At 69.8% G+C, this 48,269-nt stretch carries 39 protein-coding genes; 16 read left to right on the forward strand and 23 right to left on the reverse strand.

What is annotated here, in order from left to right; genetic code table 11:
- A partial coding sequence (locus G4D86_RS50105; protein WP_164002842.1) for a zinc-binding dehydrogenase occupies positions 1–393 on the reverse strand: 393 nt, incomplete at its 3' end.
- A gap of 149 nt (positions 394–542) precedes the next feature.
- Between G4D86_RS50105 and G4D86_RS50110 the strand changes: the two genes are divergently transcribed.
- The 3 genes from G4D86_RS50110 (at position 543) to G4D86_RS50120 (ending at position 6,111) form a co-directional block, all read left to right on the forward strand.
- Positions 543–3,395 (forward strand): protein kinase domain-containing protein, encoded by a 2,853-nt coding sequence (locus G4D86_RS50110; RefSeq protein ID WP_164002806.1) that lies wholly within the window; start codon positions 543–545, stop codon positions 3,393–3,395.
- 101 nt (positions 3,396–3,496) lie between these two features.
- Complete coding sequence (locus G4D86_RS50115; RefSeq protein WP_164002807.1) at positions 3,497–4,867, forward strand: KamA family radical SAM protein; 1,371 nt, start codon at positions 3,497–3,499, stop codon at positions 4,865–4,867.
- Positions 4,867–6,111 carry a KamA family radical SAM protein gene (locus tag G4D86_RS50120; RefSeq protein WP_164002808.1) on the forward strand — a complete coding sequence of 415 codons (1,245 nt, stop codon included), beginning with the start codon at positions 4,867–4,869 and terminating at the stop codon, positions 6,109–6,111. Before G4D86_RS50115 ends, G4D86_RS50120 begins: the two co-directional genes overlap by 1 nt.
- A 60-nt stretch (positions 6,112–6,171) precedes the next feature.
- Here the strand turns inward: G4D86_RS50120 and G4D86_RS50125 are convergent, their stop codons facing one another.
- The 3 genes from G4D86_RS50125 to G4D86_RS50135 all read right to left on the reverse strand — a co-directional run bounded on the left by G4D86_RS50125 (position 6,172) and on the right by G4D86_RS50135 (position 7,876).
- Positions 6,172–6,807: a prolipoprotein diacylglyceryl transferase gene (locus G4D86_RS50125; RefSeq protein WP_240360940.1), complete on the reverse strand. Its 636-nt coding sequence runs from the start codon at positions 6,805–6,807 to the stop codon at positions 6,172–6,174.
- A 107-nt stretch (positions 6,808–6,914) separates the two neighbouring features.
- On the reverse strand, positions 6,915–7,244 hold the full coding sequence (locus G4D86_RS50130) for a hypothetical protein (RefSeq protein WP_205520414.1): 330 nt from the start codon (positions 7,242–7,244) through the stop codon (positions 6,915–6,917).
- Between the two features lie 80 nt (positions 7,245–7,324).
- Positions 7,325–7,876, reverse strand: coding sequence for a hypothetical protein (locus G4D86_RS50135; RefSeq protein ID WP_240360941.1), 552 nt, complete (start codon positions 7,874–7,876; stop codon positions 7,325–7,327).
- 72 nt (positions 7,877–7,948) lie between these two features.
- Between G4D86_RS50135 and G4D86_RS50140 the strand changes: the two genes are divergently transcribed.
- From G4D86_RS50140 to secF, 6 genes are all read left to right on the forward strand, one after another.
- A complete protein-coding gene (locus tag G4D86_RS50140) occupies positions 7,949–9,058 on the forward strand; it encodes a SpoIID/LytB domain-containing protein (RefSeq protein ID WP_164002810.1) in 1,110 nt (369 codons plus the stop codon).
- A gap of 60 nt (positions 9,059–9,118) precedes the next feature.
- Entirely contained in the window at positions 9,119–10,204 is a 1,086-nt protein-coding gene (gene queA / locus G4D86_RS50145; protein ID WP_164002811.1) for a tRNA preQ1(34) S-adenosylmethionine ribosyltransferase-isomerase QueA, read from the forward strand.
- Positions 10,205–10,209: 5 nt separating this feature from the next.
- Positions 10,210–11,403 carry a tRNA guanosine(34) transglycosylase Tgt gene (gene tgt, locus G4D86_RS50150; protein ID WP_164002812.1) on the forward strand — a complete coding sequence of 398 codons (1,194 nt, stop codon included), beginning with the start codon at positions 10,210–10,212 and terminating at the stop codon, positions 11,401–11,403.
- A gap of 142 nt (positions 11,404–11,545) precedes the next feature.
- On the forward strand, positions 11,546–11,899 hold the full coding sequence (gene yajC, locus G4D86_RS50155) for a preprotein translocase subunit YajC (RefSeq protein ID WP_164002813.1): 354 nt from the start codon (positions 11,546–11,548) through the stop codon (positions 11,897–11,899).
- On the forward strand, positions 11,899–13,671 hold the full coding sequence (gene secD, locus G4D86_RS50160) for a protein translocase subunit SecD (RefSeq protein WP_164002814.1): 1,773 nt from the start codon (positions 11,899–11,901) through the stop codon (positions 13,669–13,671). The genes yajC and secD overlap by 1 nt, the downstream gene beginning before the upstream one ends.
- A 28-nt stretch (positions 13,672–13,699) precedes the next feature.
- Positions 13,700–14,869 (forward strand): protein translocase subunit SecF, encoded by a 1,170-nt coding sequence (secF, locus tag G4D86_RS50165; protein ID WP_164002815.1) that lies wholly within the window; start codon positions 13,700–13,702, stop codon positions 14,867–14,869.
- Between the two features lie 109 nt (positions 14,870–14,978).
- On the opposite strand, the gene G4D86_RS50170 is transcribed toward secF, so the two are convergent.
- Entirely contained in the window at positions 14,979–15,572 is a 594-nt protein-coding gene (locus tag G4D86_RS50170; RefSeq protein ID WP_164002816.1) for an outer membrane beta-barrel protein, read from the reverse strand.
- A gap of 226 nt (positions 15,573–15,798) precedes the next feature.
- Between G4D86_RS50170 and recJ the strand changes: the two genes are divergently transcribed.
- Positions 15,799–17,511 carry a single-stranded-DNA-specific exonuclease RecJ gene (gene recJ, locus G4D86_RS50175; protein WP_164002817.1) on the forward strand — a complete coding sequence of 571 codons (1,713 nt, stop codon included), beginning with the start codon at positions 15,799–15,801 and terminating at the stop codon, positions 17,509–17,511.
- 40 nt (positions 17,512–17,551) lie between these two features.
- Here the strand turns inward: recJ and G4D86_RS50180 are convergent, their stop codons facing one another.
- From G4D86_RS50180 to G4D86_RS50195, 4 genes are all read right to left on the reverse strand, one after another.
- Positions 17,552–17,779 (reverse strand): YHS domain-containing protein, encoded by a 228-nt coding sequence (locus G4D86_RS50180; RefSeq protein WP_164002818.1) that lies wholly within the window; start codon positions 17,777–17,779, stop codon positions 17,552–17,554.
- Positions 17,780–17,961: 182 nt separating this feature from the next.
- Positions 17,962–18,723, reverse strand: coding sequence for a hypothetical protein (locus G4D86_RS50185; RefSeq protein WP_164002819.1), 762 nt, complete (start codon positions 18,721–18,723; stop codon positions 17,962–17,964).
- Positions 18,724–18,737: 14 nt separating this feature from the next.
- Positions 18,738–20,024 (reverse strand): hypothetical protein, encoded by a 1,287-nt coding sequence (locus G4D86_RS50190; protein WP_164002820.1) that lies wholly within the window; start codon positions 20,022–20,024, stop codon positions 18,738–18,740.
- Between the two features lie 23 nt (positions 20,025–20,047).
- Entirely contained in the window at positions 20,048–21,157 is a 1,110-nt protein-coding gene (locus tag G4D86_RS50195; protein WP_164002821.1) for a hypothetical protein, read from the reverse strand.
- A gap of 250 nt (positions 21,158–21,407) precedes the next feature.
- On the opposite strand from G4D86_RS50195, the gene aspS reads away from it, so the two are divergent.
- Positions 21,408–23,225, forward strand: coding sequence for an aspartate--tRNA ligase (gene aspS / locus G4D86_RS50200; protein WP_164002822.1), 1,818 nt, complete (start codon positions 21,408–21,410; stop codon positions 23,223–23,225).
- A 111-nt stretch (positions 23,226–23,336) separates the two neighbouring features.
- Here aspS and G4D86_RS50205 read toward each other — a convergent pair whose 3' ends face one another.
- Positions 23,337–24,740 (reverse strand): aminotransferase-like domain-containing protein, encoded by a 1,404-nt coding sequence (locus tag G4D86_RS50205; protein ID WP_164002823.1) that lies wholly within the window; start codon positions 24,738–24,740, stop codon positions 23,337–23,339.
- A gap of 132 nt (positions 24,741–24,872) precedes the next feature.
- Between G4D86_RS50205 and G4D86_RS50210 the strand changes: the two genes are divergently transcribed.
- Positions 24,873–25,760, forward strand: a complete 888-nt coding sequence (locus G4D86_RS50210; protein WP_164002824.1) for a PhzF family phenazine biosynthesis protein — start codon at positions 24,873–24,875, stop codon at positions 25,758–25,760.
- A 261-nt stretch (positions 25,761–26,021) separates the two neighbouring features.
- Complete coding sequence (locus G4D86_RS50215) at positions 26,022–26,876, forward strand: hypothetical protein (protein WP_164002825.1); 855 nt, start codon at positions 26,022–26,024, stop codon at positions 26,874–26,876.
- Here G4D86_RS50215 and G4D86_RS50220 read toward each other — a convergent pair.
- A complete protein-coding gene (locus G4D86_RS50220; protein WP_240360942.1) occupies positions 26,834–27,661 on the reverse strand; it encodes an AraC family transcriptional regulator in 828 nt (275 codons plus the stop codon). The two genes, G4D86_RS50215 and G4D86_RS50220, sit on opposite strands and share 43 nt — an antisense overlap.
- A gap of 100 nt (positions 27,662–27,761) precedes the next feature.
- Here G4D86_RS50220 and G4D86_RS50225 point away from each other — a divergent pair, with 100 nt between their 5' ends.
- Positions 27,762–29,990, forward strand: coding sequence for a M9 family metallopeptidase (locus G4D86_RS50225; protein WP_164002827.1), 2,229 nt, complete (start codon positions 27,762–27,764; stop codon positions 29,988–29,990).
- Positions 29,991–30,040: 50 nt separating this feature from the next.
- On the opposite strand, the gene G4D86_RS50230 is transcribed toward G4D86_RS50225, so the two are convergent.
- Genes G4D86_RS50230 through G4D86_RS50255 form a run of 6 tightly spaced genes read right to left on the reverse strand, consistent with a single transcriptional unit; the run spans position 30,041 to position 36,091 of the window.
- Complete coding sequence (locus G4D86_RS50230) at positions 30,041–31,615, reverse strand: aldehyde dehydrogenase (NADP(+)) (protein WP_164002828.1); 1,575 nt, start codon at positions 31,613–31,615, stop codon at positions 30,041–30,043.
- 15 nt (positions 31,616–31,630) lie between these two features.
- The gene (locus G4D86_RS50235) at positions 31,631–32,521 is read right to left on the reverse strand and encodes a dihydrodipicolinate synthase family protein (protein WP_164002829.1); all 891 of its coding nucleotides are present in this window, start codon (positions 32,519–32,521) and stop codon (positions 31,631–31,633) included.
- Positions 32,518–33,795, reverse strand: coding sequence for an NAD(P)/FAD-dependent oxidoreductase (locus G4D86_RS50240; protein ID WP_164002830.1), 1,278 nt, complete (start codon positions 33,793–33,795; stop codon positions 32,518–32,520). The genes G4D86_RS50235 and G4D86_RS50240 overlap by 4 nt, the downstream gene beginning before the upstream one ends.
- Entirely contained in the window at positions 33,788–34,048 is a 261-nt protein-coding gene (locus G4D86_RS50245) for a (2Fe-2S)-binding protein (protein WP_164002831.1), read from the reverse strand. The genes G4D86_RS50240 and G4D86_RS50245 overlap by 8 nt, the downstream gene beginning before the upstream one ends.
- Positions 34,041–35,159, reverse strand: a complete 1,119-nt coding sequence (locus G4D86_RS50250) for an NAD(P)/FAD-dependent oxidoreductase (protein ID WP_164002832.1) — start codon at positions 35,157–35,159, stop codon at positions 34,041–34,043. The genes G4D86_RS50245 and G4D86_RS50250 overlap by 8 nt, the downstream gene beginning before the upstream one ends.
- Complete coding sequence (locus G4D86_RS50255) at positions 35,156–36,091, reverse strand: 4-hydroxyproline epimerase (RefSeq protein WP_164002833.1); 936 nt, start codon at positions 36,089–36,091, stop codon at positions 35,156–35,158. Before G4D86_RS50255 ends, G4D86_RS50250 begins: the two co-directional genes overlap by 4 nt.
- Before the next feature lie 421 nt (positions 36,092–36,512).
- Between G4D86_RS50255 and G4D86_RS50260 the strand changes: the two genes are divergently transcribed.
- Entirely contained in the window at positions 36,513–37,757 is a 1,245-nt protein-coding gene (locus G4D86_RS50260) for a carboxypeptidase-like regulatory domain-containing protein (protein WP_164002834.1), read from the forward strand.
- Positions 37,758–37,854: 97 nt separating this feature from the next.
- Here G4D86_RS50260 and G4D86_RS50265 read toward each other — a convergent pair whose 3' ends face one another.
- The 4 genes from G4D86_RS50265 to G4D86_RS50280 all read right to left on the reverse strand — a co-directional run bounded on the left by G4D86_RS50265 (position 37,855) and on the right by G4D86_RS50280 (position 41,586).
- Entirely contained in the window at positions 37,855–39,492 is a 1,638-nt protein-coding gene (locus G4D86_RS50265; RefSeq protein ID WP_164002835.1) for a Na+/H+ antiporter, read from the reverse strand.
- Positions 39,493–39,626: 134 nt separating this feature from the next.
- The gene (locus tag G4D86_RS50270) at positions 39,627–39,959 is read right to left on the reverse strand and encodes a carboxymuconolactone decarboxylase family protein (protein WP_164002836.1); all 333 of its coding nucleotides are present in this window, start codon (positions 39,957–39,959) and stop codon (positions 39,627–39,629) included.
- 9 nt (positions 39,960–39,968) lie between these two features.
- On the reverse strand, positions 39,969–40,499 hold the full coding sequence (locus G4D86_RS50275; RefSeq protein WP_164002837.1) for a (R)-mandelonitrile lyase: 531 nt from the start codon (positions 40,497–40,499) through the stop codon (positions 39,969–39,971).
- A gap of 37 nt (positions 40,500–40,536) precedes the next feature.
- Positions 40,537–41,586 (reverse strand): NAD(P)-dependent alcohol dehydrogenase, encoded by a 1,050-nt coding sequence (locus G4D86_RS50280; RefSeq protein WP_164002838.1) that lies wholly within the window; start codon positions 41,584–41,586, stop codon positions 40,537–40,539.
- 181 nt (positions 41,587–41,767) lie between these two features.
- Here G4D86_RS50280 and G4D86_RS50285 point away from each other — a divergent pair, with 181 nt between their 5' ends.
- Positions 41,768–42,679: a LysR family transcriptional regulator gene (locus tag G4D86_RS50285; protein ID WP_164002839.1), complete on the forward strand. Its 912-nt coding sequence runs from the start codon at positions 41,768–41,770 to the stop codon at positions 42,677–42,679.
- A gap of 328 nt (positions 42,680–43,007) precedes the next feature.
- Here the strand turns inward: G4D86_RS50285 and G4D86_RS50290 are convergent, their stop codons facing one another.
- Both G4D86_RS50290 and G4D86_RS53630 read right to left on the reverse strand, forming a co-directional pair.
- Positions 43,008–46,706, reverse strand: a complete 3,699-nt coding sequence (locus G4D86_RS50290; RefSeq protein WP_164002840.1) for an RCC1 domain-containing protein — start codon at positions 46,704–46,706, stop codon at positions 43,008–43,010.
- 227 nt (positions 46,707–46,933) lie between these two features.
- Complete coding sequence (locus tag G4D86_RS53630; RefSeq protein ID WP_240360943.1) at positions 46,934–47,137, reverse strand: hypothetical protein; 204 nt, start codon at positions 47,135–47,137, stop codon at positions 46,934–46,936.
- Positions 47,138–48,269 lie beyond the last annotated feature (1,132 nt).

Genomic DNA, 48,269 nt, shown 5'->3' on the forward strand with positions numbered 1-48,269 from the left:
AGCCCTCCAGAGCCGATGGTACTTCGCGGGAAACCGCGCGGGAGAGTAGGTCGCTGCCGGATTCTTTTTGAGAACCCCCGTTGCCCTCGTGGCAACGGGGGTTTTCTTTTTTGTGCGTTGGCCTTTGTGGCTGCCAGGGCCCGCGGAGCTGCCGCGAAGCCGCGTGCTCCGCCAGGCCTGCGGCACGCGCAGCACCACCTTGCCCACCGTGCTCCGGCCTTCCAGCTGGCGGTGGGCTTCGGCGGCCTCGGCCAGGTCCAGCACCAGGCCCGGGCGCACCCGCAGCCGGACCTCCGCCAGCTCCGCCCGCGGGGGCTCCGATCCCGCCCCAAAAACCGTGCTGCTCCGCGTCGCGACCGCGTCACCTTCCCGGCGGTTTCCTGCAGGCTCCAGGAGGGTTCAACCTCGCGGATTCCTTGGGCTTTCAGTGGTGGGTGCGAGTTTGACTCGCCGTCAGGGCTGGGACTAGAGTCCTGTCTTCCGCCCGGTCTGCGCACCGCCTGCCGCGGTGCACACCCCCCGGCGCCGGGCAGCTCCACGAGATGAAGAAGCCGACCATTTTTGGGAAGTACCTGCTCCTCGAGCGCATCAACGTCGGCGGCATGGCGGAGGTGTTCATCGCGAAGGCCTTCGGGGTCGAGGGCTTCGAGCGCATCCTGGCCATCAAGAAGATCCTCCCCACGATGGCCGAGGACGAAGAGTTCATCACGATGTTCATCGACGAGGCGCGGATCAGCGTTCAGCTGAACCACGCGAACGTCGTGCACATCCACGAGCTCGGGAAGCACGACGACACCTACTTCATCGCCATGGAGTACGTCGCCGGGCGCGACGTGCGGACCATCTTGGAGCGCTATCGGCGGCGCAAGGAGATCATGCCCACCGCGCAGGCGGTGTTCATCACCTCCAAGCTCTGTGACGGCCTGGACTACGCCCACCGGAAGAAGGACGCACGCGGGCAGGATCTGCACATCATCCACCGCGACGTGTCGCCGCAGAACGTCCTCATCTCCTACGAGGGCGAGGTCAAGGTCATCGACTTCGGTATCGCCAAGGCGGCGAACCGCTCGCAGAAGACGCAGGCCGGCATCCTCAAGGGCAAGTTCGGGTACATGAGCCCGGAGCAGGTCCGGGGCATGCCCATCGACCGGCGCAGCGACATCTTCGCCGTGGGCGTGCTGCTCTACGAGATGCTCACCGGCGAGAAGCTCTTCGTCGGCGAGTCCGACTTCTCCACCCTGGAGAAGGTGCGCAACGCCGACGTCCCGCTGCCCCGCGAGTTCAATCCGAACATCCCCCCGGGGCTGGAGAAGGTCGTCCTCAAGGCGCTCACGCGCGAGCCGGAGGAGCGCTACCAGTGGGCGTCCGACCTGGCCGAGGACCTGATGCGGTTCCTCCTGGCCGGCGACGCCATCTACTCGTCGAAGCACCTGTCCTCCTACATGAAGGAGGCCTTCGCCGAGGACATGCTCCGTGAGTCGGAGAAGATGGAGCGCTACGCTGGCATCGAGCGCCCGGACCAGATCGAGCACTCCGGCGTCACCGTTAATCCGCCTGCGGCCCCGCGCGCGGCCTCCCAGGCCTCGAAGCGGGCGCCTCCGCCGGCCGCCGCCGTGTCCAGCACGCCCGCCGGGCGCGCGCCCACCGCGCCCGCCCAGCCCGCGCCGGGCTACATCCCGCCCCCCTCCGCCGAGGAGCTCGCGGAGATGGACGGCGGCGGGGCCGACAAGACGCAGATTGTCGACTCGACGCAGACCTTCCGGGCCCCCGAGACGCGCATCGCCGACAGCAGCGTGGTGGTGGACGACAGCATCACCGGCCGCTCGGAGAACCCCATCCCGAAGGGCAGCGGCACCGCCTCCGCGTACAACTACGACCGGGAGCCCGAGCCCGCGCCTCGCAAGGGCAAGAGCGGCCCCAAGGCCCAGGTCGTCATCAGCAACGAGGAGGGCGAGGCCTACGCGGGCGCCACCATGATTGGTCCCGCGCCGACCGCGCCTCCGTCGCGCTCGCGTCCCGCGCAGGTCCAGGAGGAGGAGCGCACCGGCGACATCCCCGTCCCGGCGGTGAAGGGCCGGAATGGCCGCGCCCCGCCGCGCGCGCCCCAGCCCCCACCCCAGGAGGAGCCGGCGGGCTACGACGACGGCCAGGACTACGACGGCGCCCGGCAGGACGACTACGGCGACGAAGGGCCCCCGACGTACGACGAGTCCCAGGAGGCACCGCCGGAAGAGGAGGTCACCGGCTCGCTGCCGGTGGCGCCCGTGGCCCAGAAGGGCGCCAAGGCCGCGCCGCCCGCGAAGGTCAAGCCGAAGACTCCCGCCAAGGGCAAGGGCAAGGCCGTGGCGGGGAAGCAGCTGCCCAAGCCGGTCCTCTTCGCCGCGGCGGCGGGCATCGTGCTCGTGCTGGTCGTCATCGCCGCGGTGGCGCTGCGCCCGGATGCGGCCGGCGAGGTCACCTTCATGGTGTCTCCGTCCGCCGGCGCGCACATCGAGGTGAACGACCAGGAGGTCCAGCTCAACACCCTCCTGTCACTGCCGCCCGGCCAGTACCGCGTGGTCGCCACCGCTCCCGGTCATCAGCGCCAGGAGAAGATGGTGAACGTCGTTGCCGGCAAGCAGACGGGGGTCTCGCTCGCGCTCGTGCCCGAGGAGACGGCGCCCCCCGCCGCCACTCCGCCGCCTCGGCCTCCCTCCAATCCCGAGGCGGTCGCGGTCGACAACACCGACAAGCCGGGGACGGCGCAGACTCCGGAGAACACTCCGCCCGCCGGGACGGAGCCGCCCACCACGGCGAACCCCGGCACGGACGCGCCGGTGGTCAAGAAGCCCGAGGTCGAGGCCCCTCCCGCACCCCGGAAGGTCGCTGCCATCTTCGAGGGCCTGGACGGCGCGGAAATCTCCATGGAGGGCAAGCGCCTGGGGAAGACGCCGCAGGTCCGGGCGGCGGACCTCGAGGTCGGGAAGACGTACCGCTTCACCGCGAAGCGTGCGGGCTACGAGCCGTACTCGGGAGAGTTCACCACCGACGGCAGCAAGGACGAGGTGCGGGTCTCCTTCCAGCTCGTCAAGGCGCCGGAGCCCGAGCCGGTGCGTGAGCCCGTGCGTGAGCCGACGCCGCGCAAGCCTCCGCCGGCCGTCGTCACCAAGCCGCCCAAGCCGGCGTCGAAGGCGATGGGCAAGTTCGCGTGCAGCACCAAGCCCGCGGGCGCCGACATCCTCGTGGACGGCAAGAAGACGGGCCGCCAGACGCCCGTGCCGCTCAGTGCCCCTTTGACGCTGCCCGTCGGAAACCGGAAGGTCTCCTTCAAGCTCAACGGAAAGACGACCAAGCCCGTGGTGGTCACCATCACCGAGGACGGGGTCGCCAAGCTGCTCAACGTGCCTATCGAGTGAGGGGGCGGGCATCCGGCGACCCCTTCGATTGTTGAATGAAGTGGGGCTCCGGCGCGGTATGACGCCCCGCCCGCGCAACGCGGCACGCAGAGGTGATGCGCATGCAAACGACGCCTACTCGCGGCAAGCCTGAGACTGGCCCCGCCCAACAGCCCTTTACGTATCCGCTCCGCAAGGAGTTCGTCGAACCCGATTGGCGTCGCATCCCCGGGTACAAGGACGTCTCCGCGGCGGAGTGGGAGAGCGCTCTCTGGCAGCGCAAGCACACCGTCAAGAACCTCAAGGAGCTGAGGGCCACCCTCGGCGCGCTCCTGCCGGAGGACCTGGCGGCGAGCATCGAACGGGACCAGAAGGAGCGGGCGACCATGTCGCTGCTCATCCCCCCGCAGATGCTCAACACGATGAACCTGGACGACCTGTGGAGCGACCCGGTGCGGCGCTACATGCTGCCCGCGTTCGCGGACCGGCTCACGGACTGGCCCAACCACCCCAAGGCCAGCCGCGACAGCCTCCACGAGGCGGACATGTGGGTCGTGGAGGGCCTCACGCACCGCTACCCCACCAAGGTGCTGGCGGAGATGCTCCCCACCTGCCCGCAGTACTGCGGCCACTGCACCCGCATGGACCTCGTCGGCAACGACGTGCCCCAGGTGCAGAAGCACAAGTTCGGCGTCGGGCCGAAGGAGCGCTACGAGCAGATGCTCGAGTACCTGCGCCGCACGCCGACGGTGCGCGACGTGGTGGTCTCCGGCGGCGACATCGCCAACCTGCCCATCCAGCAGCTCGAGCCGTTCGTCAGCTCGCTGATGGACATCCCGAACATCCGGGACATCCGCCTGGCCAGCAAGGGGCTGATGGCCATTCCCCAGCACTTCCTCCAGGACCAGGTGCTGGCGGGGTTGGACCGGCTGGCGAAGAAGGCAGTGGAGCGCGGCGTGGACCTGGCGATGCACACGCACGTCAACAACGCGGCGCAGCTCACCCCGCTGGTGGGCAAGGCCGTGCGCAAGCTGCTCGACATGGGCTTCCGCGACGTGCGCAACCAGGGCGTGCTGCTGCGCGGGGTGAACGACAGCGCGCAGTCCCTGCTGGACCTGTGCTTCACGCTGCTCGACCACGCGAAGATCCTGCCGTACTACTTCTACATGTGCGACATGATCCCCAACAGCGAGCATTGGCGGCTGTCGGTGGACAAGGCGCAGAAGCTCCAGCACGACATCATGGGCTACATGCCGGGCTTCGCGACGCCGCGCATCGTCTGTGACGTGCCCTTCGTCGGCAAGCGGTGGGTGCACCAGATCGCGGAGTACGACCGCGAGCGCGGCATCTCCTACTGGACGAAGAACTACCGGACCGGCATCGAGGCGAATGACGCCGACGCGCTCAACCGGAAGTACGAATACTTCGACCCCATCGACACGCTGCCGGAGGCCGGCCAGGCGTGGTGGCGGGAGCAGCAGAAGGCCGCGTGATGAACTCCTCGGCGCTTCCGGCGGCCCTTCCGCCGGAGCCTGGCACCTCGCCGCGCCCCTCGCTCAGTGCGGAGGGGCGCCAGCGCCTGTTCCCCGCCGCCACCGACGCGGAGTGGGCGGACTGGCGCTGGCATCAGCGGCACTCGGTGCGAGGCCTGGAGCAGCTCGAACGGTACGTGCAGCTGACGCCCGACGAGCGCGCCGGCGTGCAGGAGACGTCCGCGCTGTTCCGCATCGGCATCAGCCCGTACTACCTGTCGCTCATCGACCCGGAGCATCCGTTCTGCCCGGTGCGCATGCAGTCCATCCCCGTGAGGGCCGAGGCGCGCATCCGTCCGGGCGAGCTGGCGGATCCGCTCGGTGAGGACAAGACGCGCCCCGAGGAGTGCATCGTCCACAAGTATCCGGACCGCGTGCTCTTCCTCGCGCTCGACACGTGCTCCGTCTACTGCCGGCACTGCACGCGGCGGCGGATTACGCAGGGTGGGGTGGCGGAGCTCTCCAAGGAGCAGCTGCGCCGGGGCATCGAGTACGTCCGGCGGCACCCGGAAGTGCGCGACGTGCTCATCTCCGGGGGAGATCCGTTCCTGCTGAGCGAGGCGCGGCTGGAGGAGCTGCTCGCTCCGCTGAGCGAGATTCCCCACGTGGAGATGATTCGCATCGGCACGCGTGTCCCCGTGGTCCTGCCCATGCGCGTCACCGACGCCCTGGCCAGCACCCTGCGGCGCTATGCGCCCGTCTTCGTCGTCACCCACTTCAACCACCCGAAGGAAGTGACTCCCGAGGCGCGCGAGGCGTGCGAGCGGCTGGTCGACCACGGCGTGCCGGTGGAGAACCAGGCCGTGCTGATGCGGCGGATCAACTCCGACGCGCGCATCATCAAGGAACTCTCACACGTGCTGCTGCGCAGCCGCGTGCGGCCCTACTACCTGCACCAGATGGACGTGGCCGAGGGCTGCGAGCACCTGCGCACGCCCATCGCCAAGGGGCTGGAAATCCTGCAGCAGCTTCGCGGGCACACCACCGGCCTCGCCGTGCCCCACCTCGCGGTGGACCTGCCCGGCGGTGGCGGCAAGGTGACGCTCCAGCCCGACTACGTCGTGGAGCGCGGCGAGCACGAGACGGTGTTCCGCAACTACAAGGGCGAGCGCTACGCCTATCCCGAGCCGGAAGAGACCGACTGCGCCTGCCCCTACGATGACGTGTGGCAGGCCCGCTCGCGGGCGTACGGCGTTCGCAAGTAGGAGCGTGGGGCGGCTCCCTCGGGGCCGCTCCTTCGGGCGTGGCTCCGGCCGCCGGGTGCTTCAGGAATCGTCGCCCGAGCTGCGCCGCCGCTTCACTGCCTTCTTCTTCACCCCGGACGAGCCGGCGCGCGCGGCGGCCCGCTTCGCGGCGGGCTTCTCCTCCTGCGCACTACCACCGAGCTCCACCGGCACGGACTCGGCTTCGGCCGCGCCCGGGATGCCGATGTCGACGACGGGCTCGGCGCCCTCGGCGGCCTCCAGCTCCACCGGGTCCTCCTCGCTGAATCCCTGCTGCACGGGGACGTCCTCGGCCGCTTTCTCCCCGGTGGGGGCCGTCTGCTTCGCGGCCTGGGCCTGCTCCTCCAGCCGCTTCTCCTCGGCCTTGGCGCGCGCGTTGCCCTCCGGGCCCATCCGCGCCTCGTAGCGCGCGAAGTCCTTCGCCGACACGCCGTGCTTCTCCATCACCGAGGCCGAGGCGGCCTGCTGCTTGTCGATGGCCTGCGAGCGCTCCTCGTTGCTCATCTCCGAGGGCTTGCGGTTGCCGAACTCCTCGTTGACCCGGGTCTGTGCCTGCGACTCGTCGCGGCGGATCTCCGCCACCTTCTCCGGCGACAGCTCGGCGCCTTCCTGGGCGCTGGCGAGCCCCGGCAGGACGAGCCACGAAGCGAGCAGGAACAGGGTAGGGCGGGTGGACATGGCGGGGAGCCTCGGTCGAGACCGTGGGTACGTCCTGCATCTAAGCACGGTGGCCCCAGGGGCGCACCGGTGGTGCACGCTCGTGTCCGCCACGAACGGGCCTGGGTTCATCCTCCGCAGCGTGCGCAGCCATCCTTCGCGCTGGAGCACTGCTCCCTGCCCTGGGCGCACCGCGGCGGCAGGTCATCCCGGTCCGGATGCCGGTCCACCAGCGAGCACAGCTCCTCCGCCACCCCGCAGGTCCGCGTGGCCACGTCGCACTCGTCCGCGCAGGACAGGTTGTCCTGCTGCGCACGCGCGTTCAGCTCCTCCAGCCGCGCCGAGGCCGAGTCGATGGCCGAGTCGTCATCACCGGCGACCCGGGTGTCCACGTTCTTCGCGCAGCCAGTCAGCGCGAGGCCGGCCAGGAGCAGCAGGGCAGGGGAGGAAGCACGCATGCCCACCCCATACGCGCCCTGGAGCCGGTCCGTCCAGCATGGGCCCACGTGGCGCAAGGCGCCAACTGGAGGGCCTGGCTTCAGCGCGGAGCCGGCGCGGCGGGAATCGGAGGGCGCGGGCGGCGGGGTGGCTCGTCCGGCCGTGACAGGTACAGGTAGGCCGTCAACGCCAGCAGCGCGGCGACCGCGAGCCGCCGGAGCCACTCCTCCCGGCGCCGGTGCGGCGAGGCCGCGTCCTCCTGCGCCGCGGCCTCCATCCCCGCGGCCACTTCCGGGCCCACCGCCCGCAGCCGCCGGCAGACCTCCGCCACGGGCACCAGCGCGGCGGGGAGCCGCGCGTCCTCCCGTGCCAGGGCCTCCATGAGCATCCTCGCCCAGGCGGCCTCCTCGTCCCCTCCGGACGGCTCGCGCACCGACAGCCCCACGCGACGCGCCAGCGTTCCACCCGCCCGCAGCAGGAGCACGGAGAAGGCCTCGGGGGAGACGCCGTAGAACGTCGCGCACGCCTCCTGGGAGCGCCCCTCCACCAGCCGCCGCATGAGCAGGGCCGAGGGGCGGGGCTCCATCGCTCGCAGGGCCGCGATGAGGACCGGAGGAGACAGGCGGGAGGCGTCGGGCTCGGGAGACGTCACGGGCGCGCCATCCTCCCCCATCCGCCGGGCGTTTTCTTGAGGCTCGCACCCACACCTCTACACTCCCCGTCCATGTTGCGACCTGTTGCACTCGTCCTGCTGTTGCTCGCCCCGCTGCATGCGCTCGCCGTGGAGACCCTTCGCATCGCCATCGAGGATGCGGACGGCGAGGTGCGCGTGAGTGGCCGGGGGCTCGCCTTCGGCGCCGACACCGAGGACGCCACCTTCGCCCCCATCCCCTCCGGCCAGGCCACCATCCGCCGCCGGGGCGCGAGGCTGGAGGTCAATGGCGCGCCGGTGGTCGGCGACTCCGTGCGCTTCCGCGCCGGCTCCAGTGCCCCCGACGATGCCGGCCTCCCCGGCGACGAGCCGCTCAAGGCCGGCAGTGCCCAGGTGCGCGGCGACGTCGTCGTGCGCGCCCACCGCGATGGACTCCAGCTCATCAACGTCATCCCCCTGGAGGACTACCTCGCCGCGGTGCTCGGCAGCGAGATGCCCGTGTCCTTCCCGCCGGAGGCCCTCAAGGCCCAGGCCGTGGCCGCGCGCACCTATGCCCTCCAGAAGAAGCTGGAGGCGTACAGCAACGCCTTCCACCTGGGCAGCAGCGTGCTCCACCAGGTGTACGGCGGCGTCAACCGGGAGGACCCGCGCACCCGCGCCGCCGTGGACGCCACGCGCGGCCAGGTGCTCACCTACGAATTGGCCCCCATCGAGGCCTACTTCCACGCCTCCTGCGGCGGCCGCACCGAGTCCGGCCAGGACGCCCTCCAGCGGGATTTGCCCTACCTCCAGCCCGTCGAGTGCCCCTGCGGCAAGCTGCCCGCCAGCCGCTGGAAGGCCTCCATCTCCGACTCGGAGGTGAAGTCGGCGCTCCACCACCCCGCCCAGGGGCTGCGCGTGTCCGGCCGCACGCCTACCCGCAGGGTGACGCGCGTCACGCTCGGGGATGGCGCCTCGATGGGCGGGGTGGAGCTCCGCCGCCGGCTTGGCTACACGCGCCTCAAGAGTCTGGACTTCGAGGTGGAGCGCACCGACCGCGGTTATGTGTTCTCCGGACGCGGCTATGGTCACGGGGCCGGTCTCTGCCAGTGGGGCGCGAAGGCGCTCGCCGACGGAGGCCGGGGCTACCGGGAGATTCTCTCCCACTACTACCCCGGGGCCGAGCTGCAGCAGCTCTACTGAGGCCCTCGTCGACGGCGCGCTTTCCGCGGCGGCGCGGGGGCTGCTACAAGCGCCAGCCCCGTGTCGTCCCGCCTCTCCGACTACGACTTCGAGCTCCCCGAATCGCAAATCGCCCAGGCCCCCCTGGCCGAGCGCGATGCCTCGCGCCTGCTGACCGTGAACCGGTCCACCGGCGCCTGGGCGCACCGTCACTTCACCGAGTTGCCGGAGCTGCTGCGCGAGGGCGACCTGCTCGTCCTCAACGACGCCCGCGTCATCCCCGCGCGCCTGCTGGGCCAGAAGGCCGGCACCGGCGGTCGCGTGGAGCTGCTCGTGGTGCGCCCCGCCGCCTCCACGCTCACCTCGGCCGCGCTCGGCGGTGCCCCCGAGTCGCTCGAGTGGATCTGCCTGGGCCAGGCCTCCAAGGGGCTCAAGCCCGCCCAGCGACTGAGCTTCGCCAGCGGCCTGGAGGCGGAGGTGCTGGGCGCGCTCGGAGGCGGGGAGTACCGCGTGCGCTTCCACGCGCCCCCGGGCACTTCCCTGGCCGCGCTGCTGGACGCGGCCGGGCGCCTGCCGCTGCCGCCCTACATCACCCGTGAGCCCGACGCGGCGGACGCCGAGCGCTACCAGACGGTGTACGCGCGCGCCTCCGGCGCCGTGGCCGCGCCCACCGCGGGCCTGCACTTCACGCAAGCGCTCTTCGCCACGCTGGAGGCCAGGGGCGTGCGGCGCGCGCTGGTGACGCTGGACGTGGGGCCGGGCACCTTCCTGCCGGTGCGCGAGGAGGAGCTCGACAAGCATCACATGCACCCGGAGCGCTTCACCGTGCCCGAGGCCACCGCGCGCGAAGTCAACGCGGCCCACGCGGAAGGGCGGCGCGTGGTGGCGGTGGGCACCACGGTGGTGCGCACGCTGGAGTCCGCCACGGACCCGGAGACGGGCCTTCTACGCGAGGGCCCCGGCGAGACGACGCTCTTCATCCGCCCCGGCTTCCGCTTCCGCCAGGTGGACGCGCTGCTCACCAACTTCCACCTCCCTCGCTCCACGCTGGTGGTGCTGGTGAGCGCCCTGCTGGGCCGCGAGCGCACGCTGGCGGCCTACGCGGAGGCGGTGCGCGAGGGCTACCGGTTCTTCAGTTACGGCGACGCCATGCTGGTGTCGGAGTGAGCACCATGGACGAGCAGCAGACAGCACAGCGCGGCGAGAAGGGCGACACGCGGGTGGCACCGGGAATGGTGCGCTTCGAGCTGCTCCACGAGGACACCGGCACGAAGGCGCGCCGAGGCCGGCTGCACACGCCGCACGGCCCCGTGGAGACGCCCATCTTCATGCCCGTGGGCACCGTGGGCAGCGTCAAGGGCGTGGGGCCGGATGACCTGCTCACGCTCGACGCGCAGATCATCCTCGGCAACACCTACCACCTGATGCTCCGCCCCGGAGAGGCGCTGGTGAGGGAGCTGGGCGGCCTGCACCGCTTCGTCTCCTGGAACCGGCCCATGCTCACCGACAGCGGCGGCTTCCAGGTCTTCAGCCTGTCGGAGAAGCGCAAAATCACGGAGGAGGGCGCCGCCTTCCAGTCGCACCTGGACGGCGCGCGGCACTTCCTCACGCCCGAGCGCTCCATCGACATCCAGGAGACGCTGGGCGCCGACGTCATCATGGCCTTCGACGAGTGCCCGCCCTCCACCGAGGACCGCACCTATCTGGAGAAGTCCCTGGCGCGCACCACCCGCTGGCTGCACCGGTGCGTGAAGGCGTGGAGCCGCGAGCGCTCCTCCCTCTTCGGCATCGTCCAGGGCGGCCTCCACGAGGATTTGCGCAAGCGCCACGCCGAGGAGGTGTGCGCGGTGGACCTGCCCGGCTACGCGCTGGGCGGCTACTCCGTGGGCGAGGCCCCCGAGGCGATGCACGCGGGCGTGGCGTACTCGGCGCCGCTTCTGCCCCGCGACAAGCCCCGCTACCTCATGGGCGTGGGCACCCCCGTGGACCTGGTCACCTGCGTGGAGCACGGGGTGGACATGTTCGACTGTGTGCTCCCCACCCGTTGTGCACGCAACGGCCTGCTCTTCACCTCGGAGGGCAAGCTCGTCATCCGCAACGCGTCATTCGCGAAGGACCCCAGGCCGGTGGACCCTGCGTGCGCCTGCTACACCTGCCGCAACTTCAGCAGGGCCTACCTCCGCCACCTCTTCGCCGCCGGGGAAATCCTGGCCATGCGCCTCAACACCATCCACAATCTCCACTACTTCCTGGGTTTGATGGCGGACGTCCGGCGGGCCATCGCCGAGGACCGGTTCGCCACCTTCGCCCGCGAATTCCGCGAGCGCTCCCGGGCCCAGGAAACCGAGCGGACCCGTGGCCGCTGAGCGGGCGGCGGGATTGCCGGGGTTCCCGCGTTCACTTGCTCACATGGGCCCCCCTTGCTAAGAGGGCCCCCTTTCGGATGGGTTCCTCGGGCAGTGTGGGGGGCCACCCATCCCGAGCCTTCCTCAACCTACGAGGCAGTCTGTGGCTGAGAGCTTTCTGATTCTGGCGCAGGCCGGGGCCGGCGGTAACCCGTTCGGAACCATGGCCTTCCTGGTCGCGCTGGTGGCGATCATGTACTTCATCATGATCCGCCCCCAGCAGAAGCAGCTGAAGGAGCACCGGGCGCTGCTGGGCGCGCTGAAGAAGGGGGACGAGGTCGTCACCTCGGGCGGAATGCTCGGGAAGATCCACCTCGTCGATGAGCGGACCGTAACGCTGGAAGTCGCCAGCGGCGTGCGCATCCGCGTGCTCAAGACTTCCATCAGCGCCAAGGGTGCTGTGGCGGAAGGCGCGCCGGTGGCGGCCGCCGAAGAGAAGAAGAAGGAGGAGAAGTAATGGACCGCGGCTGGTGGTGGAAGTTCGGATTCATTGTCGCGGTGACGCTGGGGACCATCTGGTTCCTCATCCCGACCTATTACTCGCTCGTGGTCCTGGACCGCGATCAGCGCAACAACCTGGCGGTGCTCGAGCAGCGCCTGCCGGCGTGGGCGCCTCCCGCGCGGTACCGCCTCAACCTGGGGCTGGACCTGCAGGGTGGCATCCACATGGTGATGCGCGTGGACACCAAGACGGCGCTGCAGAAGCGCACCGAGCGTCGCGGGCAGCAGATCGCCAGCTACGTGAATGACAAGAAGCTCGGCGAGGTGACCGCGGATACGGATCCGGAGCAGCTCCAGCTCACCCTGAAGGCCAAGGACCCGGCGACGATGGACGCCATCGAGAAGGAAGTCCTGGCGACCTTCACCGACTTCAAGCGCGTCAGCCGGGACGGCGCCACGCTGGTGCTCTCGCCGGACGAGGGCCAGACGAACCGCTTCCGCGAGGAGGCCGTGGACCAGGCCATGCTCGTCATCCGCCGCCGCATCGACAAGTGGGGCGTGGCGGAAGTGGACGTGCGCAAGCTGGGCACCGACTCCATCCAGATTTCGCTGCCGGGTCGCAGCAACCCGGAGCAGGCCAAGGAGCTGGTGGGCACCACCGCGCAGCTCGAGTTCCGGATGGTGGACGACACCAATCCCCAGTTCTTCGCGCAGATGCTCCAGCAGACCCCGCCGCCGGAAGGCAGCAACATCACCCTGACGCAGGAGGGTGGCTTCCCGCAGCTGTCCAGCCCGAGCCGCGAGGCGCTGCTGGCCTACGTCAAGGACAAGACGCCGGAAGGCCGCGAGGTGCTCACCGAGTGCATCGCCAACCCGGTGAAGAAGAACGAGTGCTCCGCGTACCGCAGCTTCCTGGTGGAGAAGAACGTGCCGCTGACGGGCGAGAGCCTGGCGGGCGCGGACGCGTCGCTCGGCAGCCTCAACGAGCCGGAAGTCAACCTCGCCTTCGACGCGCAGGGCGCGCGCGAGTTCGAGAAGCTGACCGAGGCGGGCGTGGGCCGGCGCATGGCCATCGTCCTGGATGAGAACGTCCACACGGCGCCGAACATCAACGAGAAGATTGGCGGCGGCCGGGCCCGCATCACCATGGGCCGCATGGGCGCGCGCTCCTTCGAGGAGTGGCTGGGTGAGGCGCAGACGCTGGCGCTGGTGCTGAAGGCGGGCGCGCTGCCGGCCCCGGTGACGGTGGGCGAAATCCGTCAGGTGGGCGCGAGCCTCGGTGACGAGCTCATCAAGAAGGGCAGCCTCGCGGCGCTGGTGGGTCTGGCGCTGGTGGTGGTCTTCATGGCCATCTACTACCGCAAGTCCGGCCTCATCGCGGACGTGGCGCTCCTCCTCAACGGCCTGCTCATCCTCGCGGGGCTGGCGTTCTTCAACGCCACGCTGACGCTACCGGGCATCGCCGGCTTCGTGCTGACGCTGGGAATCGCGGTGGACGCCAACGTGCTCATCAACGAGCGCATCCGCGAGGAGCTCAGCCACGGCAAGAGCGCGCGGGCGGCGGTGGACCAGGGCTATGACCGCGCCTTCTGGACCATCTTCGACGCGCACGTGACGACGCTCATCGCCGGCTTCATCCTGTTCTTCACGGGAACCGGTCCGGTGCGGGGCTTCGCGACCACGCTCATCGTCGGTCTGCTGGCTTCGCTCTTCACGTCCATCGTGGTGACGCGCGTCATCACCACCTACTTCGTCCACGGCCGCAACGCGCAGCGGGTCTCTGTCTGACCGGCTCGCCCGGAACGGAATAAGCGCCATGCAGATTCTCAAGCACAAGACGAACTTCGACTTCATCGGCAAGCGCAAGCCGGCCATCTTCATCTCCACCATCATCAACCTGGCCATCATCGTCGGCATCGCCGCGGCGGGGTTCAACCTCGGCGTGGACTTCGCCGGCGGCACGGTGGTGGAGCTGAAGTTCAACCACTCCGTCTCTCCGACCGAGGTCCGTGAGCGCGCCCAGAAGGGCGGCCTGCACGACGTCAGCGTGCAGAACATCGGCTCCTCGGACGAGAACGCGTTCCTGCTCCGCATGGGCGGCGTCACGCAGCTCACCGAGGAGAACGCGACCAAGGCCAAGGCGGCCATCCAGGGCCTGGGCACCATCACCAACGTCTACCCGGACCTGGCCAACGGCATCATCAACTTCCGGTCCACCACCCAGCTGACCCCCAAGGCCATCCGCGACGCGGTGGTGGCCAGCGGCACCGGCGTGCAGGAAGTCCGTGACCTGGGCGAGAGCTCGTCGGGCCACGGCTTCGACTACCAGGTCGTCGCCAGCGGCATGGCGGACAAGGTCCGCGAGGTGCTGAGCCAGGGCCAGGAGACGCCGGACTTCGAGCAGCGCCGCGTGGACTACGTGGGCCCGCAGGTGGGCAAGCAGCTGCGCAACCGCGGCATCATGGCGCTGGTGTACTCGATGCTCGCCATCCTCATCTACGTGGCGTTCCGCTTCGACTTCAAGTTCGGCCCGGGCGCGCTGCTGGCCATGGTTCACGACGTCGTCATGGTGGCGGGCTACTACCTGGTGAGCCGGCGCGAGTTCAACCTCACGTCCATCGCCGCGCTGCTGACCATCGTCGGCTACTCGGTGAACGACACCATCGTCATCTACGACCGCATCCGCGAGGACATGGTCAAGTACAAGGGCAAGCCGCTGGCCGAGGTCATCAACATCGCGGTCAACGACACCCTGGGCCGCACCATCCTCACCTCGGGCGTCACGGCGCTGTCCCTCATCGGTCTGCTCATCTTCGGCGTGGGCGAAATCTTCGACTTCGCCATGGCGATGCTGGTGGGCATCATCGTGGGCACCTACTCGTCCGTGTACATCGCCAGCCCGCTGACCATCTGGCTGGACGAGCGCGCCGCGGCGAAGGCGGCCCGCAGCGGCGGCATCGACCGGCAGCAGCCGAACGCGGCCTGAGCCCGCACTCCCGCCGGCACCGGTGGGAGCAGGTGACACGACGAGGGCCCTCCTCCCGCTGTGGGAGGCAGGGCCCTCGGTGTTTCCAAGGGCTTGGGGCTTCCGCTCGCTAGAAGCGGGCGCCCAGCGTGAAGGAGGCGTCCAGCAGGCCGCCGTCGGAGTCGTCCAGGGGCTGCGCGGCGAAGTCCTCGTTCAGGAGGACGCGGTACGTGGCGCGGAGGCCCGCGGTGAGGCCGCCACTGTTGAACTCGACGCCGGCCGCCAGGGGCACCTCCTGCATCGTGTCCGACTCGTAGAGGTCCGCGCCCGTGCCCCGCACGTCCACGTAGGACATGCCCACGCCCGCACCCACGAAGGGGCGGATGGAGGTGAGGAAGGGCGGGGACACCTTGAGGAGCGCGCTGCCGCCCTGGCGCAAGAGCGCCGGCTCGTCCAGCAGGCGGACGTCGCTGACGCCGTTGCGCGAGCCCTCGTAGCCCAGCTCGAAGCCCAGGAAGGTGGTGGGCTGCACGTTGAGCGTCAGGCCCCACGCGGGGCCGGTGCTCGTCAAGTCACCCAGGTCACCGGTGTAGTCGCCCACGCCGCCGCGCAGGAACACGTTGACGTCTCCTCGCTTGCCTTCCTTGCGCTCCTGCGCGGCCGCCGTGCCCGCGCTCGCGAGGGCCAGTGCCACCGCACCCGCGATGATGCCTCTTGGAAGCATGTTGTTCTCCTGTCAGGTGTGTGCGGTTCAAGCTGTGCACCGCTTGCCCGGTGCGAAGGGCTGGGGCAGGCGAGAGGGCAGGCGCATGCCTGAACGCGTGTGCAGGAGGGGAAAGGTCGTTCCCAAGGTTGACCTTTCCTCGTCAGACGTCTGAGGTACTGTCGGCCTGTCAAGAATTCGTCCCGGTATCCGCCCCGTTGGGGAGGCCCGGTGAGGAGTGCAACGCGTGCGGTGGTTGCTTCCAGACGTGGTCGAGGAGGAGGTGGCGTCCCTGGCGGGGGAGCTGTCGCTGCACCCGCTCGCGGCGAAGGTGTTGCTGCACCGCGGCTACCGCACCCCGGAGTCCGCCTCCGCGTTCCTGTCCGACAAGCTGGCGGACCTGCCGGACCCGTTCCGGATGAAGGGCATGCCCGCCGCGGTGGAGCGCCTCACCCGCGCCCTGCGCATGCGGGAGAAGGTGACGCTGTACGGGGACTACGACGTGGATGGGGTGTGCTCCACGTCGCTGCTCTACCTGTTCCTCAAGGAGCTGGGCGCCCCACCGGCCACGTACATCCCCCACCGCCTGGATGAGGGCTACGGCCTCAACCTCGCCGCGGTGGAGCGCATCGCCGCGGACGGCACGCGGGTGCTGGTGACGCTCGACTGCGGCATCACCTCCGTGGCGGAAATCACCCGCGCGAAGGAGCTGGGCCTGGACGTGGTGGTGGTGGACCACCACACGGTGCCGCCCACGCTGCCCCCGGCGGTGGCGGTGCTCAACCCGCACCAGCCCGGCTGTGAGTACCCCACCAAGGCGCTGTGCGCCGCGGGCGTGGCCTTCAACTTCTGCATGGGCCTGCGCAAGCGGCTGCGCGACGACGGCTTCTTCGCCACCCGCAAGGAGCCCAACCTCCGTTCCATGATGGACCTGGTGGCCATGGCCACCGTGGCGGACGTGGTGCCCCTCACCGGCGCCAACCGCATCCTCGTGTCCCACGGCCTCCAGGAGCTGAGCGCCGGCCGCCGCCCGGGCGTGCGCGCCCTCAAGGAAGCGGCGGGCATGGACCCCGACGCCACCGTCACCGCCGGCCAGGTGGGCTTCCGCCTCGGGCCCCGCATCAACGCCGCGGGCCGGCTGCATGACGCGTCGTTGGGCCTGCAGCTGCTCACCTCGGAGTCGCCAGAGACGGCGCGCTCGCTGGCGGCGGTGCTGGACCGAGCCAACGCAGAGCGCCAGGGAATCGAAAGCCACATCCTCACGCAGGCGCTGGCGCAGGCGGAGACGCTCAAGGACGCGCGCGGCTTCGTGCTCTACGACGAAGGCTGGCACCCGGGCGTCATCGGCATCGTCGCCTCGCGCGTGGTGGAGCGCTACTACCGGCCCACCGTCATGGTGGGCGTGAAGGACGGGGTGGGGAAGGGCTCGGCGCGCAGCATCGAGGCCTTCCACCTCTACGACGCGCTCAGTGGCTGCTCGGAGCTGATGACGCGCTTCGGCGGGCACAAGCACGCCGCTGGCCTCACCATCGACGCGGACCGGCTGCCGGCCTTCCGCGAGGCCTTCGAGAAGATTGCCTTCCAGCGCCTCACCCCGGAGGACCTCATCCCCCGGTGCAAGGTGGACGCAGTGGTGCACGCGCACGAGCTGGACGCCCACGCCGTGGAGTCGCTCCAGCGCCTGGGGCCCTTCGGCCAGGGCAACCCGGAGCCGGTGCTGGTGCTGCGCAGGCAGGTGGCCCGCCCGCGCGTGCTGCAGCCCAAGTCGGGCATGGGCAGCGGCCACCTCAAGCTCGCCCTCGCGGACGCGCCGGAGCTGGACGCCATCGGCTTCAACATGGCGGACCGCGTGACGCTGGTGGAGGGGCCGGTGGACCTGGCCTTCCAGGCCGGCTTCGACACGTTCCGCGGTCAGCGCAAGCTGTCGCTGCGCCTCAAGGACGTCCGCAGGGCGGCGTGAGTGGGACGCTTCCGGGGCCGCTCCTGGCGGCCTCGAAAGGCTACGCCAGCCCCCAGCGCACCCGGCCCGGCGTCATCAGCGCGCCGACGCGGGCCAGCTCGTTGAGCCGGAAGCGCTCCGCCTGACGCTCGAAGGCGTGACGGCACCGCTCCGAGCAGAAGAAGTACCGGCGCTTCTTGTACTCCGCCGTCGGACGGCCCTCCTGTGTGTCGAGCTCCTTCCCACACACCGGATCCCAGTGCTGCCCCTGCCCCTGAACGCTTTTCATCACTCGCCTCCCCGCCCCAGGGAGCTCGCGCCCCCACCCGTGTGGATGGATAAGCACGACGCATGCCGTTGCCCATCTCCTTGGGATGCCAAGAAGGCCGGGCCGGACAGGGGCGGAGAGGGTGAAGAATTTTCCGCCGCCGCTCCCAGCTCTAGCGAAGGGAGCGGCAGGCGGAGTGTTCTTCAGAAGGCGGTGCCGAGGCTGCCGCCGAGGAAGAAGTCGTTCATGTAGCCGCGGCGGAAGGCCATGGCCTCCAACCGGAAGGCGAGGCGCAGGTTGCTGGTGGACGAAATCTTCGGACGGCCGCGGAAGCCCACGCCCCCCTGGAGCACGGGCTTGAGGCCATTCACCTTCGTCTCCGCCGAGTCCACGGTGATGGAGGTGGCCTGGTAGGCCACGCCGCCTCCGGCCTGGGCGAAGAAGCCGAAGTCGGACTTGCCCAGCTTCAGCTCGTAGGCCGGGGCGATGGTGAAGTAGTGGACGCGGGTGTCACCGGTGATGAAGGTGGTGCCGTCGCTGATGCTGCCGTACGTCCACCGCAGGTCCGCCCAGAGGGCCTCGCGCAGCGGCTCGCTGTCGAGGATGCGGCCGTATTCCCAGGTGGCGCGCACGCCGAGCCCCAGGCGCGTCTCGGCGAACTGGCCGCGCGAGCTGTCCAGCAGCAGGGCGCCGGTGATGAACTCCACCGCCACGCCCAGGTTCGGGTCGTCCAGGCCGGAGAGGGCCTTGAAGTCCCCGTCCTCGCCCTCCTGCTCGGCGACGCGGCGGAAGTCGTCCGTCTCGTCCAGGTTCTGCTTCTTGCGACGCTCGTAGTCTTCGTCTGCGTCGTTGGAGCGGGCGGGCTCCTCGTCGGGGTAGGCGTACGGGTCGTCGTCGTCCTGCGCGAGCGCGGGCGTGGAGAGAACGAGGCCACCCAGGAGGCAGCGAACGAGCCAGGTCTTCACGGAGTGGGTCCTCATCATTCGGCGGACAGCTGAGGGCAGGTGGTGCCGGGGGCGGAGCTGGCCGGGCACAGGTTGGGATTGGACGTACCCACGAGCAGGGCTCGCGGAATCTGGAGGTGGTCCATCAGCTCGTTGCAGACGGCCTCCTTCAGCTTCAGGTCGGTGATGTGGGTGATGATGGCGCCGGCGGCCACGGCCAGGGTGAAGTCCTCCTGGTCGTTGATGTACTGCTGCGACAGCTGCAACAGGCCGGGCGTCTTCGGGTCGGAGTCGTTGTAGGCGGCGACAATCGCGCGCAGCAGCACCTCGCGCTGCCCCTGGCCCTCGCCCGCCTGGTAGAGCGCGCTCGCGAGCAGGGTGCCCACCAGGTACTCCTTGCCGCTGAACTCGTTCAGGCCCTGGTTGCGCAGCTGCGTGCGCAGCGCGTCCGTCATGCAGCGGTCGTTCCTGGACAAGTCGCGGTCCCTCGCGACCTGGTCGTACGGGGCGTCGTGGAAGGACGTGGAGAAGAACTTCGCGTCACACCCCTTGGTGGCGCGGCAGGTGGTGCCGAACGCGTGGTAGTCGGCCAGGCCCTCGTCGAAGGACTTGAGGATGTTGGCGCCTGGGCTGGGGATGGAGGAGGACCAGAGGGCCAGCGCCTCGGGGAAGGGCTGCCCGCCGTAGACCTTCAGGTTGAAGATGCGGTGCGAGTACTCGTGCGCGATGACGCCCGCGTTGATGGCGAGCGGCGCGCGCTGGAGCTGGTCGAACGGCAGCACCAGGAACGACTCCATCACCGAGAAGTAGAGCGCGTTGTCGAGCAGCGGGTCCTTGTCGACGTCGGCGAGGATGAACTCGGGGAAGTAGTAGGTGGTGACGGGCTTCTTGAAGTCCGCCGCGGGGATGTTGCCCACCGTCTGGAAGTAGTCGAAGGCGCGCTCGAGGTTGTAGTACGCCGTCACCATGTTCCAGGTGTGGAAGTCCGCCGGCCACAGGACGCCGTCCTGGTTGATGTAGCTGGCGCTGACGTCGTGGCCCTCCTCCTTGAGCAGGGCGTTGACGAACGCCTCCGGCGTGGTGGCGGTCTGGAGGTCCTGGTCCTCGGAGTCGAAGACGATGCGGGCGCCCCCGCGGAAGTCGGCGACCGTGCCGTTGAGGCTGACGATGTCGGAGACCGTCTTGAGCTCGACCTCCTGGGGGGCGTATTCGCCGTTGCTGTTGAGCACCAGGGCGCTGACCTTGACGGGAGCGCTCGTTTCGGGCGCACAGCCGACGGCCAGTCCCAGCGTGGCGGTGGCGGCAATGACTGTTCGGAGCATGACGCCGTTTTACTCCGGACCGCTCAGAACGTGTATTCCCCCCCGACGGTGAAAAGCCCAGAACGGGTCCGGGAGGGCGCCCCGGAGGCGTCCCCGCCCTCCACGGCCTCCAGCCGGTCCTGCTGCAATGCCACCGAGGCCCACACCCGCGCCGTCTCCCCCAGGCGCACCGTCCAGCGGGTGGCCAGCACGTGGGACAGGCCCTCGCCGGACACGTACCGCGTGAAGGCGTAGGACAGCTGCCCCCGGACGGCCCGGCCGGGGCGCCAGGTGACGGAGGGCTTGAAGTCGAACAGGGAGGGGGCGGTGGGGATGCCCGTGGTGGCGTTGAGGTCCGACACGCGCTGCGCCACCCCGGAGCCCAGGTCGCGGTTGATGCGCGTGCTCAGGCCCAGCAGGGCCCGGCGGGCCTCGAGGGCGTTCTCGAAGCGGCGCGTGAGCTCCTCCGTCTCCTCGTCGGTGAACTGGCCGGCGGTGAGCGGGTCCTCGCTGTAGAGGGTGAGGCCGGCGCGCAGGCCCACCTCCCAGCGCGTCCCCAGCATCAGCCGGCCGCCCACGGAAGGGCGGGCCACCCAGAGCAGGTCCTCGCGGGCGTAGCGCAGGGTGCCGTTGCGGGTGGGGACGACGATTTCGCGGCTCAGTGGGTAGCGGGTGACGGACAGGCCCGCGTCCAGGCCGTACTCCACGGCGGAGAAACCCGCCGAGTCGTAGGCCGCGGACAGGAGCAGCGCCTGGCTGGAGTAGCCGGTGCGCGCGTCCACGGAGGGCAGGTTGAGCCTCGGGCGCTCGGGGGACAGCGCGGTGAGCGTGCTCTTGGGCAGGCCCACGCTCGCCGTGGCGGCCACCAGCCAGTGCCCACCCAGCACGTGGTCCATGCCCAGGGAGAGCTGGTGCGTGGCCGCGGTGCCGGACTCGGGGCGGGCGGCGGTGTAGCCCAGCGTGAGGAAGGTGGTGTCTTCGTACAGCGCTACGTCGCCCAGGAGACTCCAGGCGCGGTAGTCGCGGCCGGCGCTGACCTCGAGGGAGGCGGTGACCTTCCGGCCCGCCTCCGAGCCCGCCTCCGAGCCCGCCTCCGAGCCCGCCTCCGCGCGCCCGGGCCGCGCCGCCAGCACCGAGGCGAGGAGCGCGAGCACGGCGAGGCTCCGCCCGGGCCGGCGCGGCGCTTGGGGCACGGCGGTGGATTCCCCCTGCATGGGAGCAGCAACACGCGACCGTCCCCGAAGTTGCGGGCCAACCGGGCGGGCCTGGGAAGCGTCAGGAATCGCTCCAGAATCCGACCGTTTGAGAGGAGTCAGGTGTGCGCGGATTCCTTGACGCATCGTTTCCACGATCCGTATGGTGCCGCGCTTTCCCTCACTACGAAACCAGCAGGCGGTCCTGTCCATGGCGGTCCCGTTCATCTCCGAGGTCAAGCGTACCCACAACTGCGGCCAGCTCACGGCCGCCAATGTCGGCGAGGAGGTCGTCCTCTTCGGCTGGGTGCACAACCGCCGAGACCACGGCGGCGCGGTCTTCATCGACCTGCGAGACCGGGAGGGGCTCACCCAGGTGGTGTTCGAGCCTGACTCCGCCGAGGCCCACGCGCTCGCCGGCAGCCTGCGCCTGGAGTTCTGCATCGGCGTGCGCGGCAAGGTGGTGTCGCGCGGGAAGAACGTGAATCCGAAGATGAAGACGGGTGAAATCGAGGTCAAGGCGACCGACCTCACCATCTTCAACCGCTCGGAGCCCACGCCGTTCCCCATCGAGGACAACATCGACACCTCGGAGGAGAAGCGGCTGGCGCACCGCTACCTGGACCTGCGCCGCGCGCCCTTGCAGAAGTCGCTGATGACGCGCTCGAAGATGAACGCGCTGACGCGCTCGTTCATGCACCAGAACGGCTTCCTGGAGCTGGAGACGCCGTTCATGGGCAAGTACACGCCCGGCGGCGCGCGCAACTTCCTCGTCCCCAGCCGCATGAACCCGGGCAAGTTCTACGCGCTCGCGGAGAGCCCGCAGCTCTACAAGCAGCTCTTCATGGTGGCCGGCTTCGACCGGTACTTCCAGATCGTGAAGTGCTTCCGCGACGAGGACCTGCGCGTCGACCGCCAGCCGGAGTTCACGCAAATCGACGTGGAGATGAGCTTCGTCCAGCAGGACGACATCTTCACCATCATCGAGGGGCTGCTGAAGAAGCTGTGGGGCGAGGTGCTGGGCATCGACATCCCCACGCCCTTCCTGCGCATGGACTTCTACGAGTCCATGGCGAAGTACGGCAACGACAAGCCGGACCTGCGCTTCGGGCTGGAGCACGTGGTGCTCACGGACCTCATCCGCGAGCACGGCGAGGCCGGCGGCGTGCCGATGATGTTCGAGGCGGTGCAGAACAAGGGCATCGTCAAGGCGATGGTCATCCCCGTGGCGAAGGCGATGAGCCGCGCGGAGAGCGACAAGCTGGAGGAGTTCGCGAAGCAGGCCGGCGCCAAGGGCCTGGCCCGCGCGAAGGTGGGCGAGGGCGGCGAGTGGACCCAGTCGCCGCTGTCGAAGACCATCTCCCAGGCGCTGCGGCATGCCATCAACCAGGCCGTGGGTGCGAAGACGGGCGACCTCATCCTGTTCCAGTTCGGGAAGGAGGCGCTGGTGCACACGGTGATGGCGAACCTCCGCGTGCACGTGGCGAAGAAGCTCGGGCTGATTCCGGAGTACGGCAGCGGCGGCCAGTGGAACTTCCTGTGGGTGGTGAACCCGCCGCTGTTCGAGTTCGACGAGGAGACGAACACCTGGGCGGCGGCGCACCACGCCTTCACGCGGCCGCACGACGGGGACGTGGACTACCTGCTCACGGACCCGGGCCGGGTGAAGTGCCACCGCTACGACGTGGTGCTCAACGGCTTCGAGATTGGCGGCGGCTCCATCCGCCTCCATGACCCGAAAGTGCAGGCGCAGGTGTTCAAGGCGCTGGGCATCAGCGACGAGGAGGCCCAGACGAAGTTCGGCTTCCTGCTGGACGCGCTCAAGTACGGCGCGCCCCCGCACGGTGGCATCGCCCTGGGCATGGACCGGCTCGCCTTCCTGCTCACCAACGCCGAGTCCCTGCGCGACGTGATTCCGTTCCCCAAGACGAAGACGGGCACGGACCAGATGACGGGCGCCCCCGGCGAGGTGGACGACAGGCAGCTGCGCGAGCTGCACGTGCGGCCTGTACCTCCGCCGCAGAAGTAGCGGAGTTGCGGAAAGCCGGGCGCCTGCTGTGCGCCCGGCTCCGACGAGGGCACGGGCGGGCGTGAGCGGTTCGCCTTCGGGCGTCTCACGCAGCCTGCTCGGGCCCTGCTTTCAGACGATGGACGCGAGCGGCTCCGGCCCGCCCTCCAGCGTCTCGCGCAGCCTGCGCAGGCCCTTCTCCAGCGAGGCGCGGGTGCGCGGTGCTCCCAGGCACACGCGCACCGCGGCCGGTGCGGTGGCCGGGCCCACGGTGAAGACCTCCGAGGGCGTGACGGACACACCCCGGCGCCGGGCCTGCGCGGTGAAGGACTCCGCGCGCCAGCCGGTGGGGAGCTTCAGCCAGAGGTGGAAGGTGGGCGCTCGCGGCGCTTTCGGCAGCAGGTCTCCGAGCACCTCGCGCGCCAGCTCCAGCCGCTCAAGGGCTTCGCGTCGGCGGCGGACCACCAGCTCGTCGGCGGTGCCGTCGTTCACCCAGCGGGCCGCGACTTCCGCCATCAGCGGCGACGTCATCCTCACGGCCAGGGCCGCTTCCTCCGCGAGCCGCTCCGTGCCCGCTCTGGAAGGTGCCGCGAGGTAGCCGATGCGCAGCCCCGGCGCGAGCAGCTTGGACACGCCGCCGATGAACCAGCCGGACTCCGGCACCAGCGTGCACAGCGGGGGAGGGCGCTTGTCGAGCAGCAGCCCGTAGGCGTCGTCCTCCACCACCGTGAGCCCGTGCTTGCGCACCACCGCGGCGATGCGGCGACGGCGCTCCTCGGACATCACCGAGCCCGTGGGGTTCTGGAGGTTGGGCAAGGTGAAGAGGACCTTCGCGCCGGTGCGGCACGCGGCCTCCAGGGCGTCCGGCTTGAGGCCGTGCTCGTCCAGGGCCACGCCGTGGAGCCGCAGGTGCAGCCGGTTCGCGAGCACCTTCAGGCCCGGGTACGTGAGGGCCTCCGCCAGCACCGTGTCCCCCGGGCGCGTGAGGGCCGTGAGCGCCACCTCCATGGCGTGCTGGCCTCCCGAGCACACCACCACCTGCTCCGGGGACACCTCCAGGCCGAAGCGGGACAGCCACGCCGCGCCGGCCTCACGGTGCGCGAGCAGCCCCGCGTGAGGCTGGTAGTCGAGCAGCTCGGACAGGCGCGGCGAGCGCTGCAGGGCGTCCAGCGTCTTGCGCAGCGCGGTGCCCGCCGGGTCTCCCGGAGGCGTGGCTGGCCAGTTGAGGCCCAACTCCACCAGCGCGTCGTCTCCCGTGTCCGGTGCCGGAGCGGGGAGGTGGCGGGGCGCGTCCCGGTGGCGCACGAAGGTGCCCCGGCCCACCTCGCCGCCGATGAGCCCTCGGCGCTCGGCCTCTGCGTAGGCGCGAGTCACCGTGCCCACCGTGACGCCGACCTTCTCCGCCAGCTCGCGGTGCGTGGGCAGGCGGGTGCCCGGTGCGAGCCGTCCCTCGTCGATGTCCGCGGCCAGCGCATCCGCGATGACCCGGTACAGCGGGCCGTCCCGGCCCCGGAGCTGCGGCGTCCAGCTTGTCATGGTGACAATTCATACGGTTGACGGGCGGTTGCGCGCAATGCATCCATTGTGTCGATTCTTGACGGAACATGTATCGGTACAATTCACGCGGGGGCGGCGCTCCGTCCGCCGCGCTCGGGAGAGGTGCACGCCATGCAGATGACCATCGTCGATGCCTTCACGAAGACGCCGGGGGAGGGCAACCGCGCCGGCGTGGTGCTGGACGCCGCCGGGCTGGACGCGGAGGCCATGCAGCGCATCGCGGCCGTGGTGGGGGCGTCCGAGACGGCGTTCCTGCTGTCGCCTCCCGGAGAGGGCCCGGTGCGCCTGCGCTACTTCGCGCCCGCGACGGAGATTCCCTTCTGCGGTCACGCCACCGTCGCCACGTTCCACCTGCTGGCCGAGCGCGGACTGCTGAAGTCCCCAGGCACGTACCGGCTGGAGTGCGCGGCGGGCCCCCTGGACGTCGAGTTGGAGTCCCTGGAGATGCGCGGGGCGCGGGCATGGATTGTCACGCCTCGCCAGCCGTGGGTGGAGAGCCCGGTGCCGCTGGAGACGGTGATGCCACTGCTGGGCGGGACGGTGGAGATGGTGGACCGCTCGTTGCCGGTGCTGCGCACCGGATACCGGTTGGTGGTTCCGATGCGACGCCGTGAGGACGTATGGAATCTGTCGCCACAGTCCCGGGCGCTTGCGGAGGTCCTGCGACCGCAGGGCCTGAACGGTGTGTACGTGTTCACCCGCGAGACGAAGGACGCCAGCAGCGTGGCGCATTCGCGCTACTTCCCACCCGTGATTGGAGTGGCGGAGGATCCGGTGACGGGTGCCGCGGCCGGGCCGCTCGGGATGTACCTGGCGACGCAGGGGGTGCTGACGCTACCGGCCGAGGGCGGCACGGTGCGGGCGCGCATCGAGCAGGGCGATGCCATCGGCAAGCCGGGGCGCATCGAGGTGGAGGTCACCGGCCGGGCGGGAGCGCCCGAGCGGGCACGCATCGGCGGGGTGGCTGTCACGGTCTTCGAGGGCACGCTGCGGGTCTGATTCAGGACGCGGTAGACGCCTGCGCTCCGCTCCTCCCCTTGGGCCGGAGGACTTGTGGAATGAACGTTCCTTCCGCTGCGGTCCGCCTGAGGACTCGGTTGCCCGTGCCCCGGCGCAGGGTTCGTGGAATGAACGTTCCTTCCGCTGCTACCTGCCGCCGGGGGCCTCACTCTGCGTGGCTCGCCCCCGCGTTCTGAACGAGCCGGGCAGGGACGGCCCGCTTCCTGGGAATCGCGCGGCGGCCGGGCTGTTCCGGGGCGCATGAGAGCGACTCGCTGGTTCCTGGCCGCCGTGCTGCTGGTGGGCACCGGGGCCTGCCGTACCCCGCAACCGGATGCCCCTGCCCAGGGCGCGCAGGCCACCGCCGTGACGTGCGCGCTTCCCGCGTCCCCCTCCGAGCTAATCCCCCTGTCGGATGACCCGTACCCCGGCGAGCTGCACGAGGTCTTCGACGTGCCGGATGCCCCGGAGTGGTGGGCTCCTGCGCCACCGGATGCCGAGCGTGAGCGCTACCGGATGGCCCTGGGCACACGGCTCGGGGCGCAGGCCCTGGGGCACCGCGCCTTGCTGGAGCGAGTCCATGCCACACACGCGGCCCTGGTGGGCACGCCGATGGGGCGCGAGTCGGAGAACACCTCGCGCGTCCTCGCGGGGACGGCGGGCCAGGTGGGGCCCGTCACCTGTCTGGAGTGGAGCCTCTTCCAGCATCAGGCCCGGCGCTTCCCGATGATTGAGCGCCCCACCGAGTTCGGCGCGTACGTCCTGCGCGGCCACGGCCGGATTCGCGTCTACCTCTCGGGCGCGGACCGCATCGGCGGGCGGCTGTACAGCGGAGTGCGAGACAGGGTGATGGCGGATGTCGCGCGGGGCTTCGCGCCCGTGGCGCACGTGCACAACCATCCGTTCATGTTCGACCGGAAGCCGGGTGACCGCATGTGGACCACGCCCGAGACGGTGAACGACGTCGGCGGAGGCGTGGCTCCCAGTCTCACCGACGTGCAGGCCTTCCGGATGATGCGGCAGTCGTTCGGGCTCCAGGGTGCGTGGGTGACCAACGGGCTCGACACCGGCCGCTACACCTCCGAGGACTTCGACCGGCTTTCAGCGTGGGATTGACGCGCTCCCTGGGGGCCTCCGGGGATGGCCACGAGCTGCCGGTACTGGCGCGGGCTCAGACCCGTCACCTGCTTGAACTGGCGTGACAGCGCGCTCTGGTCGCAGAACCCCACCGCCAGGGAGATGGCGGCGATGGACTGCTCCGAGTCCACCAGTCGCTCCGCCGCCGCGTCGATGCGCGTCTTCATGATGAACTGCCCGGCGGAGAGCTGGAAGATGCGCCGCATCCTTCGCTCGAACTGCGCGGCGGACATCCCGGACCGCCGTGCCAGCGCGTCGATGCGCAGCCGCTCCGCGTAGTGCGCCTGGATGTGGTCGATGGTCGCCGCGAAGCGCTCGTCCACGCGCCCCGCGCGCCCGGGTTCGTGCACGTCCCTGGACAGACATGCGAGTCCCATCACCGCCCCCGCGGCGTCGAACAGCGGCACCTTGCTCGTCAGGCACCAGCCCGGCTTCCGGTTGTTGAAGAGCGTCAGGTCCAGGTTGTCGACCAGGGCGCGCCCCGTCCGGAACACCCGCTGGTCCTGCCGCACGTAGCGGTCCGCCATGTGACGGGGGAACAGGTCATGCGCCGTGCGGCCCACCGCCGCCGCCTTGCAGTCCAGGCCGCAGCGCTCCGCGCAGGCCTCGCTGATGCACACGTACCGCCCCCGGGTGTCCTTCACCGAGAAGACGATGTCCGGCACCCGGTCGAACAACGCCTCCGCGAAGAGCGGATTCGCCACCTGCCCCATGAAGTCCGCCCGCCAGTGCTCCAGGTCCGCGCGTGCCTTGGTGGTTTCCATACGCCCTCGCAAGGGAAAGACACAAGAATCACAGTTGTACTCAAGACTACCTTGATTACCGCGTGAAACCCCACGCGTCCCAGTCGAGGAGCACGAAGCCATGAGCCGTCCATTCACGGATGGGTATCGCTGTCACATCGCCCTCGCAGTCTGTCTCACCCTGTTCGGAGCCGGCGCCTCCGCCCGCCCCGGCGGCCCCGCTCCCGCCGAGGCACTGAAAACACACGGAATCGACCACACCCACCAGCGAATCCGCACCGACGAGCGCCCGCCGGATGTCTCCCCGGAGCGGCTGCGGGAAGCCCTCGTGCCGCGCGCCCCTGCAAGGGCGCAGCTCGCCGCCTGCGACACGGCGGCCTTTGCCTCCGCCAGTGGCAGCGCGCTCGTCACCCTGGTGAAGGGCTCCACGCTGGAATGTGTCAACACGCTGTTCAGCGTCACGGGCACCCTCGCGGCCCAGGTGTTCGTCGAGAGCAAGATGGTCACCATCGCCAACGCGCTCACCACGAGCGCGCAGGCCTACACGGGAAGCAACACCGGCGGAACACTTCAACTCATCCTCTTCCTTCGCGCCGGCTACTACGTGCAGTACTACAACCCGGACGTCGTGGGCAGCTACGGCACGGCGCTGAAGAATGCCATCCGCCCGGCCCTGGCCGCCTTCGTGGCCAACAGCCACTTCACCGACGTCAATGACAGTCATGGCAGCGTGCTGCGCGAGTTCGTCACCCTCATCGACAGCGCGGGCGAGAATGCCCTCCACCTGGGCACCTTCCGGGGACTCCTCGACCGTTTCAACGACACGGCCCTGTCCTATTGGTACATGCGCAGCGCCACCAACAACGTGTTCGTCGGCCTGTTTCGCGGCCACTACAACGCGGACTTCGTGGCGGCGGTGAACCAGGACACCTCCATCGTCGACACGCTGAACAGCTTCGTGAGCCGGAACGAGCACCTGCTGGGCACCGACAACCAATTCCTCACGGTCAACGCCGCACGCGAGCTGTCCCGCTTCCTGCAATACACGGGCGCGCTGCTGGACAAGACCCGGCCCCGGGTGAAGGCAATCATCGCCGGCCACTCCATGACGGGGCCGGGCGCGGGCGTCTGGGTGGGCACGGCGGAGATGGCGGACTACTACGACCGCGCCAACTGCGCGTACTACGGCATCTGCGACTTCCGGCGCGCGTTGGAGCAGGCCGTGCTCACGGTGTCCTACTCCTGTGGCGCCACCCTGCGCATGCGTGCCCAGGAGATGACGGCCTCGCAGTTGAGCCAGAGCTGCGGCCAGCTCGCGACGCAGGAGACGTACTTCCACGACACGCTGAAGACGAACCGCGTGCCGGTGGCTGGCGACGGCAACACGGCCCTGGAGATGGTCATCTTCGACAGCAGCCTGGACTACCAGACCTATGCCGGGGCGCTGTTCGGCATCGATACCAACAACGGGGGCATGTACCTGGAGGGAGACCCCGCCGCGTCGGGCAACCAGGCCCGGTTCATCGCGTACGAGGCGGAGTGGCTGCGTCCCGCCTTTGAAATCTGGAACCTGCGACACGAGTACGTCCACTACCTGGACGGCCGCTTCGACATGAAGGGTGACTTCGGCGCCAGCACCAGCCAGCCCACCATCTGGTGGATTGAAGGCCTGGCCGAGTACGTCTCCAAGAAGAACGACAACACCCAGGCCGTGTCGCTCGGCACGAGCAAGAGCTTCCAGCTCAGCCAGGTGTTCCGCAACGACTACAACAGCGGCACGGACCGCGTGTACTCCTGGGGCTACCTGGCCGCGCGCTTCATGTTCGAGCGTCACTCGGACCAGGTGGACACCATGCTCGGCCACTTCCGCACGGGCAACTACACGGCCTACCGCCAGTACCTGGACGGGATTGGCACCACGCGCGACGGGGAGTTCCACCAGTGGATTGACTGCGTGGCCACCGCGACCGACCCGGCCACCTGTGTCAATCCCGGCCCTGGCCCGGGCACGCCGCGCTGCACGGACCCCGACGTCCGGATCCTGGGCAACGGCTGCTACCGGGACAACCTGGCCTCCACCTACGAGCTGTACTTCTACCTCTGGGTGCCCTCCGGCGCGCGCAACCTGCGCGTCCAGATGAGCGGGGGCACGGGCAACGCGGACCTGTACACCCGCGCCAACCAGTGGCCGACCCTGACGGTGTACGACGCCCGGCCCTATCTGCCCGGCAACGACGAGACGGCGGTCATCTCCAACCCGGCGACCGGCACCTGGCACTACCTGATAGTCAAGGCCCGCGCCCCCTACGCGGGCGTGAGGCTGGAGGCCCGCTTCGACACGGGGCCCTGACCCAGGGCAGGAGCGGGGCATCCCGGGGGACACCGCGCCACCCGGGATGCTCATGCCCGCTTCAGCACGCCATCCACCGTGCGCCAGAGGTCGAGCGGGTTGGACTCGCGCAGCTCCGCGGGCAGCAGCACCTCGGGAACGTCCTGGAAGCACACCGGCCGGACGAAGCGGCGCAGGGCCCCGGTGCCCACGGCGGTGAAGCGGCCATCCGCGCTCGCGGGGTAGGGGCCGCCATGCACCATGGAGGGGCAGACCTCCACCCCCGTGGGCACGCCGTTCACCAGCACGCGGCCCACCCGGTCCGCGAGGACGGGGAGCAGCTCCGAAGCCAGCGCGTGGTCTGCGGCCTCCATCATCAACGTCGCGGTGAGCTGGCCCTCCAGGCGCGAGGCCACGCGCGCGAGGTCCCGGGGCTCCCGGGTGCGGGCCAGCACCGCGCAGCTCCCGAACACCTCGTCCGTCAGCGCCGCGTCCGTCAGCACCGCGCCCGCGTCCACCTCGAACAGCGCGGGCGCGCCCCGGGCCTCGCGGCCCTCGCCACGGACCCACGTGCGGGTGTCCTTGCGCGCCGCGAGTCGGCCCACGCCCTCGCGGAAGCGCTCGGCGATGCCGGGGGTCAGCATGGGCACCGCGGAGACGGCGCTCAGCCGCTCCACGAGGCGGGCCCGGAAGGCCTCGTAGCCCGCGCCGTCGACGGCCACGAGCAGCCCGGGTGAGGTGCAGAACTGGCCCGCACCCTGGAGGATGGAGGCGGCCAGCGCGTCCGCAAGCGCCACGGGCCGCGTGTCCAGCGCCTCGGGCAGAAGGAAGACGGGGTTGATGGAGCCCATCTCCGCGAAGACGGGAATGGGGACGGGCCGCGCGGCGGCCAGGTCCATCAGCGCCCGGCCTCCGGCGCGCGAGCCGGTGAAGCCCACGGCGCGGATGGCGGGGTGTTGCACCAGGGCACGGCCCACCTGCGTGCCGGCGTCGAACAGGAGCGAGAACACTCCCTCCGGCAGGCCGCATGCGGCCACCGCCGCGCGCACCGCCTCGCCCGCGCGCTCGGACGTGGCCGGGTGGGCGGGGTGGGCCTTGGCGATGACGGGACAGCCCGCCGCCAGCGCGGACGCGGTGTCGCCGCCCGCCACGGAGAAGGCGAGCGGGAAGTTGCTCGCGCCGAACACCGCCACCGGCCCCACCGCGCGCAGCATCGAGCGCAAATCAGGACGGGGCACGGGGCGACGCTCGGGCAGCGCGTGGTCGATGCGCGCGTCCACCCAGCTTCCCTCCTCGAGGAGGCGGGCGAACTGACGGAACTGTCCGGCGGCGCGGCCCAGCTCCCCCTGGATGCGCGCGGGGGGCAGGCCCGTCTCCCGGGGCGTGACGGCCAGGAAGTCGGCTTCGGCCGCCAGGAGCGACTCGGCGATGTGCTCCAGGAAGACGGCGCGCTGGCGCGAGGGGAGGGCCGCGAAGACGGGCGCGGCCTCCTCCGCGAGCTGGCAGGCTCGCTCCACCTCGTGCGGGTGCGCCGGGTGATATCGGGGCTCCAGGGCCACACCGGCCTCCGGGTCCCATCCGGTGAACGTCGTACCGCCGGGCTCACCGCGCCCGGCGCCAATCCAAGACAATCCCATCCATGCCATGCCGCGGATCCTCGCTTACAGGGTCGGCCGGTTCGCCAATGCCTCTCGCAGCACGCGCAGACACTCCTCGCGCTCGGCGCCGACCAGCTCCAGCCGGGGGCCGCGGACGCGCTCGTGTCCCCAGCCCACTTCCTGCTGCACCAGCTTGATGAGCTGGACGAACTTCGTCACGGTGTCCAGCCGCAGCAGCGGCAGGAACCACCGGTACAGCGCGAAGGCGGCGTCCTTCTTTCCCGCCATGGCCAGCTCGAACAGGCGCACCGATTCGTCCGGGAAGGCATTCACCAGCCCCGCGACCCAGAAGCGCGCGCCCGCCTCCACGCCCTCCACCAGGCAGTCATCCACGCCCACGCCCAGGGCGAGCCTGTCTCCGAGCAGGGCTCGGATGCCGGTGACGCGCCGGGCATCGGTGGAGGACTCCTTCACCGCGGAGGCGTTGTCGAACTCGGCGGCCAGCTCCGCCAGGTGCGCCGGGGTGAAGTCCGTCCGGTAGGCCACGGGGTTGTTGTAGAGCAGGCACGGCAGCTTCGTGGCGCGGAGGACGGCGGCCACGTGGGCCTTCATCTCGCGCCAGTCGCTGGAATAGACATACGGCGGCAGCACCATCAATCCCGCGCAGCCCGCGTCCTCGGCGGCCTTCGCCAGGCGCACGGCCTCCGCGGTGGAGAGGGCGGCGATGCCCGGAACGACGGGGGTGCTCACCGCCTCCGTGCAGGTGCGCATCAGCGCGGCCTTCTCTTCGAAGGTCAGCGTCGCGCCCTCGCCCAGCGAGCCGCAGGGGATGATGCCGGTACAGCCCCTCGACACGAGCCAGCGCACGTGCGCGCGCACCGCGCCATGGTCGACGGACAGGTCCGCGTTGAAGGGGGTGGTGATGGCGGGAAGGACACCATTCCAGGGGCTCATGACGCTCTCTTCGGGGTGGGTGGGGTTTCAGGAGGAAGGCGGAGGCTGCCGATGCGCGCGGGCAGGCAGGGCGGACGCACGTCCTCGGCGGCCCAGCCGAAGAGGGCCTCCGCCGCGGCGCCGCAGGTGCGGCCCTGGCACGAGCCCATGCCCAGCCGCGCGTACAGCCGGGCCTCGCGTAAATCCCTGCAGCCCTCCAGCGCGGAGAGCGGCACGTCCTCGCAGCGGCACAGCAGCGTCTGTGGCGTGGCGAGCCGGCGCAACTCGGGGCGCGGGGCATCGTGCCGGGCCAGCGCTTCAGCGAAGACGCGTACGCGCCGCCAGGCACTCACCAGCGCGTCCGGGACGGGTTGCTCGGAAGCCGCAAGGCCGGCCATCTCTCCGGTGACGAGGGCCTGGTCCACTCCGCCGATGCCGAGCAATTCGCCCACGGCGTGGATGCGAGGGACGCGTGTCTCCATCCGGTCGTCCACGACGACCGCGCCACGCGACACCTCGCAGCCAAACAGCCGCGCCAGCTCCAGGTTGGGCACGAGCCCCCAGGCCGCGCCCAGGTAGTCACACGCGAGCTCCTCCTCGCGGCCGCCCACGGACATCCGGACGCTCTCGAGCCGGCGCTCGCCGCGTGCCTCCAGGACCCAGGACTCCGTGGCCGTGCGCACTCCTGCGAGCCCCGCCGACAGCACCGCGCCCTGGATCAGCTTGTCCGGATAGCGCCAGAGTTGGAGGGCGAAGCCCCAGTGACGCGCGGCGGGTGCCTGCTCGGCGACGAGAAGGACTTCGCCTCCGTGCGCGTGAATCGTCGCGGCGGCGGCGAGCAGCAGGGGGCCGGTTCCGGCCAGCACCACGCGGCGGTCGCGGATGGGAAGGCCGTCCTTGACGAGGACTTGCAGCCCGCTGACGCCCAGCACTCCCGGCAACGTCCAGCCGGGGAAGGGGAGGAAGCGCTCCCGCGCGCCCGTGGCGAGCACCAGCCGGCCGTAGCGCACCGCGAGCGAGGACGGGCCCTCCTCGACGAGGAGCAGCCCTGGCTCGGGCGCGGCGACGACGCGAGCTCCGGGACGGAAGCGCGCGCCGGAAGCCGCGAAGCGCGACAGCCAGCGGCGGGCGAGCCGGTTCGTGCCCTTGCGTGCCTCGCCGCGCCAGACCTGCCCACCGGGCTCCGGCTGCGCGTCCAGGACGAGCACGTCCAGGCCCGCCTCGGCCGCCCGGCACGCGGCCGCGAGCCCGCCCGGCCCCGCACCGATGACGACGAGATCGCACGCCTCACGCATCGGTGACCACCTCCAGGTCCTCGCGGCAGGGCGTGAGGCACGTCAGGACCTCGGGCACGCCGTCCACGGTGGCGCGGCACTCGAAGCAGACGCCCATGCCGCACAGCGGCCCGCGCGGGCGCCCTCCCAGGTCGCTCCGGCTGACGAAGTCTCCGGCCAGGGCGAGCGCCGCCGCCACCGAGGTGCCCGCGGGCACGGTGAAGGCGCGGCCGTTGATGCGCAGGGTGAGGGCCTTCACCCGGGGCTCAGGCATGGAGGACCTCGAAGCGCGAGGGCGCATAGGGGCGGGCGTCTATGGCGCTGGCGCGTCCGAGCAGCTGGTCCGCCACCAGTTGCGCGCTGCCAGTGGCGGTGGTGATGCCGAGCCCCTCGTGTCCGCAGGCGAGCCACAGCCACGGCTTCCCGGGATGGCGACCGAGCAGCGGCAGGCCATCCGGAGTGGCCGGGCGCAGCCCCGTCCAGACGCGCAGGGCGCGCAGCGCATCGAGCCCCGGGAGGAAGTCGGCGGCGCGCTTCAGCATGCGCTCCAGGATGGCGGGCTCGACCTGGGCACTCCCCACGCCCGGCTGACGCGATGAGCCCAGCAGGAGCTGCCCGGTGACTCGTGGCTGGGCGTTGAAGGCGACCGACGCGCCGTCCGAGCCATGCGCGCTCTTGAGGTAGCCCAGCTCCACGAGCTGGTGACGCACCACCGGCGCACCGCGCTGGGTGATGAGCAGGTGTCCCTTGCGAGGGGAGATGGGCAGGTCCGGGCAGAGCCGGGGGCTGGCCACGCCCGCCGCGAGCACGACGTGGCCCGCGGCGAGGACTTCGCCATTCTCCAGCACCACGCCGTCCGGGCGCAGCTCGGCCACGGGGCAGCCGGGCATCAGCCGGGCTCCACGCTGCTGCGCACGTCGCGCGAAGTGGAGCGCGGCGCGCGGCGGGTACACCACGGCATCGTCCGGAACCCGCAGCGCGCCGACGAGGTCGGGCGTGAGCGCGGGCTCTGCCTCACGGAGCGCGGCGGCGTCCAGCACCTCGGCGCGCACGCCCGCGCCACGGTAGCTCGCGACCTTCGCGGCGATGGCGGCCAGCTCCTCCTCGTCCGTGGCGAGCCAGAGCGTTCCGCACGCGTCGTACTCGACGGCCATCGGCAGGTCGTCCCGCAGCTCGCGCCAGAGCGCCACGGACCAGGCCGTGAGCGCGAGTTCCGGAGCGTTGTCGTCCATCGCCACGAGATGGCCCATGCCGCAGGCGGTGGTTCCCGCGCCAATGGAGCGGGCCTCCACCAGCGCCACGGACAGCCCCTCCGCGCACAGCACGTCCGCGAGCGCCGCGCCGACGATGCCACCGCCGACGATGATGCAGTCGAAGGCGCTCACCCGATGCCCCAGGCGAAGGGGTCCGAGTCGTCGACGAGCAGCGTGGCCTCCGCGTTCACCGACGCCGTGCCGGTGATGGTGGGCAGGATGCGGTCTCCGTCGCGCACGTAGCGCGCTTCGAAGCGGCTGCCGATGATGCTCTCCTGCACCCACGTCGCGCCTTCGGCGAGCGCGCCCTCCGCGGCGAGACACGCGAGCTTGGCGCTCGTTCCAGTGCCGCAGGGTGAGCGGTCATAGGCAAGCCCCGGACACAGGACGAAGTTTCGCGCATCCACGCCCGGCGTGGGCGAGGGCGCATACAGCTCCACATGGTCTATCTCCGCGCCGTCGGTGCCGGTGAGGCCCTGGACAACCAGCGCGTGCTTGATGGCGGACGTGTACGTGGTGAGCGCGGGGATGTGCCGCGGCTCCAGCGGGAGGTGGTGTGCCCGGGAGAGGAAGAACCAGTTGCCACCCCAGGCGATGTCTCCGCGCACCTCGCCGTGGCCGGGGACGGAGAGGGCCACGTCGTGGGCCAGCCGATGGCTGGGCACGTTGGCGATGCTCACGCGCCCATCCGGGTGCAGCGTGGCCCGGACCACGCCCACGGGAGTCTCCAGAGCATGGACTCCGGGGGTGATGCGGCCCAGGTGCTCCAGCGTCTTCACCACGCCGATGGTGCCGTGGCCGCACATGCCCAGGTAGCCGACGTTGTTGAAGAAGATGACGCCCGCGACGCAGGAGGGGAGGGTGGGAGGGCACAGCAGCGCGCCCACCATGACGTCCGAGCCGCGAGGCTCGCAGACGATGGCCTTGCGAAAGGCGTCGAATCGCTCGCGGAAGCGCTCTCGTAGGGTCGACATGTCGCCCGCGCCCAGCTCCGGTCCCCCGTCGGTGACGACGCGGGTGGGTTCGCCGCCGGTATGGCTGTCGATGACACGAATGCGCCGCATGCGGGTGCTCCCTCCGAGCCTCTCGAGGGCTACCCTAGGAACCCTGGGGAGCGGTTTCTTGAGGGTTCCGCGCACGGCGGCGAAGGAATCGCGCAAATGCGTCGTGGCCCGGTGGCATCCCTGGGCACACGACAGGCCCTGAGTAGCGCGGCGTGCCACAGAAGCAAGCGGGCCGTAACCTGTAGCGTCACACGGAGCCGGCGCTTCGGACGCGGCGCGAGGCTCCACAGAGAGAACTCCGCCTCGGGCCGTCATGGCGCGACGGGTGCATCGCGCGCGGCCGGTTCCGCGGGGTGCTTGAGCCCGACCTCGCGGCGCCTGGCGGAGTCAGCCGTGACAATGGCGGTGAGTCATTGCCGCCGCCCCTCCGCCCGTCTCATCCACCTGGAGTCATCCCCTCTCATCGACACGGAGGTCGTTGATGTCGTTGTCCAAGTTCGCAGCAGGGAAGTGGTTGTTGTTCGGAGTGCTGGGTGGGGCCGTGGCGCTGGGGGGCGCATGTGGCTCGCCCGACGCCGAGGTCGAGCAGCAGTCGCAGGAGTCGCAAGCGCTCATCGCCTGTAATCAGGTCGTGGGCGCCACCACCATCTGCGGCACCGTCACCACCGCGTCGGGCGCGGCCATTGCCGGGGCGCAGGTGAGCCTCCAGGGCGTCGTGACGACCACCGCCTCGGATGGCTCGTTCTCCGTTTCCTCGACGTCGCTGATTCCGGGCGCGCCGCTGACCATCAGCGCGGTGGGCTACATGCCGCATGTCGGCGCCGTCACGCGAGACGTCCTCGGCGCCCGCTTCACGTTGCAGACGCTGCACCGGCAGACCTTCTCTGGGGGCCTGGTCCTCGTCACGGACCCTCGCAGTGGCGCAGGCATCCGGGTGGACCTGGAGAAGCTGGCGAGCACCAACGGGAAGTCCATCGTCCGGCCCCTCACGGTCGGCGTGCGCTACATCGACACGGGCCTGATGGCGATGCCGGGGGCCGACGGTGCCACCAACCTGTCCGGCCAGCCGGTCTTCCTGGAGACGCGCGGCGCCATCTACACCGAGGTCCGTGACGCGTCGGGGAGCTTGCTCAAGCTCGCCGCCGGGACGACCGCCCAGGCGTTCATCCCCATCGCGGGGAACATGAACGCGTCCTCTCCGTCGAGCATCGCCCTGTGGTCCATGCCGGTGGGCAGCAATCAGTGGCGCCAGCAGCCGGCCACGGCCACGAAGACGACCAATCCGTCCCGGTGCACGGTCGGCCAGGCCCCCTCATGCAGCGCGGACCAGTGTGACCCGGGCGCCACGAACCGCTACACGGGCAACACCAACGAGATTGGCTTCATCAACGCGGACATCGAGAAGGTCAACCCCGCCTGCATCCGCATCGTGCTGAACGCCGCCGCGCTGCCGCCGGGCACCCCGCTGCCCGTCTGCCTGGACCTGGAGATTGCCATTCCGGGTGGCGGCAATCAGACGCGCACCGTGTGCGTGGGTGATGGCACGGACGTCATGTACAACCTTCCCCCCAACGCCAACATCACCGTGCGCCAGGCGACGGGCTATGGATGCCCGCCGCCGCCCAGCACCAGCCTGGTCGTCAACACGGGCGCTCCGTGGGGCGGCACCGGGGTGCCCGCGCCGAGCCAGTGCAACGGTGTGCTGACGCTTCCTCCGCTGCCTTGAGCCGGACCCGTGGGCGGCGCATCCTGGCGCCGCCCATGGGCGAGTTGCGTCGAGCCTGGGGTGCTGAAGCCCGACCGTGGTGGAGCACGCCGGGGAGTCAAGAAGCGCTTTCGGACTCGGCACTCCGGGTGCGCTGCTGCAGGTCCAGTTCCTCCAGGTCGAGCTCCTGCTCGACGCGCTGGAAGGCCGCATCGCCGATGGTGCCGTCCGCCCGTAGCGCCAGGAGCCGCTGCCGCTCGGCTGCGGTGGCCCTGCGCACGATGATGGCCACTTCGGCGTCGGGCGCTTGAGAGCCACCCGCGGTGGCCCCGGGAGGCACGCTGCCGTCGACGGCAAGCGCCGCCTCGGCCCGCCGGAGCATGACCTCGTAGCGGCGGCGCATCAGCCCCGACATCTCGTCGCCCGGCTGCTCGGACGTGGCCGAGAGCGCGGCGCGCAACGTCTCGACACGGGCGAGCCGGACCTCCCGCTCCACCGAGCCGTCGTCCTCGAGGCGCAGCACGCTCATGAGTGGCCGCAGCGACATCCCCTGCACGACGAGTGTCCCGAGCACGACGGCGAACGCGGTGAAGAGAATCAGGTCGCGATAGGGGAACGCAGGCCCGTCCGCCCCGCCGGCCGGAAGCGCGAGCGCCGCGGCGAGGGTCACGATTCCTCGCATCCCGCACCAGCCGACAATCGAGGCGGCCCCCTTCGACAGGCCCACCGTGTCCTGGCGCCCCGTCTTGTGGTCTGGCACCGGACGGCACCGCCACCGGCTGAACGCAGCGGCGCCCGACACCCATGCGATGCGCGCGACAATCGTCGCGACGCACACCGCGGTCGCGAAGCCGACATATGCGAGCAGCGTGCGCGAGTCGATGCGACCGAGGATTCCCTTCAGCTGGAAGCCGACGAGGATGAAGGCGAGTACGTTCAGCACGAAGACGGCGAACTCCCACACCGCATACGACGGGATGCGGACGCGTGCCGGGACGATGTCCGCGGCGCGGCGGGTGGTCGCCATCGCGAAGACGACGACGGTGAGGATGCCGGAGAGGTGGAGCCGCTCCGCGAGCATCCAGACGGCGAACGTCCCGCAGAACTGCACGACGACCGCGATGGCGACGTCCTGGATTCGCGCGGTCACCCGGAGGATCACACGCGACAGCACGAACCCGAGCACCACGCTGCCCACGGTGACGACGAAGAGCATCGGGATGGCACTCGCCGGCGATATCGTCCCCGCGAGCGCCGCGCCGACAGCAAGGCGGTAGACCAGGAGCGCGCTCGCATCGTTGAACAGGCTCTCGCCCTCGAGGATGACGAGGAGCCGATGCGGCGGACGGAGCTGCTTGAGCACGGCGGTCGCGGCCGCCGCGTCAGGAGGCGCCACGATTGCGCCGAGCGCGATGGCGACGGCCCAGGGCATGTCCGGCACGAGCAGGCGGGCCACCACCGCGACGACGACGATGGTGAGCCCGACGGCGCCGACGGCGAGGCTGACGACGGTCCGCCAGTTCGCCCGCAGGTCGCGCTGGGACGAGTCGAACGCGGCGTCCAGCAGCACCGGCGCGACGAAGAGCGTGAGCGCGAGCTCGGGGTCCAGGACCAGGGTCGGCGTGCCGGGGACGAGCGCCAGGCCCGCGCCGGCAAGCGCCACCATCGCCGGGTAGGGGACCCCGATGCGCTTAGAGAGCGCGGTGAGGCCCGCACCGACGAGCAACAGGGCGATGATGATCTCGAAGACATGCATGCGGGATGACCTCTGCGGCCCTGGGGTGTTGCCGCATCTTGCGCCCGGGGGCGCGTGAGGGACAGACCGCTTCCGTTGCGGCGCCTGGCCCTGGGACTCTCGAGCTTCGCGGCGAGTACCAGACCGGGCAGACCTCAGGGCTGCTTCTTCTCCAGTAGCTCCTTGGCGCGCGCGATGGCGGACATGGCGCTGGGCCAGCCGACGTAGAACGCCAGGTGGGTGATGAGCTCGACGAGCTCCTCCTGCGTCACGCCGTTTTCGAGGGCTCGCGGGAAGTGGAAGTTCATCTGGTCGGTCTTGCCAGTTGCTACGAGCGCCGCGCAGGTAATCAGGCTGCGGTCTCGCTTGGAGAGCTGCGGCCGCTCCCAGACGTCGCCGAACAGCACGTCGTCCGTGAGCTCAACCAGCTTCGGCGCGAAGTCGCCGAGGGCCTTCTGTGCGGCGGTGACAGGCTTTTGGGTATCCATGTGCGTTCCTCAAGGTTGACCGGAGTACTGAGCGTCGCTGACCTTCTCCATCCATTCGACGGCTTTGCCGTCGACCGTTTCCTGGATGGCGATATGGGTCATCGCGGTGTTGGGTGAAGCGCCATGCCAGTGTTTTTCACCGGGCGGGGTCCAGACCACATCACCGGGCCGGATCTCCTCGATGGGGCCGCCCCAGCGCTGTACCCGGCCGGAGCCGGCTGTGACGATCAGGGTCTGCCCGAGCGGATGGCTGTGCCACGCGGAGCGGGCACCAGGCTCGAACGTGACGTAGGCGCCGGAGGTGCGTGAGGGAGCGGTCGCCTGGAACAGCGGGTCGACGCGGACGGAACCGGTGAAGTTCTCGGCGGGTCCCTTGCTGGAGGGCTGCGAGCCGTTTCGCGCGATCTTCAGTCCCTGGGAGGCTCCGCGTGGGGCGGCCGGAGGAGAACCCGCTCCCGTGGTGGCTCCTGGTTTGTTTGTCTGGGCGAACGCCGGAGCGAGCAGGGCAAGCGACACGGCGGTCGCGGCAAGCAGTTTCATTTTCGTCCTCCGATTCAGTGATGGGATTGCGCGTGGTTCAGCTCTCCAGGCTCGCCATGTCGATGACGAAGCGGTAGCGGACGTCGCTCTTCAGCACCCGCTCGTAGGCTTCGTTGATCTTCTGGATGGGGATGAGCTCGATGTCCGAGACGATGCCGTGCTTCGCGCAGTGGTCGAGCATCTCCTGTGTCTCGGCGATACCGCCGATGACGGAGCCCAGGAGCCGCCTGCCGCCGAGGATGAGCGAGAACGGGTGGAGCGGCGTGGCGGTCGCCGGGGCGCCGACGATGGCCATGGTGCCGCGCGGGCGCAGCAGGCCGAGGTACGCGTTGTAGTCGTGCGGCGCGGAGACGGTGTCGATGATGAGGTCGAGCTTGCCCGCCAGTTGCTGGAAGGCCGACCCGTCCTTCGTCACCACGAAGTCGGTGGCGCCGAGCCGGCGGGCGTCGGCCTCCTTCCCTCCGGACGTGCTGAGGACCGTGACTTTGGCCCCCATCGACACCGCCAGCTTCACCGCCATGTGGCCCAGCCCTCCGAGGCCGACCACGCCCACGTGGTCGCCGGGCTTGCAGCCCACCTGGCGCAGCGGCGAGTACGTGGTGATGCCGGCGCACAGGAGCGGGGCGGCGGCAGCCGGGTCAAGGCCCGCGGGGACGCGAAGGGCGAAGCGCTCGTCGACGACGAGGCGGCTGGAGTAGCCGCCGTAGGTGCGAGTCTTCCGGTCCATCTCGGTGCTGTTGTAGGTGCCGGCCATCCCCTTCTGGCAGAACTGCTCGAGGTTCTCGGTGCAGGGGGCGCAGGTGCGGCAGGAGTCGACCATGCAGCCCACGCCAGCGATGTCTCCGACCTTGAACTTGGAGACCTCGGCGCCAAGCCGCGAGACGCGACCGACGATTTCGTGCCCGGGAACCATGGGGAAGACGCCGCCGGACCACTCGTCGCGCGCCTGGTGGATGTCGGAGTGGCACACGCCACAGAACATGATGTCGAGGACGACGTCGTGCGGCCCGGGTTCACGACGGTCGATGGTCATGGGTGCGAGCGGCTTTCCCGCGGCGGGAACGCCCCAAGCCTGGCTCTTCTGCATTTCGTGACTCCTGGGTGAGGGGAGGGGAGAACCTCCGATGATGTCCAGAGAGATACGGTCCTCCCCCGCACAGGACTAGGCACCAAGACGCCAATGGGCTTTTAAGCTCTGATTGACAATGTCGAGCGCCGCCGAGGGGGCGGCCGGGCAATGCCCCCGTGGCCTCGAAGGGACTCTCGCGATGCAGACGGCTCCTTTCCCGCAGCTCCAGGTGTTTCTCGCCGTGGCCCGCCTGCGCAGCTTCAGCGGCGCGGCGCGCGAGCTTGGCGTGTCCACGGCCGCGGTCAGTCAGGCGGTGCGGCAGCTCGAGGAGAAGCTGCGCGTGGTGCTGCTCACCCGCACGACGCGCAGCGTGTCGCCGACGGAAGCAGGGCGGCGCCTGCTGGAGAGTGCGGGCCCGGCGCTCGGACAGGCGCTCGCTGCACTGACGGAGGTCTCTGCCCAGCCGGGCGAGGTGGTGGGCCGGTTGCGGCTGTCGGTGCCGCGGATGGCGGTGCCCTTCATCATCGCGCCGGTGCTGCCCACCTTTCGCGCGCGTCACCCGCGGGTGGAAGTGGAAGTCGTCATCGAGGAGCGCTTCGTGGACATCGTGGCGGAGGGCTACGACGCGGGCGTGCGGCTGAGCGAGGCCATCGAGCGCGACATGGTGCAGGTGCGGCTCACCGACGCCTTCCGCTTCGTGGTGGTGGGTGCACCCGACTACCTCGCGCGCCACGGGACGCCCCAGCGCCCCGAGGATCTGCTGCGCCACGAGTGCATCACCTTCCGCTCGCGGACGACGGGGGCGCTCTACGCCTGGGAGCTGGAGCGGGGCCGCAGGAACTGGCGCGTGCCGGTGCGCGGGGGCGTCGTCACCAACGACCACCTTCTGAGCCTGTCGTTGGCAGCGGAAGGCCTGGGGCTGGCGTATGCCTTCGAGCCGGCGGTGGAGGAGCAACTGCGCACCGGGCGGCTGGAGCGGGTGCTCGAAGCCTATGCACCGACGGTTCCCGGCTTCTTCCTCTACTACCCCAGCCGGGCACAGCGCTCCGCGCCACTGCGCCTCTTCGTCGAGGCGGCGAGGGAACTGGCCGCGAAGACAGGGGCCACATAGTTTCCCAAAGGTACCTTATTGGACGTGGGCATTTTGGGCACGTCCGAGCCTGAACCGGTTCCCTGGGCGCTTCGACGCTTCGGTTGGCCCGAGTGGACACCAACCACGGACTGGGCGCCCGGCAATTGCGGGCGCCCAGCGTGGCATCAGTTACTGTGCAGGACGCTTACCGTCGGCACGGGGGTTTAGGTGCCGAGAGTCGTTCCATCAGCCGCCGCCGCACTTCTAGTTGTCCGGGCCTCAGCCTGAACGGTTGCCGCACCTCCATCACCATCCCCCCTTTCACCAGTTCAACTGCGCTGGTGTTTAGGGGACATCCCAAGGCGATTTAGAAGCCGCAAGCCATTGCGCGGGTTGAAGCAATCCGGATGGTCACCCTCGGCCAACCCGCGGGGCCCGGGCTCCAGCCATCGGCGTAGCACTCGGGATCGGCGTCCGCCGGACTTATTATGAAGTGCATGCCGTTGATTCCCCATTCACTGCACCAGCCCCAGGCGTAGCTGGCGCACTCTGAACCGAAGATGTTCACATAGCCTGTGGTGGTCGGACCATACCACGGAGAGCCGGAGGGACCTGGCCGAGCGTACTTATTCCACGACCCAGACACGGGGCTGCCGCCGCTTACAGCCAGCGCCATGTACTGGTCGGCGTACCACCTCGCATTCTCCGAACACCAAGCGCCCCCGAAGGCCCCCCCGTTGGTCAACTCGACGAAGATAAAGTCCGAGGAGACGGGGCCTGCTCCAGCGAAGAAATCGTAGAGTTCATGGAAACCCACGTCATTGGTGTGAGTATCAATGAAGCCAAACCGCCGCGCACTATCGACCAGATTGATCACGTTGATGTCCCCGGGCCTGATGGTCGCATAAGTCGCATCCGAGCCGGTGGTAGCTGAGAAGACGATGGAGTAGGACTGGTTGCCGTCGGGGAAGTCGTCATCCACGCCCGTGATGGTCGCCTTCTGAGGAGTGGTCCAATTGGAAGGTGTGAAGGTAAAGCTCTTTGGAGAGACGGTGCCCTCGGTGGTGTCGTTGCTGTCGAAGTTCACTGTCACGTCGGCGAACGGCTGCGAGGTGAGTCGAACAGTGAAGATCGCCGGGCCGCCGAACTCGTTGGTTGGACCACTGATGTCAGTCACCGCGAAGCCAACTGAATCGTCGTCCGTGTTGGTGAGATTGACGTTGGTCGGGGTCACCGCCGCATATGCCGCATCGGAACTGGTGGTGGCGGAGAAGACGATGGCGTAGGGCTGGTTGCCATCGGCGAGTGCGTCATCCACGCCCGCGATGGTCACCGTCTGGGGTGCCTTCCAGTTCGCCGGAGTGAAGGTGAGGCTCTTGGTGGCCACGGTGCCTTCACGGGTGTCGTTGCTGTCGAAGTGGACAGTCACATTCCCTGTCGGCTGAGCGTTGAGGACAACGGTGAAGGTGGCCTGCCCTCCTGCCTCCGTGGTGCTGCCGTTCGGAGCGCTGACGGTGATTCCCGCCGGAAAGCCCTCGTCCACCGCGCCGTTGCAGTTGTTGTCCACGCCGTCGCTCACCTCCGTTGCACCGGGCTTGATGGCCGCGCTGGAGTCGTCGCAGTCGTTGGCGGCTGAGACGTAGCCGACGGGCTGGCTGCACTTCTGCAGGGTATTGGTCGAGGTGCCGTAGGTGTCGCCATCCACGTCCCGGTACCACGTCAGGAGGGCAATACCCTCGTCCACCGCGCCGCTGCAGTTGTTGTCCACGCCGTCGCACACCTCCGCCGCGCCGGGCTTGATGGCCGCGCTGGTGTCGTTGCAGTCGTTGGCGACCGCCACATAGCCCGTGGGCTTCCCGCAGGCCTGAGTGGACTGGGCTGCGTCGCCAAAGCCGTCACCGTCCGCATCGCGGTACCACGCGCTCAGCACCCCCTCGTCCACCTGCGCGTCACAGTCGTTGTCCAGCGCGTCGCACACCTCGGTGCCTCCGGGCTTGATGGCCGCGTTGCTGTCATCGCAGTCGCTCGCGTCCGAGACGAAGCCCGCGGGCTGACGGCAGTTCTGCAAGGTGTTGCTCACATTGCCGGTGCCGTCTCCATCCGCGTCGCGGTACCATGCCTGGGTTGGCACGCCTTCGTCGGCCTGCGCGTCACAGTCGTTGTCGACGCCGTCGCACGCCTCCACGGCACCAGGATGGAACACTGCGCTGGTGTCATTGCAGTCTCCGGAATTCGGCGCGTATCCGGAGGGGCGCGAGCAGGCCTGCACCGACTGGGACGTCAGGCCGTAGTTGTCGCCGTCCACGTCCCGATACCACGCCTGGAAGGCCAGCTCATCGTCCACCTGCCCGTCACAGTCGTTGTCCGCGCCGTCGCACACCTCGGACGAGGCCCCCCGCGTCGGCGCGCACTCGAGGGCGCCGTGGGTGCAGTACGTCACCCCTTCCCCGCACACTCCCTGCTGCCCCGTGGCGCACGCCTGCAGCCCTCCCGGGTTGCCGTCGTCCACCGCGCCGTCGCAGTCGTTGTCCAGGCCGTCGCACTGCTCGGCGGATGCGGCCTGGCGCTGCTGGCACACCACGCTGGCGTTGGTGCATGCCGTCACTCCCGCCGCGCACACACCCGGCTGCCCAGTCGAGCAATTCTCCCCGCCGCTGGGATTGCCGTCGTCCACCGCGCCGTCGCAGTTGTCGTCCATCCCGTTGCAGGACTCCGGAGCACCCGGGTACGTAGCTGCCGTGTAGTCGTCGCAGTCGACTTCCTCCACGTAGCCCGGAGACGGCTCGCACGCCTGCTCGGAGAGGTACTCGTCTCCAAATCCGTCCATGTCGCCGTCGAAGTAGAACGTGTTGACGAGCAGGGCCTGCGCAGGTGCCGTCACCGGCGTGCTCGAGGTGCTGCCCGTGCCGAGCTGGCCCTGGCTGTTGTTGCCCCAGGCCCACATGGGGCAGCCGGGCCGCAGCGCCAGCGCGTGCTGAGCACCGGCCGCCAGGGCCTTCGCATCCGCAAGCCCCGTCACGCCCACCGGCGAGGCGCTATTCACCGTGGTACCGGTGCCGAGCTGTCCGGCTGCGTTATGGCCCCACGCCGTGGCGAAGCCGTTGCCGATGATGGCCAGCGAGCTGTTGTGCCCCGCGACGAGGGCCGTCACCGCGAACACGCCACTCACCGGCGTGGGGGCCAGCACGGGTGTGGAGCTGGCACTGCCCGTACCCACCTGCCCGAAGGTGTTCTGCCCCCAGGCCCACACGTTGCCGAACTGCTCATCCACGATGAGCGAGTGGCCGGCGCCCGCGGCAACCGCCGTGGCGCGCGGCAGCCCCGCCACCTGCACCGGCGTCAGCACCGTGGTGCTGGTGGCGCCCGTGCCCACCTGAGCCGACGTATTCAAACCCCAGCCCCACACCCTTCCCTCCGCGTCCAGCGCCAGCACGTGGTTGACGCCCGCGGCCATGGAGCGGATGGTGGGCAGCGCCGTCACTACGGCCGGAGTGGACACCGAGGCGCTCGTGGCGCCCGTACCCACCTGCCCGGACGCGTTCTGCCCCCACGCCCACAGCCGGCCATCCGTCCCCAGCGCGAGTGAGAAGTTCCCATTGGCCGCGATGGCCTGGATGCCGGAGAGCGCCGTCACCTTCGTCGGCACCAGCACCGTTCCACCGGCACTGCCGAGGCCCGCCTGGCCGGAAGCATTCTGGCCCCACGCCCACACGTTGCCGCTCACATCCAGCGCCAGTGAGTGGGCGATACCCGCCGCTAGGGCCTTGATGGCGGGCAGTCCGTTCACCTGGGTGGGTTGGGAAACGGGCGTGCTGCTGGCGCTGCCCGTGCCCACCTGCCCGGCCACATTCTGTCCCCAAGCCCAGACGGTGCCATCCTTCCTCAGGAACAGTGAGTGGTAGGCGCCCGCCGCCACACCCTGCGGCACCTTCACCGCGGTGAGCTCCTGAGTCGCCGTAGCAGCCTCGACGTCACCGTCAGCCACCGGCTGCTGCTCACCACAGCCCATGGCCGCGAAGATGCCGACGGCCAGCATCACCAGCCAGATTCTGCTCTCTCGTCTCATTGAAGCCCCCCTCGTGAGTGCGACTGCCTTGCCCCTTCCCGAAGCAGCGCGGCGCCATTCGTGTGCAGGCGTGGTGGGAATGGGGATGGCACTTGTACGTGAAGTGCGAGCGCCGCCGCGACTGAGTCAGCCGCGCACCAGGGCAGCCGAGGCGGCCCTCGCTTCGCAGACGTCTGCAAAGGTACCCAATGGCCGCTCAGCGCGAGCGGTAGGTGGAAGCCGGAACTTCAGTTCGGCAACTCATAGGCATAGAGAAAGTCGAAAGTGCCGTAGGTGCAGCCCCCCGCGCGCGAAAACTCCATGAGTTGGATCTGGTGCGTGCCCGCCGCGAGGTTGAGCACGGCGTTGACCGAAGCGGAACCGCCGCAGTCATAGCTGTAGGCCATGCCAAGCCCCTCAGGATCGAGCCGTATCGTGCCGTTGACCTTCACGGTGAGATCGCCGCCAACGCACCTGTTCGGCCTGCTCAGCCGTACTTGGGCGTGGAGGATGACAGGCCGCCCGAGAGTCGTAATCGTCATGGGATCGAGGGAAGGCACCGGAACCCAAGAATCGGAGGTAACACATGTCAGCTCAGGGAAGGTCCTGCTAGTGGCTACGACATAATTCAGCGGTAGGGAGAGCCCTGGGACTCCCTGCGGCCCCCTGTCTCCTTGAGCCCCCTGGGGACCTCGCGCTCCTGGAGGCCCTTGGGGACCAGTCTCACCCGTAGGGCCGGTATCGCCCTTGTCGCCCTTGGGACCTTGAGGCCCGATAAGGCCCGGGGCACCGGTGTCGCCCCTATCGCCCTTGGGGCCGATGGCACCCGCGATGCCCTGGATGCCCTGGGCACCAGGATCGCCCTTGAGACCCGGGAGGCCCTGGGGGCCAATGTCGCCCTTGTCACCCTTGGGGCCCTGGGCACCGACATCTCCCTTGTCGCCCTTGGGGCCCTGCGAGCCGGTGGGACCGCTCCCCCCCTGAGGACCAGCAGGCCCCTGAGCTCCCTGCGGTCCTGCCGGGCCACCCGTTCCGATGCTGACGTTGAAGCGGTCGTAGCCAGGCGCCTCGAGGTCCAGAGATGTCACAGTCAGGAGGTAGGTACCAGGTTGCGCCGCAATCTCAGCCGGCAGGTGCGCCACCACCGTCGTCGTGCTGGTGCTGAGAACGATAAGCCCCGCGCCGGCGAGGCTGACTGCTGGTGCGGAAGGGCCGAAGTTCTCGCCGAAGATGATGAGTTGTTGGTCGGCAAGGTCAACGGTGACGCTTGTGATATAGAGCGGGGCCTGCGCACCGCTGGTGAGTGGAAACGCAAGAAGGAGTGCCAGAAGGTACTGGAGGGGCAGTCGATATTTTCGAAGCATTGGTACACGTCCGACTGGTGGGTGGAGGGGACGGCTAACGAAGGATTGAAGGTGTCTACTTGCGCGGAGGTTCGGCGGGGAAAGGCATGTATACGGTGAGCGTCAAGGAAGATGTCGCGTGAGAGGATTCAGCCGATGCGCTTCATCTCCTGGACGGCCGGGGTGAGGTTCGGAGAGGGGCCGAGACGGACAGGGCCCGCTGGCGTCCAGTCGCGCGTGT

The organism is Pyxidicoccus caerfyrddinensis (assembly GCF_010894405.1).
Lineage (GTDB): Bacteria > Myxococcota > Myxococcia > Myxococcales > Myxococcaceae > Myxococcus > Myxococcus caerfyrddinensis.

Excerpts from the sequence above, each read along its gene's own strand:
- G4D86_RS50245 (WP_164002831.1), bottom strand. The coding sequence starts at position 34,048 with ATGCCTGAGCCCCGGGTGAAGGCCCTCACCCTGCGCATCAACGGCCGC.
- G4D86_RS50130 (WP_205520414.1), bottom strand. The coding sequence starts at position 7,244 with ATGCGTGCTTCCTCCCCTGCCCTGCTGCTCCTGGCCGGCCTCGCGCTG.
- G4D86_RS50210 (WP_164002824.1), top strand. The coding sequence starts at position 24,873 with ATGCAGATGACCATCGTCGATGCCTTCACGAAGACGCCGGGGGAGGGC.
- G4D86_RS50120 (WP_164002808.1), top strand. The coding sequence starts at position 4,867 with ATGAACTCCTCGGCGCTTCCGGCGGCCCTTCCGCCGGAGCCTGGCACC.
- G4D86_RS50275 (WP_164002837.1), bottom strand. The coding sequence starts at position 40,499 with ATGAAACTGCTTGCCGCGACCGCCGTGTCGCTTGCCCTGCTCGCTCCG.
- G4D86_RS50255 (WP_164002833.1), bottom strand. The coding sequence starts at position 36,091 with ATGCGGCGCATTCGTGTCATCGACAGCCATACCGGCGGCGAACCCACC.
- G4D86_RS50280 (WP_164002838.1), bottom strand. The coding sequence starts at position 41,586 with ATGCAGAAGAGCCAGGCTTGGGGCGTTCCCGCCGCGGGAAAGCCGCTC.
- G4D86_RS50285 (WP_164002839.1), top strand. The coding sequence starts at position 41,768 with ATGCAGACGGCTCCTTTCCCGCAGCTCCAGGTGTTTCTCGCCGTGGCC.
- G4D86_RS50125 (WP_240360940.1), bottom strand. The coding sequence starts at position 6,807 with ATGTCCACCCGCCCTACCCTGTTCCTGCTCGCTTCGTGGCTCGTCCTG.
- G4D86_RS50140 (WP_164002810.1), top strand. The coding sequence starts at position 7,949 with ATGTTGCGACCTGTTGCACTCGTCCTGCTGTTGCTCGCCCCGCTGCAT.
- secF (WP_164002815.1), top strand. The coding sequence starts at position 13,700 with ATGCAGATTCTCAAGCACAAGACGAACTTCGACTTCATCGGCAAGCGC.
- tgt (WP_164002812.1), top strand. The coding sequence starts at position 10,210 with ATGGACGAGCAGCAGACAGCACAGCGCGGCGAGAAGGGCGACACGCGG.
- G4D86_RS50235 (WP_164002829.1), bottom strand. The coding sequence starts at position 32,521 with ATGAGCCCCTGGAATGGTGTCCTTCCCGCCATCACCACCCCCTTCAAC.
- G4D86_RS50110 (WP_164002806.1), top strand. The coding sequence starts at position 543 with ATGAAGAAGCCGACCATTTTTGGGAAGTACCTGCTCCTCGAGCGCATC.
- G4D86_RS50205 (WP_164002823.1), bottom strand. The coding sequence starts at position 24,740 with ATGACAAGCTGGACGCCGCAGCTCCGGGGCCGGGACGGCCCGCTGTAC.
- G4D86_RS50240 (WP_164002830.1), bottom strand. The coding sequence starts at position 33,795 with ATGCGTGAGGCGTGCGATCTCGTCGTCATCGGTGCGGGGCCGGGCGGG.
- G4D86_RS50190 (WP_164002820.1), bottom strand. The coding sequence starts at position 20,024 with ATGCTCCGAACAGTCATTGCCGCCACCGCCACGCTGGGACTGGCCGTC.
- G4D86_RS50270 (WP_164002836.1), bottom strand. The coding sequence starts at position 39,959 with ATGGATACCCAAAAGCCTGTCACCGCCGCACAGAAGGCCCTCGGCGAC.
- G4D86_RS50170 (WP_164002816.1), bottom strand. The coding sequence starts at position 15,572 with ATGCTTCCAAGAGGCATCATCGCGGGTGCGGTGGCACTGGCCCTCGCG.
- G4D86_RS50230 (WP_164002828.1), bottom strand. The coding sequence starts at position 31,615 with ATGGCATGGATGGGATTGTCTTGGATTGGCGCCGGGCGCGGTGAGCCC.
- aspS (WP_164002822.1), top strand. The coding sequence starts at position 21,408 with ATGGCGGTCCCGTTCATCTCCGAGGTCAAGCGTACCCACAACTGCGGC.
- G4D86_RS50220 (WP_240360942.1), bottom strand. The coding sequence starts at position 27,661 with ATGGAAACCACCAAGGCACGCGCGGACCTGGAGCACTGGCGGGCGGAC.
- G4D86_RS50115 (WP_164002807.1), top strand. The coding sequence starts at position 3,497 with ATGCAAACGACGCCTACTCGCGGCAAGCCTGAGACTGGCCCCGCCCAA.
- G4D86_RS50215 (WP_164002825.1), top strand. The coding sequence starts at position 26,022 with ATGAGAGCGACTCGCTGGTTCCTGGCCGCCGTGCTGCTGGTGGGCACC.
- G4D86_RS50265 (WP_164002835.1), bottom strand. The coding sequence starts at position 39,492 with ATGCATGTCTTCGAGATCATCATCGCCCTGTTGCTCGTCGGTGCGGGC.
- G4D86_RS50290 (WP_164002840.1), bottom strand. The coding sequence starts at position 46,706 with ATGAGACGAGAGAGCAGAATCTGGCTGGTGATGCTGGCCGTCGGCATC.
- G4D86_RS50180 (WP_164002818.1), bottom strand. The coding sequence starts at position 17,779 with ATGAAAAGCGTTCAGGGGCAGGGGCAGCACTGGGATCCGGTGTGTGGG.
- secD (WP_164002814.1), top strand. The coding sequence starts at position 11,899 with ATGGACCGCGGCTGGTGGTGGAAGTTCGGATTCATTGTCGCGGTGACG.
- G4D86_RS50260 (WP_164002834.1), top strand. The coding sequence starts at position 36,513 with ATGTCGTTGTCCAAGTTCGCAGCAGGGAAGTGGTTGTTGTTCGGAGTG.
- G4D86_RS50225 (WP_164002827.1), top strand. The coding sequence starts at position 27,762 with ATGAGCCGTCCATTCACGGATGGGTATCGCTGTCACATCGCCCTCGCA.